The 57,671-nt window shown below is 59.3% G+C and carries 48 protein-coding genes and 3 pseudogenes (2 of these 51 cut by a window edge); 21 read left to right on the top strand and 30 right to left on the bottom strand.

What is annotated here, in order from left to right; translation table 11 throughout:
- A protein-coding gene (locus CAF63_RS05720; RefSeq protein ID WP_085683746.1) for a PQQ-dependent sugar dehydrogenase crosses the window boundary here: on the top strand, nt 1–25 show its 3' portion. It extends 1,121 nt beyond the left edge of the window; 25 of the gene's 1,146 nt are visible here — the last part of the coding sequence; its start codon lies beyond the left edge, outside the window; its stop codon occupies nt 23–25.
- A 5-nt stretch (nt 26–30) separates the two neighbouring features.
- Here CAF63_RS05720 and rimI read toward each other — a convergent pair whose 3' ends face one another.
- Nucleotides 31–1,134, bottom strand: coding sequence for a ribosomal protein S18-alanine N-acetyltransferase (gene rimI, locus CAF63_RS05715; RefSeq protein WP_085683745.1), 1,104 nt, complete (start codon nt 1,132–1,134; stop codon nt 31–33).
- 92 nt (nt 1,135–1,226) lie between these two features.
- On the opposite strand from rimI, the gene CAF63_RS05710 reads away from it, so the two are divergent.
- Both CAF63_RS05710 and CAF63_RS05705 read left to right on the top strand, forming a co-directional pair.
- On the top strand, nt 1,227–2,801 hold the full coding sequence (locus CAF63_RS05710) for a RimK family protein (RefSeq protein WP_085683744.1): 1,575 nt from the start codon (nt 1,227–1,229) through the stop codon (nt 2,799–2,801).
- 7 nt (nt 2,802–2,808) lie between these two features.
- Nucleotides 2,809–3,732: a magnesium transporter CorA family protein gene (locus CAF63_RS05705; RefSeq protein WP_085683743.1), complete on the top strand. Its 924-nt coding sequence runs from the start codon at nt 2,809–2,811 to the stop codon at nt 3,730–3,732.
- Here CAF63_RS05705 and CAF63_RS05700 read toward each other — a convergent pair.
- Complete coding sequence (locus tag CAF63_RS05700) at nt 3,713–4,051, bottom strand: DUF2834 domain-containing protein (protein WP_085683742.1); 339 nt, start codon at nt 4,049–4,051, stop codon at nt 3,713–3,715. The two genes, CAF63_RS05705 and CAF63_RS05700, sit on opposite strands and share 20 nt — an antisense overlap.
- 251 nt (nt 4,052–4,302) lie before the next feature.
- Here CAF63_RS05700 and ilvA point away from each other — a divergent pair.
- Nucleotides 4,303–5,292 (top strand): annotated as a pseudogene (gene ilvA / locus CAF63_RS05695) (threonine ammonia-lyase, biosynthetic); the annotation flags it as partial.
- A gap of 30 nt (nt 5,293–5,322) precedes the next feature.
- Here ilvA and CAF63_RS05690 read toward each other — a convergent pair.
- Both CAF63_RS05690 and eco read right to left on the bottom strand, forming a co-directional pair.
- A pseudogene (locus CAF63_RS05690) lies at nt 5,323–5,629 on the bottom strand (NIPSNAP family protein).
- 20 nt (nt 5,630–5,649) lie between these two features.
- The gene (gene eco / locus CAF63_RS05685; protein ID WP_085683740.1) at nt 5,650–6,135 is read right to left on the bottom strand and encodes a serine protease inhibitor ecotin; all 486 of its coding nucleotides are present in this window, start codon (nt 6,133–6,135) and stop codon (nt 5,650–5,652) included.
- Between the two features lie 373 nt (nt 6,136–6,508).
- Between eco and CAF63_RS05680 the strand changes: the two genes are divergently transcribed.
- Nucleotides 6,509–6,775, top strand: coding sequence for a DUF1652 domain-containing protein (locus CAF63_RS05680; protein WP_085683739.1), 267 nt, complete (start codon nt 6,509–6,511; stop codon nt 6,773–6,775).
- On the opposite strand, the gene CAF63_RS05675 is transcribed toward CAF63_RS05680, so the two are convergent.
- Nucleotides 6,772–7,170 carry a hypothetical protein gene (locus tag CAF63_RS05675; protein ID WP_085683738.1) on the bottom strand — a complete coding sequence of 133 codons (399 nt, stop codon included), beginning with the start codon at nt 7,168–7,170 and terminating at the stop codon, nt 6,772–6,774. The genes CAF63_RS05680 and CAF63_RS05675 overlap by 4 nt on opposite strands.
- A 91-nt stretch (nt 7,171–7,261) precedes the next feature.
- Complete coding sequence (locus CAF63_RS05670; RefSeq protein WP_085683737.1) at nt 7,262–7,528, bottom strand: DUF2790 domain-containing protein; 267 nt, start codon at nt 7,526–7,528, stop codon at nt 7,262–7,264.
- 495 nt (nt 7,529–8,023) lie between these two features.
- Between CAF63_RS05670 and CAF63_RS05660 the strand changes: the two genes are divergently transcribed.
- Complete coding sequence (locus CAF63_RS05660; RefSeq protein WP_085683736.1) at nt 8,024–8,320, top strand: hypothetical protein; 297 nt, start codon at nt 8,024–8,026, stop codon at nt 8,318–8,320.
- Nucleotides 8,321–8,379: 59 nt separating this feature from the next.
- Here the strand turns inward: CAF63_RS05660 and CAF63_RS05655 are convergent, their stop codons facing one another.
- Genes CAF63_RS05655 through CAF63_RS05635 form a run of 5 tightly spaced genes read right to left on the bottom strand, consistent with a single transcriptional unit; the run spans nt 8,380 to nt 15,244 of the window.
- Nucleotides 8,380–10,605, bottom strand: a complete 2,226-nt coding sequence (locus CAF63_RS05655) for a lipase (protein WP_085683735.1) — start codon at nt 10,603–10,605, stop codon at nt 8,380–8,382.
- Between the two features lie 11 nt (nt 10,606–10,616).
- A complete protein-coding gene (locus CAF63_RS05650; protein WP_085683734.1) occupies nt 10,617–11,477 on the bottom strand; it encodes a hypothetical protein in 861 nt (286 codons plus the stop codon).
- Nucleotides 11,470–12,330, bottom strand: coding sequence for a hypothetical protein (locus CAF63_RS05645; RefSeq protein ID WP_085683733.1), 861 nt, complete (start codon nt 12,328–12,330; stop codon nt 11,470–11,472). The genes CAF63_RS05650 and CAF63_RS05645 overlap by 8 nt, the downstream gene beginning before the upstream one ends.
- On the bottom strand, nt 12,327–13,175 hold the full coding sequence (locus tag CAF63_RS05640) for a DUF4123 domain-containing protein (RefSeq protein WP_085683732.1): 849 nt from the start codon (nt 13,173–13,175) through the stop codon (nt 12,327–12,329). Before CAF63_RS05640 ends, CAF63_RS05645 begins: the two co-directional genes overlap by 4 nt.
- Nucleotides 13,172–15,244, bottom strand: coding sequence for a type VI secretion system tip protein VgrG (locus tag CAF63_RS05635; protein WP_085683731.1), 2,073 nt, complete (start codon nt 15,242–15,244; stop codon nt 13,172–13,174). The genes CAF63_RS05640 and CAF63_RS05635 overlap by 4 nt, the downstream gene beginning before the upstream one ends.
- A 362-nt stretch (nt 15,245–15,606) precedes the next feature.
- On the opposite strand from CAF63_RS05635, the gene CAF63_RS05630 reads away from it, so the two are divergent.
- The gene (locus CAF63_RS05630) at nt 15,607–16,908 is read left to right on the top strand and encodes an OprD family porin (protein ID WP_085683730.1); all 1,302 of its coding nucleotides are present in this window, start codon (nt 15,607–15,609) and stop codon (nt 16,906–16,908) included.
- Between the two features lie 159 nt (nt 16,909–17,067).
- Here CAF63_RS05630 and CAF63_RS05625 read toward each other — a convergent pair whose 3' ends face one another.
- The 11 genes from CAF63_RS05625 to CAF63_RS05575 form a co-directional block, all read right to left on the bottom strand.
- Nucleotides 17,068–17,688, bottom strand: a complete 621-nt coding sequence (locus tag CAF63_RS05625) for a hypothetical protein (protein ID WP_085683729.1) — start codon at nt 17,686–17,688, stop codon at nt 17,068–17,070.
- Between the two features lie 44 nt (nt 17,689–17,732).
- Nucleotides 17,733–18,671, bottom strand: a complete 939-nt coding sequence (locus CAF63_RS05620) for a carbohydrate kinase (protein WP_085683728.1) — start codon at nt 18,669–18,671, stop codon at nt 17,733–17,735.
- Between the two features lie 13 nt (nt 18,672–18,684).
- The gene (xylB, locus tag CAF63_RS05615) at nt 18,685–20,181 is read right to left on the bottom strand and encodes a xylulokinase (protein ID WP_085683727.1); all 1,497 of its coding nucleotides are present in this window, start codon (nt 20,179–20,181) and stop codon (nt 18,685–18,687) included.
- A gap of 69 nt (nt 20,182–20,250) precedes the next feature.
- Complete coding sequence (locus CAF63_RS05610) at nt 20,251–21,723, bottom strand: mannitol dehydrogenase family protein (RefSeq protein WP_085683726.1); 1,473 nt, start codon at nt 21,721–21,723, stop codon at nt 20,251–20,253.
- A 16-nt stretch (nt 21,724–21,739) separates the two neighbouring features.
- Entirely contained in the window at nt 21,740–22,843 is a 1,104-nt protein-coding gene (locus tag CAF63_RS05605; RefSeq protein WP_064381731.1) for an ABC transporter ATP-binding protein, read from the bottom strand.
- Between the two features lie 146 nt (nt 22,844–22,989).
- Nucleotides 22,990–23,820, bottom strand: a complete 831-nt coding sequence (locus CAF63_RS05600; RefSeq protein WP_007957423.1) for a carbohydrate ABC transporter permease — start codon at nt 23,818–23,820, stop codon at nt 22,990–22,992.
- An 8-nt stretch (nt 23,821–23,828) separates the two neighbouring features.
- A complete protein-coding gene (locus tag CAF63_RS05595) occupies nt 23,829–24,755 on the bottom strand; it encodes a carbohydrate ABC transporter permease (RefSeq protein ID WP_085683958.1) in 927 nt (308 codons plus the stop codon).
- 152 nt (nt 24,756–24,907) lie between these two features.
- Nucleotides 24,908–26,218 carry a sugar ABC transporter substrate-binding protein gene (locus CAF63_RS05590; protein ID WP_085683725.1) on the bottom strand — a complete coding sequence of 437 codons (1,311 nt, stop codon included), beginning with the start codon at nt 26,216–26,218 and terminating at the stop codon, nt 24,908–24,910.
- 225 nt (nt 26,219–26,443) lie between these two features.
- Entirely contained in the window at nt 26,444–27,349 is a 906-nt protein-coding gene (locus CAF63_RS05585) for an AraC family transcriptional regulator (protein ID WP_085683724.1), read from the bottom strand.
- 81 nt (nt 27,350–27,430) lie between these two features.
- Complete coding sequence (locus tag CAF63_RS05580) at nt 27,431–28,720, bottom strand: glycosyltransferase (protein ID WP_085683723.1); 1,290 nt, start codon at nt 28,718–28,720, stop codon at nt 27,431–27,433.
- Nucleotides 28,721–28,814: 94 nt separating this feature from the next.
- On the bottom strand, nt 28,815–29,180 hold the full coding sequence (locus tag CAF63_RS05575) for a response regulator (RefSeq protein ID WP_085683722.1): 366 nt from the start codon (nt 29,178–29,180) through the stop codon (nt 28,815–28,817).
- A 263-nt stretch (nt 29,181–29,443) separates the two neighbouring features.
- Between CAF63_RS05575 and CAF63_RS05570 the strand changes: the two genes are divergently transcribed.
- The 5 genes and pseudogenes from CAF63_RS05570 to CAF63_RS05555 all read left to right on the top strand — a co-directional run bounded on the left by CAF63_RS05570 (nt 29,444) and on the right by CAF63_RS05555 (nt 35,956).
- Nucleotides 29,444–32,935: a response regulator gene (locus CAF63_RS05570; RefSeq protein ID WP_085683721.1), complete on the top strand. Its 3,492-nt coding sequence runs from the start codon at nt 29,444–29,446 to the stop codon at nt 32,933–32,935.
- The gene (locus CAF63_RS05565; protein ID WP_085683720.1) at nt 32,935–33,768 is read left to right on the top strand and encodes a protein-glutamate O-methyltransferase CheR; all 834 of its coding nucleotides are present in this window, start codon (nt 32,935–32,937) and stop codon (nt 33,766–33,768) included. Before CAF63_RS05570 ends, CAF63_RS05565 begins: the two co-directional genes overlap by 1 nt.
- A pseudogene (locus CAF63_RS28935) lies at nt 33,765–34,223 on the top strand (chemotaxis protein CheB); the annotation flags it as partial. The gene CAF63_RS05565 and the pseudogene CAF63_RS28935, both read left to right, overlap by 4 nt.
- A gap of 96 nt (nt 34,224–34,319) precedes the next feature.
- Nucleotides 34,320–35,534, top strand: a complete 1,215-nt coding sequence (locus CAF63_RS05560) for a hybrid sensor histidine kinase/response regulator (RefSeq protein ID WP_256574492.1) — start codon at nt 34,320–34,322, stop codon at nt 35,532–35,534.
- Between the two features lie 44 nt (nt 35,535–35,578).
- A complete protein-coding gene (locus CAF63_RS05555; protein WP_085683718.1) occupies nt 35,579–35,956 on the top strand; it encodes a response regulator in 378 nt (125 codons plus the stop codon).
- A 13-nt stretch (nt 35,957–35,969) separates the two neighbouring features.
- Here the strand turns inward: CAF63_RS05555 and CAF63_RS05550 are convergent, their stop codons facing one another.
- The 3 genes from CAF63_RS05550 to CAF63_RS05540 all read right to left on the bottom strand — a co-directional run bounded on the left by CAF63_RS05550 (nt 35,970) and on the right by CAF63_RS05540 (nt 40,324).
- A complete protein-coding gene (locus CAF63_RS05550) occupies nt 35,970–37,640 on the bottom strand; it encodes an ATP-binding protein (protein ID WP_085683717.1) in 1,671 nt (556 codons plus the stop codon).
- On the bottom strand, nt 37,637–39,139 hold the full coding sequence (locus CAF63_RS05545) for an ATPase domain-containing protein (protein ID WP_085683716.1): 1,503 nt from the start codon (nt 39,137–39,139) through the stop codon (nt 37,637–37,639). Before CAF63_RS05545 ends, CAF63_RS05550 begins: the two co-directional genes overlap by 4 nt.
- Nucleotides 39,140–39,268: 129 nt before the next feature.
- Nucleotides 39,269–40,324 carry a tetratricopeptide repeat protein gene (locus tag CAF63_RS05540; protein WP_085683715.1) on the bottom strand — a complete coding sequence of 352 codons (1,056 nt, stop codon included), beginning with the start codon at nt 40,322–40,324 and terminating at the stop codon, nt 39,269–39,271.
- Nucleotides 40,325–40,516: 192 nt separating this feature from the next.
- Between CAF63_RS05540 and CAF63_RS05535 the strand changes: the two genes are divergently transcribed.
- The 3 genes from CAF63_RS05535 to CAF63_RS05525 are packed head-to-tail and all read left to right on the top strand — an operon-like array spanning nt 40,517 to nt 43,827.
- The gene (locus tag CAF63_RS05535) at nt 40,517–42,652 is read left to right on the top strand and encodes an FUSC family protein (protein ID WP_085683714.1); all 2,136 of its coding nucleotides are present in this window, start codon (nt 40,517–40,519) and stop codon (nt 42,650–42,652) included.
- Nucleotides 42,642–42,842, top strand: coding sequence for a DUF1656 domain-containing protein (locus CAF63_RS05530; protein ID WP_085683713.1), 201 nt, complete (start codon nt 42,642–42,644; stop codon nt 42,840–42,842). The genes CAF63_RS05535 and CAF63_RS05530 overlap by 11 nt, the downstream gene beginning before the upstream one ends.
- Before the next feature lie 4 nt (nt 42,843–42,846).
- Nucleotides 42,847–43,827: an HlyD family secretion protein gene (locus CAF63_RS05525; protein ID WP_085683712.1), complete on the top strand. Its 981-nt coding sequence runs from the start codon at nt 42,847–42,849 to the stop codon at nt 43,825–43,827.
- A 59-nt stretch (nt 43,828–43,886) separates the two neighbouring features.
- On the opposite strand, the gene CAF63_RS05520 is transcribed toward CAF63_RS05525, so the two are convergent.
- The 4 genes from CAF63_RS05520 to CAF63_RS05505 all read right to left on the bottom strand — a co-directional run bounded on the left by CAF63_RS05520 (nt 43,887) and on the right by CAF63_RS05505 (nt 50,847).
- On the bottom strand, nt 43,887–45,308 hold the full coding sequence (locus CAF63_RS05520) for an efflux transporter outer membrane subunit (protein WP_011334070.1): 1,422 nt from the start codon (nt 45,306–45,308) through the stop codon (nt 43,887–43,889).
- Complete coding sequence (locus tag CAF63_RS05515; protein ID WP_085683711.1) at nt 45,305–48,496, bottom strand: efflux RND transporter permease subunit; 3,192 nt, start codon at nt 48,494–48,496, stop codon at nt 45,305–45,307. Before CAF63_RS05515 ends, CAF63_RS05520 begins: the two co-directional genes overlap by 4 nt.
- Nucleotides 48,497–48,511: 15 nt before the next feature.
- Nucleotides 48,512–49,765, bottom strand: a complete 1,254-nt coding sequence (mexE, locus tag CAF63_RS05510; RefSeq protein ID WP_085683710.1) for a multidrug efflux RND transporter periplasmic adaptor subunit MexE — start codon at nt 49,763–49,765, stop codon at nt 48,512–48,514.
- Nucleotides 49,766–50,031: 266 nt separating this feature from the next.
- Entirely contained in the window at nt 50,032–50,847 is an 816-nt protein-coding gene (locus CAF63_RS05505) for a helix-turn-helix domain-containing protein (protein WP_085683709.1), read from the bottom strand.
- A 137-nt stretch (nt 50,848–50,984) separates the two neighbouring features.
- Here CAF63_RS05505 and CAF63_RS05500 point away from each other — a divergent pair, with 137 nt between their 5' ends.
- The 6 genes from CAF63_RS05500 to CAF63_RS05475 all read left to right on the top strand — a co-directional run bounded on the left by CAF63_RS05500 (nt 50,985) and on the right by CAF63_RS05475 (nt 56,728).
- Nucleotides 50,985–51,173: a DUF1656 domain-containing protein gene (locus tag CAF63_RS05500; protein ID WP_085683957.1), complete on the top strand. Its 189-nt coding sequence runs from the start codon at nt 50,985–50,987 to the stop codon at nt 51,171–51,173.
- Between the two features lie 12 nt (nt 51,174–51,185).
- Nucleotides 51,186–52,094 (top strand): HlyD family secretion protein, encoded by a 909-nt coding sequence (locus tag CAF63_RS05495; protein WP_085683708.1) that lies wholly within the window; start codon nt 51,186–51,188, stop codon nt 52,092–52,094.
- Nucleotides 52,094–54,085, top strand: coding sequence for an FUSC family protein (locus tag CAF63_RS05490; RefSeq protein ID WP_085683707.1), 1,992 nt, complete (start codon nt 52,094–52,096; stop codon nt 54,083–54,085). The genes CAF63_RS05495 and CAF63_RS05490 overlap by 1 nt, the downstream gene beginning before the upstream one ends.
- A 42-nt stretch (nt 54,086–54,127) precedes the next feature.
- Nucleotides 54,128–55,045, top strand: coding sequence for a transcriptional regulator GcvA (gene gcvA, locus CAF63_RS05485; protein WP_085683706.1), 918 nt, complete (start codon nt 54,128–54,130; stop codon nt 55,043–55,045).
- A gap of 64 nt (nt 55,046–55,109) precedes the next feature.
- Nucleotides 55,110–55,937 carry a DMT family transporter gene (locus CAF63_RS05480; RefSeq protein WP_085683705.1) on the top strand — a complete coding sequence of 276 codons (828 nt, stop codon included), beginning with the start codon at nt 55,110–55,112 and terminating at the stop codon, nt 55,935–55,937.
- Between the two features lie 29 nt (nt 55,938–55,966).
- The gene (locus tag CAF63_RS05475) at nt 55,967–56,728 is read left to right on the top strand and encodes an SDR family oxidoreductase (RefSeq protein WP_085683704.1); all 762 of its coding nucleotides are present in this window, start codon (nt 55,967–55,969) and stop codon (nt 56,726–56,728) included.
- Between the two features lie 64 nt (nt 56,729–56,792).
- Here CAF63_RS05475 and CAF63_RS05470 read toward each other — a convergent pair whose 3' ends face one another.
- Nucleotides 56,793–57,671, bottom strand: partial view of a LysR family transcriptional regulator gene (locus tag CAF63_RS05470; RefSeq protein ID WP_074690647.1) — the 3' portion only. Its footprint extends 36 nt past the window's final position; only the last 879 of its 915 coding nucleotides appear in the window; the start codon falls outside the window, past its right edge — the gene reads right to left on this strand; it ends in the stop codon at nt 56,793–56,795.

Below are 57,671 nucleotides of genomic sequence, written 5' to 3'. Positions count from 1 at the left end.
GTTGTACAAGGTCGGACTCAAATGATCCTCTCATGCGGGTGAGCGGGCGTAGAGCACCACCGCCGCCCGTAACTTGCCACGACCGAAGCGGCACATTTTCTCGAACTCCCCATGGCTGACCGGCACGTGCTGGCAGTCCATGGGCTGGCGATGCTGGCTGTGATCGACGTCCGGGTCATGCAGGTAGACGAAGTCTTCATCGCAGTCGGTGACGATCACCCAATGCGGCGACTTGGAGCGGGTCAGGCGATAGCTGCTGATCAGCACCAGAGGTTGTCCACCGTTGGCCAGCAGCGTGGGTAAATCCAGCGCTACGCCGATGACTTGATCGACATCGGTGTCGTTCAGTTGCGCCATGAACTCGTCATGCACCAGGCGCATGACGTCTTTTTTATGCGCATCGCGCACGCCGTCGAGAAACAGCGGCCCGCTCATGCTCAGTTGCAAACGCACTCTGAAACCCCGGCGCCACGCCGCCAATGCCAGGCCTTGCGGGCTGCAACCGCCATGGCCGGCCGTCATGAACACCGTGGTTGCTTCGCGCCACAACTGCAACTCTTCGCGCCGCTCCATCAAACGACCGGCCTGCAACGCCCCCATGGCCATCAGCAGGCAGGCCGGGCCGCATGTGAAATCGGTGGTTTGTCGATAATAGGGAACCTTGATGTTGCGCGAATCGCGGTGCTGGAGAATGCGTTTCTCCAGACGCAGCGCGTCGGCGTGATCTTCGTAGTAGTCATGGATCAGCGCAAAGCGCCGGTAACCGTTGCGCTCGTACAGAGCGATGGCGGCCGGATTGTCGGTGCGCACTTCCAGTCGCAAGTAGGCGCAGTCGTGCTCAAGCGCGCAGGACTCGATTCGCTGCAGCAATTGCTTGCCCAGACCAGTGCCGCGCGCTTCGGGAGCAATCGCAATCGAATACAACCGGGCCAGCGAGGTGCCGCGATGAAACAGCACCAACGCATACCCAGCCAGTTGACCCTCTCGTTCGGCCACCCACAATTGCCCGTGGGCCCGGGTGATCATCCATTGGAAACTGCGGCGGGTGAGCCGGTCCGTGGTGAAACAGTGCATCTCCAGCGTGAGCAACGCTGGCAAGTCATCAACGACTGCCAGGCGAAAAACAGCATTCATATGACCACCGTAAAAGTTGCGTAACGAAACGGGACTTTCGAAAAACTTCGTGCTTAATAGAAAAGGTCTTGTTCTCCAACGGATCAATTTCTATGTCAGCGGTACAGGGTCATTGGCGCGAAGTATCCAGTCAAAGTTTGCCACCGGCAACTTATTTAAAACCGAAGATCAGAACTTCCAGTCAAGTGTTGATCATTGTCGAACGCAAGGAAGACTGGGCCTCGTATTTCCCCAGCGAAGACATCCTGACGGCCCAGGAATACCTCGAACAACCACCCGACAGCGAGCCGGGTAAACGGGTGCAGGTGATCAATCTGTGCCGCAGCTACAAGTACTTGGGGCACGGTTACTACTGCTCGCTGCTGGCTGAAGCCCGAGGGCACAAGGTGATTCCATCGGTGCGCACCATAAGCGAACTGACGCGAAAATCCCTTTACGGCCTGGCGCTGGACGACCTGGATAAAACCCTGGAAAAAGCCCTCAGCCATCATCTCTACAGCGACACCGAAGGTTTTACGCTGACACTTTATTTCGGCAGGACGCATATCGAGCCGTTGCAGGATCTGGCCCGACAATTGTTTGAAGTGTTTCCGTGTCCGATTCTGTTAGTTGAATTTCGTCGAACTAACGGCTGGCATATCGAGGGTATAAAGTCCGGGGCCCTGCACAAGTTGCGCGACGATCAGGAAGATCAGTTCGCCAATGCGCTGGACGGCTTCAGCCGCAAGATCTGGCGCGTTCCGCGTTCGCCGCAAGTGGCACGTTATGACCTGGCGATCCTGCATGATCCGCAGGAGGCGTTGCCGCCGTCCAACGTCCGCGCGCTGGAAAACTTTGTGCGGGTCGGCAAGGGCATGGGCATCGATGTCGAGCTGATAGAACGCAAGGATTACGCAAGGCTGGCCGAGTACGACGGTTTGCTGATTCGCGAGACCACCAGCGTCGACAACCACACTTACCGTTTCGCCAAGAAGGCCGAAAGCGAAGGGCTGGTGGTGATGGATGACCCGACGTCGATCCTGCGCTGCACCAACAAGGTTTACCTCACCGACCTGCTCAACAGCCATCAACTGGGCATGCCCGCCACGGAAATCCTCTACAAGGAGCGACCCGAAGATTTCGAGCAGGTCGGAGAACGCCTTGGGTTTCCGCTGGTGCTGAAGATCCCGGATGGTTGCTTCTCCCGTGGCGTGATCAAGGTTGAGAGCCAAGAGGCTTTGCTGGAGGCCACCGCCGAGCTGTTCGCACATTCGGTGCTGTTACTGGCCCAGGAATTCTTCTACACCGAGTACGACTGGCGCATCGGCGTGCTCAACCGCAAACCGATCTTTGCCTGCCAGTACTTCATGTCCAAGGGCCACTGGCAGATCTACAACCACAAGGCCAAGGGCCAGGACGTCAACGGCGAATGCCGTACGCTGGCAATTCACGAAGCACCGCGCGCGGTGGTGGAACTGGCGGTGAAGACCGCGAACCTGATCGGCGACGGCTTGTATGGCGTTGATCTCAAACAGGCCGGTGACAAAGTGGTAGTCATCGAGGTCAACGACAACCCAAACCTCGACGCTGGCATCGAAGACGCGTACCTGCAGGACGATCTGTATTCGCTGGTGCTGGAAGAGTTCGTGCGGCGCCTCGAACTCAAGCGCCGCGGCCAGGCCTGGTGACCGGCCGATGATCAACAGCTTTGCACTGAATCACGGTGGGTTGCAGCGGGTCGAGCGACTGGACGCCGAGGTGATGCTGTTCAGCGACCCGGACGCTGCCGAGCGCGATTTGCTCCACAGTCACTTCAAACTCGATGAGCACGCACTGGCCTCGGCGCTCGACCCGGACGAAGTGTCGCGGATCGAGTTTCACCCCGATCACCTGTTTCTGATCTGGAAACGTCCGGAAAACTATTCCGGTGGCGGCAGTCTCGCGTTCGAGGTGTCGTCCTGCGGTTTGCTGTTCTCGCCGGGCCAGTTGCTGGTGATCGCCACGGACGACACGCCGCTGCACGGTGTCGGTACACGTCAGCCACTGAACACACCGCTGGATGTGTTGCTGGATCTGCTGTTCAACAACATCCATCACTACCTCGGGCACTTGAAGGTGATCAAACTGGTCGCCCGGGAATTGCAGCAGAAATTCAACGCCTCGATGCAGAACCAGCATCTGGTGCAGATGTTCAACCTCAGCGAAAGCCTGATCTATTACATCAACGCCCTGCACAGCAACGGCGCGGTGCTCACGCGGCTGCGCAATCACGCGGAAAAACAGCATTTCGGCAGCGAAGCGATCGGCCTGATCGACGACCTGATCATCGAAAACAACCAGTGCTACAAGCAGGCGGAAATCTATTCGACGGTGTTCTCCGGGCTGATCGACGCCCGGGGCAACCTGATGAACAACAGCATGAACAACCTGCTGCGCAAACTGACGCTGATCAACGTGGTGTTCCTGCCGCTCAACCTGATTGCGAGCATCGGCGGCATGTCGGAATTCAGCATGATGACCGCCGGCACGCCGTGGTGGGTGTCGTACCCGTTGTTTCTGGCGGCGATGTTGCTGGGGGCGGGCGGGATGCTGTTCGGGCTCAGGCGTCTGGCGAAATGACCGGTGCCGAGCGCTTGCGATCCTGCAGGCCCCGGACCACCAGGTACAACAACGGCCCGACCGAAACAAACACCGCCGTCAGCAATAGATACGGCACCACCGACCAGCCCGACTGCCCGCGCTTGCGCGCATCCTTGTACATCCAGACGCCCGCCAGGGTTGCCAGCAGATAGAGATCGATCACCACCTGCGCGGTATCCGGCCGCGACATCAGGCTGATGCCGAAGTCGATCAGCGACTGTTCGGCCTGAAGCATCACGGAAACGGTATAGCCGCCAAAGGCGATCAAAGCGGTGAGGGGCAGGGCGATGGACATCAGGTATTCCTTCCTTGGTCAGATGAGCGAGAGGCCAGCCTACAGACCCGGCGTAAAATTCGCCATTGACTTGCCAGCAGCGCCCGGGCTAATTTCGGGCGCATGACTTCCACCGTACTGCGCAGCCAGCCAAGCATTATTACCGCCATTCCTCATTTGGCGGGCTAGCTCACGACTGCAGCACCCAACCCGCCCTAGAGGCGGGTTTTCATTTTCTGTCTCCGGGGTTCCGAATCAAACGTCAGGAGACGACCATGCGCTACAACCCCGCCCAGCAAGCCCTGCTTGAGCAGTACGTGAAAAAGATCCTCGCCGCTCCGGTGTATGAACTGGCGGTGCGCACGCCGCTGCAATTGGCGCCGGCGCTGTCCGAAGCGCTGGGCAACCGGATCCTGCTCAAGCGCGAAGACCTGCAACCGACGTTCTCCTTCAAGATCCGTGGTGCCTACAACAAACTGGTGCAATTGAGCGACGAGCAGAAGGCCCGTGGCGTAATCACGGCGTCGGCGGGAAATCATGCGCAAGGCGTAGCGTTGGCGGCGCGGGAACTGGGCATTGCCGCGACTATTGTGATGCCGGCAACTACGCCTGAGTTGAAAGTGCTGGGCGTCAGTAGTCGCGGGGCTGAGGCGCTATTGCATGGCGAAAGCTTTCCGTTTGCCCTGGCTCACGCGCTGCAACTGGCTGAGCAGACTGGGCGAACGTTCGTTTCGCCTTTCGACGATCCAGATGTGATCGCTGGACAGGGCACGGTGGCGATGGAAATCCTGCGCGAGCACCAAGGCGCACTGGATGCGATCTTCGTCCCGGTGGGCGGTGGCGGGTTGATCGCCGGCATCGCGGCATATGTGAAATACCTGCGGCCGGAGGTGCGGATCATTGGCGTCGAGTCGGAGCACTCGGCCTGCCTGAAGGCTGCCATGCAAGCGGATGAGCGAGTGGTGCTGCCCAACGTGGGCACTTTCGCCGATGGCGTGGCGGTGGCGCAGATAGGCGCCTACGGGTTTGAGGTTTGCCGTTTCTGTGTGGATGAGGTCATCACCGTCAGCAACGACGAGCTCTGCGCGGCGATCAAGAACATCTACGACGATACCCGCTCGATCACCGAGCCTTCCGGTGCTTTGGCGGTCGCGGGCATCAAACAGTATGTGGCGCAAACCGGCGCACGGAATCAGACGCTGATCGCCATCGATTCCGGCGCCAATATCAACTTCGACAGCTTGCGCCATGTCGCCGAACGAGCGGCGGCGTGCGGAGTTTCAGCCTGAAAGGACTCAGGGCAACAACGGGCGCAGAAAACTGCGCTCGTAGCTGACGATGAACTTCTTTTCGACCAGATCGGCCACCAGTGCCGTGCTTTCCGGGTCGGTCAGAGCGATGTGGCGATAACTTTCGTAATCCGCCAGCGACGGGAAACTGAACAGGCAATACGCGATATTGCTAGCGCCTTCCGAGGGCAGGAAGTAACCGTGATGCGTTTCCTCCCAGCCGTTCGACGATAGCGAGCCAGGTCTTGGCGTAGGCTTCGAATGCGTCCAACTGATAGGGGTCAATCACGTATCTGACGTGGCAGGTAATCAAAGCTGCGGCTCCTTTGCAGATTATTCAGGTATTGCCACGCCAATCTTGTCCGAGGCCGACCAGATACGAAATCGCACTTCGACGTCCTGCGGTGCGTAAACCACGATCGGCAGCTTGCTGTTGTAGCGCACGGTAAAGCCATCACCCATCACCGGTACGAACGCGCGTTTTTTCTGGGTGCCGGGCGGGCAGGCCATCAGCGTGCTCATCGGGCCGCTGACTTTTTCCAGGCGGTAGAACGGATAACCCCAGCCTTCGAGGTTTTTCTCTTCAAGGGTGCCGCCCAGGCGCTGGCGGTTGCAGTCGACTTCGAGGGTCTTGCCGGCGAGGATTTCGACTTTGAAATTTTCTTCCTGGGCTTGTTGCGGCAGGTGGATGACCTGGCGCGTGAAGCCCGCTTCGGCCTTCGGATAGGGCGCGGTGTCTTCGAGTTTGGCGGCGTGGGTGAGGGTGGACAGGCTGGCGAGCATCAGGCCGGCGGTCGCGTAAACAGTGAAATTTCCCATTGAAGCCTCCTGGCGGGTGTACGTTGGTTGACGGGCATTCTCACTGCCAAGGGCGATGAATGCAAACCGCCAGCCGCATGCAAATTGCAGTGCCTGCACGATCGAATCTTGCATTTTGCAACTGGCCAGTTGCCTGCCTTTTCGCCAAACCATTGATTTGCAAGGAGGTGAATGCAACCTGATGAAAGGCACGTTTTATGCGTTGATTTGGTGCGGCGCACCGAGTTTGGGCGCCTACACTCCAATGGGCATTTCGCAGTACAGCCGCTTGTCACAACCCAAGGAATTCAGCGGGGACACACCCGTGGGAAGCCGTGGCAACGGTCGACGTGAATACTTGATTGGCAGTCTCACAGTAAGGAGAGGTTTCGCCATGTTTCTGTCTGCCTTGGAACTCCGCAACATCATTGAAAGCAGCTTTCTACCGAAACGCTGCCAGTGCACGCTGTCCCCGGATCTGTCGATGACCGTCAAGGTGTATGGCGATCACCAGACCGATCAGGTTGAGCTGCAGGTGAGTGGCATCGATGCCAGTCATCTGAACAGCTGTCGCGAAATCAACGGCCTGATCGCCGGGTTGCGCTCGGATCTTGCGCAACACGCAGCAACTCATTCAGTGCCGCGATCCCGAGTCGTCTAACTGACCGTTTCACCCAGTTCGACCGTCACGCGCCGGGCCTGCAAGAAGCCAAGGCCCAGCGCGAACTCGACCAGCACCGCGAGCAGAATCCCGGGGCCGGCATGGCCGTTGAGCCATTCAGCAAACCCCAGCACCGCCAGGCCAAAACAGCCGACGATAAAGCCGTTGCTCAGCGCATTACGCGCGATCGACACCGGCGCGTTGCGCACCAGATAAAACATCACCCCCAACGCCGCGAACAGCACCGCCATGCGTCGTGCGACAAATCCTGCTGCCTCGGAGTATTCAATGCTCCAGATCGAAAGCAGTATTTGCGGCACGAGGCCCCAAGCCAGCGCCAGCAGGAAACACAGGGAAAAGGTGATGGTCGACAACGTGCGAAACGACAACTGCATGGCGAATCCTTGCGGCAGTGAGGAGGGGCCCCGAGCATAACCTTCGAGACCCTTGCCCGCCTACCGCAAAGCCGCAAATCAGAGCTTTCTGTCAGTTCTGGAAGTCGCAGGCGTCAGACATTTTCCGGTAAGTGATTTCCTCGGGTTTGCCTGACGTATCGATGTATTTCATGTCGGCATCGATCACTTTGCAGGCCTTGGTTGGCTGCTCGGTCATCGAGACCACTTTGGCCACATTCAACGGCATGCCATAGGTGTACGGCACCGCTTTGGTGGTCGTGGTGTCATTGGCCTGGGCCAGCCCGGCAAACGCGGTGCAGGCGAGGACGGTGGTGAGCAGGAACGGACGAATGTTCATGGAGAAACTCCCGTGCGACGGATAGAAAGCCCGGCGTGAAACACGCCAGACCTGCCGCACTGGGCGTCAGCATCGGCTGAGAGCGTGCGGATGTTCAGAGTCTTTGACCACTGCGTTAAGCGAGGGTTAACCCGGCTGAATGCCGGCTGTCTGACGGGGGATTGTTTCTCGGGGGATTCTCGGCGCCTTCCTACAGGAACCGCTGCCTTGTCTGCTTCCGGCGGCTGGAGCGGGGCGGTTATGGTTTTGGTGTCGCTGCAAAATCAGCGACTTAGGTTTGGTCACCTAACGTAATCACCTGTGCATGTGTGCCATTATTCGCCCCGACGGACATTCGTGTCTGTGGAGTGCATTGCTGTGGCGGCTGTGTGCAGGGTCGCCTTCGGGCGAGCCGAGTCGGGTGGTTCTCGGTTGACCAAGCCTGTACACAGTCCGCCTCCCCATCGTTTGGTCACGGTGCTGGCGGTTACATTCAAGCTGCCTTGAGTAATTCCAATGCCAATACTGAAACTAAGCTCCGCCCGCTATCTCCCGCTCAACAGCGGCGTCACCGACAGCGCACCGCTGGTCATCGACACCGAAGCCAACCCCCAAGACATCTTCGAAGCCGCCGTCCAACGCGTACGCGCCGCCGCCGACCTGCTCGAAACCCTGCATTGCCTGTGCTTCAAACACGCCGATGTCCAGGACATCCCCCACATCACCCATGCGCTGTATTCGCTGGCGCAGGATGGCAATGATTTGCTGCAGGTTGCGCAGCAGAAAATGCTGAACTGGACTGCACCTGCCTGACATTCGTAAGGATTTAACGGGAAACAGAGCGTTTTCCCGTTAAACCCGACGTTTTCACTTCAAGCCATGCTGGCAGACGTAGAAGAAGGAATTTGCGCGAGACGCACAGACTCCTGGTTCTCGCGATGTTCAGCCCATCTGTCAATGTGGGTTTGCAACTCTGGCAGTGAGCTGCAATCGCCATAGAGATCCGCCATCGTGAGTTTCGTTTTGCTCAGGGTGAGCACCGTTTGCAGCGTACCCTCAAGCGCTTTGAGTTCTTTTTCATTGTGTCGAATGGCCTGGCGGATGGCTGTCTGGCGATCCTGAAGGTCCGACATGGTCGAGCGGCGTTGCAGCGCAGTAGCGCGATCTTGGGGCCGGCTTTCGATTGTGCCGCCCGGGAACTCGGCACTGGCTTCACGCTGCCATTTTTGCAACTCCGTGCGATACGTCTCGATTTCCAGCTTCAGACGATCGGATTCCGTCGTACTGATGATGTAGCCACCGGTTTGCTGTGTGTCCTGCCAGCGGCGAAGCGATGCCCAACACGCTGGAATATAGCCGTCCAGCATCTTGTGATCGGCACCGTTGGCCGCCTGAGTCAAAAAGTTCTTGCGGTCTGGTGTGTCGTTGTTTTTCAGCTGCTTCAGACAGCGGTTCATGGCGGCTTCTTCATAGCCTTCGCATCCGGGGGTCCACAGGACCGAGGAGAGCTGGCGGCCGGGCAGTTGCAATGGCATGAAATAGCGTTGTTCGCCATGGTGCCAGTAGGGTTTACCGCCGAAGCGCGCCATGCCCACTCCCATGACCACGCCGCCAGCGGCTGGCGACAGAACACCGGAAACTGTCGCGGCGAGACCGGTGATCCAAATCGGTTTTTTGGTGTCCATCCAGCCAGCCGGGACGCTCGGAACCGGATCGTTCTGGTTGACGATTCGGTGGTGAATCAAACCGCTCGCTGACTCGACAAAATCTTTGTCACCGGCGCGGGGAGAGCCGAAGGTATAGAGAATGACGTCATCGGTGATCTCGCGGTGCAGCCATTCGGAGAGCAGCAACGCAATTGCACCGCCGAGGCTGTGGCCGCAGACGAGGATTTTTTGGTCGGTGCGGAAGCGACGGATGTAGTCGTCAATAAAGGGCTTTAATGCCATGAATGCTTCGTAGAAACCTTGGTGTGCCTTTCCAGTTCCGCCCTCTATCGGTACCTGTTTGGCGTCTACATCGCGCCAGGCGTCCCATCCTTCAGCAGTCCCTCTGACGCCAATCAGTAACACTCGGTCATCGTGTGTGGCGTACGCTTGGGTGTCTGTATTTTTCCAGTCGGTGCTACCTTTCCTGGAATCGTTGAAAAAGTGTACGGTTGAAGGCGTTTCACGGGCGTCGCCTGAGGCGGAATCGTTTTGCGGATAAAGTTCTGGATCAAAAGGCACGATTTCCAGACGTTTGGAGTAGGGAACATCTTCAACCAGCGGGAACGACGGCTTCTTGGAGTCCGCATAGTTTGATGGTTCTTCGTGACACGCAAGGCAAGTGTTCAATACGTGACCGATAGTTCCGCGTTTCGGATAGGTAAACGCAAAGTCTTTTTCAGGAGCTGGTTTCGGTTTTTCCGGTATCTGTCCGAATTCGCCATAGCTTAGTGTGGCTAACAGAGAGAGCTGGTATAGATTCAAAGCGCTGAATTCGGGCGCGAGCGACAGAAGCGGTCTGAATGCACGCAGAGCGCGGACTTCCAGAACATAATGTTTTTCGGGAAGAAGTCCAACACCAAAGCTAGGAACTTTGTCTCCGGCAAAGTCCCGTGCAAGTTTGGCGCACCCTGCGGGCACGGGATTTGAGAGTTTCGCAGCGGCGGGCAGATGCTTGGTCCGTTTGACAAAATCGCGAACTTCAACATTGTGAAACTCACCTTTTTCAGCCGAGGCGCGATAGGCACCGGTTTTTTCGTTACTACCAATCGGACGACGCAGGGTTTTCTCTGCAGCAACTTGCAAGTCTGTAAGAGGTATGCGGTAAAAAAGGCGGTCGCTTAGGTTTTCATACCACGTATCGCTTCCGGAGTATTTTTCATCCAGAGTCAATATCAGTGGGCCACTGTAGTTGCCTGTAACTTTTGCATATCCATTGGCATCGAGCGAGCCTGACTGCTTGCTACCCTCAGAATCTGTCACCTCATACTTCAAGTTGGCATATGGCTTGCCATCTCCAAACTCATCGACGAGTCGAAAGCTAAGCCAGCCACCTTTTAAAGGGCAGGAGCGTGACTGATCATTTAACATGCGACTTTCTTGTGATTGCATCTGTAATATCCTTATTCACTGCATGCTGGGTAAATGCTGCAGTCACGCCCGTTCATTTTGAAAGTTCTAAACACTGGCGGAGTGGCGCAGCGCTCGGATTTCTCAGTTTTCTGGCATGGTCTCCATCCGCTCGCAGTTTTTATCCAGCGATTATCTTTGGACGGCTCTTCGATTTCAGATAGTTGGAATCGAATTTTTACTGTTTTCTGATTTAGGTTGTTGCGATATACCACGCCGCCTGGTTTTTTACGCTCAAAATAGTCCTCCGGGACACTCCATTGGTTGTCTGCCGCATTACAAGAGAGTATTTTTTCGATGCCGTCTTTTTTGGCCTTTGCTGTGCTGATCTGAAACAACCAAGTACATAAGCCACGTTGATCTACTACATTTGGTGATGGATCTTTGGCAGCTTGCAGGGGGTTCTCTCTAACTAATAGGCCACCAGCTCTATCCATGCCGTGGTCCCAAGCATCCGTACCGTATGTGCCGCTTATCTCATAGTCAACCCTAGTCAATTCCATCGAGCAATCGGCGATGTGGAACTCTAGTGGAATATCCGTAGATACCGTCTGTTCGACGTCCTTGGCCTCTGTCGTATTTGATTCTTGTTGCTGACGAGTAACTGATCCACCTAACCCTGGACTGTACGTTTGGCAGCTTTCGCCCGCTTTTGGCGAATATTGGGCTTTTGATGTAAAGCCGAATTTTGCAGGGAAGGTTGCAACTAACGTGAAGTGTTCCCGGCTGTAATAGCTGGTAGCCCCTTCAACAGAGTCCTTCGCAATCTGTCCCGCAAAGCTACATGCACCTATCAATGGCAGAGCAAGGAAGAACGCGGCTTGAACCCCGTATGAAAAATACTTGCTAGTCATGAACTACTCCCTGTTCAACGCAATTTGGATAGATGGTGCACTCGCGTTTATTCATTTTGAAGGTTTTGAAGTTTTTGTTGTTTTTAGTGCAGAATCCATAAGGGTCATTGAGCCCATCTCCAAGGCAAGGCTTCCAGCCTTCAGGAAATTTCAGCCAAGTACCGCCCACCGATGGAAACTCTTCAGTGGATAGGCGAAACTCGATTCTTACAGTTTTCCCAGCTAATTGATTTCTTGCGATGGAGCCACCCGGCTTTCGTTTTTCGTATTTTTTCTTTGAGACTGACCAGCGTTCATCGGCGGCCTTACATGAGAGAAGCTTTTCTATTTCGCCGAGTGTCGCCTTGGACTTGCTGATCTGGAACAACCAAGAACACAAACCCCTTTTTTCTATGACGTCGGGGATTTTATTTGAACTATTCTCTATTGTCGGAGCTCGCGCAGTCAGACCTCCGGCTAATTCCAGGTCGCTGTCTAGAGACCCTGTTCCATATCGGGCACTCACCTCATAACTCACGCGCGTAAGCGCCATCGAACACCCCGCAATATGAAAGCTCAACGGTATGTCCGTAGACACTGTCTGCGGTTCTGTCTTTGCCTCGGTTGTATTGGAATTTTGCTGTTGGCGCGTAACATTTCCGCCGAGTCCGGGGCTATAGATGTCGCAGTTGTAGCCCGACACGGGGTAGTAACTGGCCTTGGAGGTAAAGCCGAAGTTAGCAGGCACAGTAGCAACCAGCGTGAAATGCTCCCACGAGTAGTAACTCACGCTGCTTTCAGCCATCTGACGCGCAAAGCTGCAACCACCGAGTATTGGCACCGCCGCGACTGCAATCCACAGTCGAGCCTTCAAACCGTGGCACCGGTTTTCGGCTCAGCGAACACTCGTTGGCATCGGTCGAAGTGCTGTTCCGGCGTTTCCCCGGGGATGGGCTCCCAGGCAATGTCAGCTGAGCAGGGTGGCGAAAGGCGCAGGCTCAGCATCAGCTGTCGTTGCTCTTCGGTTCGCCAGCCCCACTCATCAAGCAAATCCATCTGTTCTTCCAGCCATTCACTGACCACGCGGGTTTCTGCCAATGCAGAGGCGGCGTCGATGTGGTAAGTCAGCAACCAGCGTTTGAGGTTGTCACGCAGGATGCTTCTGGCCTGTTCGCCTGATTCGGGAGTGCGGAGCCAAGGCGCCGGATTCGGCACGGCATACATGCCCGGCCTGTTGTTGTCCGCGCTCCTCCATTGATCCTCATCCCAATACAGGACGCTGCTGATCGGGCCGAGCAGCAGCGGCCATTCGGTGTCTTTCATGTTGGCCAGGCAACGGGCGAGTACGCGGTTGTCCTGGAAGCGGAACAGCGAGCGGTTGCCGTCTTCGTCGATGACCATCCGGGCGATCCAATGCTGGGTCAGGCTGTCGAGATCGGCCTTGTCCATGCTGCCGATCCAGCCCCAGTTGCGCTGCGCGTCATCCAGCAATTGAGTGAACGCTTCGTTACCCGGGTTTTCGAGTTCGGTCAGCCATGGGCTGATGGAGGCGAACTGGGCAAACTCGGTACGTCGGTAGAGCTGCACCGAGCGCTGCATCACGCCGGCGCTGTACAACGGCGTGACCGGGTTCGGTTCGGCGAGGCTGTCGAGCACGAGGATCAGTACGCGATTGAGGCGCGATTGTTCACCCAGCCAGTTATTGAGCGCATCACTCATGCCACGACTCCCAGATCACATTTGCCTTCGCGGCAGGCCTCGCAGATCGGGCAGCGAGTGTCGCCTGCCTTGCGCGCGGCTTTGGCCAATGCCATTTGGGCGGCCGCCGGGACGAGCAGGGTGCCTGCCTTGTCTTTGGCAGCGGCCCATGGAATGACCGGGTCCAGAATCTGAATACCGGAACCTACCCCTGGAGCACCGCCGGTATTGACCTTCACTTCCGCACCGCTGATGGTCACGCCACCCGCATCAACCTTGACGAAACTGCCGCCAGCCTTGGCCGTCAGTTCCATCCCGCCTTCGATCACCACTTTTTCGCCGGCGTGGTAATGAATCTCCGTGCCCGCCTCAACGAACTGCCCGGTGCCGACCTTAACGTGCTGGGTCACGCCCACGGTCAGGTGATCGTTGGCGCGCATTTCGCTCTTGCGGTCCAGATGAGTGATGCGGTGTTCCTCGACCTTGAATTCACTTAAAACATTGGCTTCGACCGTGTCATGCCGTTCGTTGCCGACGCGGATTTTCTGGTCGTGTTCGATGTTCTCGTCCCAGTCGCGCTGGGCGTGGATGTAGATCTGCTCGACGCCTTTCTTGTCTTCGATGCGGAATTCGTTGTAGCCCTTGCCGCCCGGTGAACTCAGGGTTTTGAAGGTGCTGCGGGTCTTGTTCGCCGGCAGGTCGTAGGGGACGACGTTTTCCTTGTGGTACAGGCAGCCGGTGACCAGCGGCTGGTCGGGGTCGCCTTCAAGGAAGGTCACCAGCACTTCCATGCCGATTCGTGGAATGGCGATGCCGCCGTAGGCAGCGCCGGCCCAGCCGCTGGCGACGCGCAGCCAGCAGGTGGTCTTGTCGTCGGCCTGGCCTTCGCGGTCCCAGTGGAATTGCACTTTCACGCGCCCGTACTGGTCGCAGTGGATTTCTTCGCCGGCGGGGCCGGTGACGATGGCGGTCTGGCTGCCGAGGACTTTCGGTTTCGGGTGTGCGAGGGCTGGGCGGTAGTGGGCGTCCCACGGGGTGGCCACGAACGAGTTGCGGTAGCCTTGGTGGAAATCGCTCTTGTTGTCGGTGACGTCGCTGGTGACGTTTTCGCCGAGCACTTGTGGTTGCTTGCCTTCGTGGAAGATTTCCAGCAGCAGCCACAGGTCGTTCCATTCGGCGCGCGGGTGTTCGGCCAGGGTCAGGAAATGGCCGGTGGTCAGGGTCGGTTCGTCACCTTTGCCTTCGGCGAGTTTGTAGTCGCTGCGATGGCGTTCCAGCGCGCGGGTCGAGAGGAACTTGCCGCGCTCGCGCGTGGTGAAACGGCCGGGGTAGTCGTAGTCTTCCAAGTCCGGCATGAACGCGGATTTGACCGCGCTTTCGGGCAGGATCTTCGGTTTTTCGAAATCGTAGTCGCGGCGGCTAACGCGGCTGGTACGGGTTTCCAGGCGCAGGTTGAAGCGCTTGATCACCGGTTTGTCGGCGGTCATGCCGGAGTCTTGCTGGTAGTTGACCGGTTTCAGTTTGCGGAACACGGTCTGGTCGTCGCCGAACACCAGTTTGTGGCCGCTGCTGCTGTGCTGGAAGTGGAAGTGAATGCCTTCCTCTTCGCACAGGCGCTGGATGAAGTGCAGGTCGGATTCGTCGTACTGCACGCAGTAGTCGCGTTCCGGGTATTCGGCGCCGAGCTGGAAGCTGTAGGCGTTGGCCAGGATCCCGCGATCTTCCAGCACCCGGGCAATGATCTTCGGCACCGTCAGTTGCTGAAAAATCTGCTGGTCATGGTTGTGCCGCAGGTACGCCAGTTGCGGCACCAGGCTCAGGCTGTAACGGGTCAGGGTCTTGCCGGAATCGCCTTGCTCGATGCGATACACCAGACCGTGAATCTTGCCCTCGCCGGTGGCGCCGAAGGTCAGGCAGCCAGGTTTGTGCAGGAGTTCTTCAAGGTTGAGGTCGGGACGGGCGCTGACCAGTTCGATATCGAAACGGAACGGTTCATTGAGGGCTTCGCGACCGGTGAAGCTGAGGACTTGCAGATCGGCGGAAGCGCCTTCGAGCGTGAGGGTAATGTGGGTAGCGTTGGCGTCCAGCATGCCTTTATTTCCGTCCATTGAATAAGCAAGAGACGGATGGTGCAGGATTAAACCGCCTCGTTCAAGGCGCAAATGCCGTAGAGGCACAGCCCTCAAGCCATAGGGAAAACCCTTAGAGCCGTCGTTTTGCCCAGTAAAACCGATACTTACGGCTGACCCTCGCGCGGTCGCCGTTGAATTCGGCGTCCGAGAACAATCAGTCAGTTTCAGACTAAAGTCGTCTGTAGCACGTCAAAGCCATCTGCCATCATTGCCGTTCACCCCCGCGTGTTCACTGCCTCCCGGTTCATTATCGTTCCGGGACGGGAGCTATTTCTGGTTGTTTGCGCCTCTGCGCAATCGTTGTTCTGTTGGAGTTTTCAATGCGTCCCCCATTTCCCCTCATCACCCCGCGCCAGTCGCTTGGCTTCGGAGCGTTCGTGCTGTGCGCCGGTTTTACCGCGCAGATCCAGGCCAGCGGCTTTTTCGAAGACACCACGGCGAAGATCGAATCGCGCACGGTGTACTTCAACCGCGATTTCCGCGACGGGCACACCTCCAGTGATCAGGGCGCGTCCAAGCGCGAAGAGTCGGCGCAGGGCTTTATTCTCAATCTGCAATCGGGCTACACCGAAGGCACCGTCGGTTTTGGTATCGATGCGCTGGGCATGGCGGGTTTTCAGCTCGATTCCAGCCCGGATCGCAGCAACAGCGGCCTGTTGCCGTCCAGCGGCGAGAACCCGCGCGGCTCGAAAGGTCAGTACGCGAAGATGGGCCTGACCGCCAAGGTCAAAGTCTCGGATACGGTGCTGAAATACGGCGCGCTGCTGCCGGATCTGCCGCTGCTCAAGTACAACGACGGCCGCCTGCTGCCGACCATGTTCAACGGCGCGATGCTGACCTCCAAAGAGGTGAAGGACCTGACCTTCATGGCCGCGCGTCTGGACAAGTACACCGCCCGGGATTCGACCGATTCGCAAGATATTCGCGTGCACTGCAAGAACAAGCGTTATGCCTGCAACACCACTGCCGATCATTTCGACATGTACGGCTTCGACTACAAGATCAACGATCGCCTGACCGCGCAGTATCACTACGCCGAGCTGGAAGACATCTATCGCCAGCACTTCGTGGGTCTGTTGGCCAATCAGCCGCTGGGTGACGGCGTGCTGAAAGCCGATCTGCGTTTGCTGAAAAGCGCGGACAGCGGTGATGCGAAAGCCGGGTCCATCGATAACCGGGCGTTGAGCGGCATGCTGTCCTACGGCATCAGTGGTCACACCTTTAGCGCTGGCTGGCAGCGCATGAACGGCGACAATTCGATGCCGTATCTGGATGGCAGCAACCCGTACCTGGTGAACTACGTGCAGGTCAACGACTTCGCCGCCGCGCAGGAGCGTTCATGGCAGCTGCGTTATGACTATGACTTCAAGGCGATCGGCATCAACGGCTTGAGTTTCCTGACTCGTTACGTGAACGGCGACCACATCAAGGTGCCGGGGAGCGATCAGGAAGGCAAAGAGTGGGAACGCGACAGCGAGTTGAAGTACGTGATTCAGACCGGGACGTTCAAGGATGTCAGCCTGCGGTTGCGCAATGCGACTTACCGCACCAACTACGAGAAGTTTGCCCGGGATGTGGATGAGACCCGGTTGATTGTGAGTTACAACTTTTCGGTGTTGTAACCCATAGGTCGGCGGTGTTTGAACTGACGCCTTCGCGGGCAAGCCCGCTCCCACAGGTTTCCCGGGTGCTGACTAAATTGTGGTCACTCTAAATCCCTGTGGGAGCTGCGGTGCGACGATTCGACTTGCCCGCGAAGGCGTCCTGAAGAGCACCGAGAGTCAGAGCCAATGCCAGAACCGGCTCCAGAACCCGCGATTCAAATCATCCTTGCACGCCGCGTATTGCTGACCGTACATGTCCGAGCGGTTCTGCACCTTGCGCGCAGTGGTCATCAGCCACGCTTTGCTGGCGTAAGTCTTCTGGCGAAAACCGCCCCAGCCTTCGTGGTAGTTGAGGTACTGGTTGTAGGCGTCGTACTTGTACACGCCGTTGATCGAGGTGGTCTTGTCCATGTACCAGCCGACAAAGTCGATGGCGTCATCGAAGTCTTCGCGATCGGCGCCATATCGGCCGGTGCTCTTCTGGTAGTCGGACCAGACTTCATCCTTGGCCTGCGCATAACCCGAGGCCGTCGAAACCCGGCCCCACGGAATCACCCACAACAGGTATTTGCGCGGCGTCTTGGCGTCGTAGCGGTATCCGGACTCCTGATACATGATCGCGAACGGCACCTGGATCGGTACGCCCCAGCGTTTTTGCGTGACTTGCGCCGCGTCGTACCAATCACTTTTTTCGCGGAAAATCTCGCAGAGGTTTTCCGGTGAACGCGGTGGCGATGTTCCGCAGCCGGTCAACAGTGCCGCCAATACCAAGAGTCCAACCGTGCGCCCCGAATTCAAAAGCCGTCATCCCGTCGTGCAAAAAAGGGCGCCAGTCTACGCGGTCAGGTCAACTGGTGGCGATAAGGCAAATCCGGACCTGTTTTACTGCATGTAAGGGCGGCGGCCTGTACGGCAAACCTGAGCATGCCGTCGATCTGTTCACGGCTCAGGTGTTGAACGCCGTCCACCGAATCCAGCTCATGCTCGGTCAGCCAGGTGATCAACGCGGCCTGGAAGGTATCGCCGGCGCCGACGGTATCGGCAATCTTCACCGGACTCGCCGGCAATGACCATGAGCCATGAGCACGGCTGAATACCGTCGCGCCTTCACCGCCACGGGTCAGGAACACCACCTGGCAACGATGCTGCAACCAGCCTTCGATGACGCGCTGCGGATCCTGCTCGGGATACAGCAGGCTCAAGTCTTCGTCGCTGACCTTGATCAGGTCCGCCAACGGCACCAGCGTAGCGATTCGTTCGCGCCACAGGTCGATGTTCGGCTCAGGGTTGAGGCGCACGTTCGGGTCGAGGCTGATCAGGCGCTTGCCGCTTTCGCGCTGCACCAGCGCCAGCAAGGTGTCGGCAATCGGTTGCACCACCAGCGAGAAGGAGCCGAAGTGCAAACCGCGCACTTCAGGGCCCAGCGATGGCAGATGCGCCAGGCTCAATTGGCGGTCGGCGCAGCCTTCGCCGCGGAAGCTGTAATGCGGCGAGCCATTGGCGCCCACTGCGACCATCGCCAACGTGGTCGGCGCGGCGAAATCCACCAGATAGTCCGGACGTACGCCTTCATCCTGCAGCACCTGCTGCAAACGCCGGCCGAGGTAGTCGGTGGACAGCCCGCCGAAAAGAGCCGAATCCACGCCCAGTCGGCGTAAACCCACCGCCACGTTGAACGGCGAGCCGCCGGCAATCGCCTTGAAATTGACTTTCGATGCCTGTCCGCCGGCATCGTCTTCGCTGAAGAAATCAAACAGCGCTTCGCCACACACCAGGTACATAGTTGTTTGCTCTTTATAAGGTTGCGACATGCAGTCGATAGCGTTCATAGGCCTGCTGGAACGCCGCGACATTCGCGGCAACCGGCAGGGTTTCACTGTTCAGGTCGAGCTTCACGCAGCGCTGGCACAGGTCGGCCAGGGTGTCTTCGTGACCGTTCGACCACGACTTGCACCACGCCGCCTGAATCGCCGCGCCCAGGGCGGCGGCTTCGCTTTGCTCGGTGCAGATCACCGGGGTGTTCATGATGTCGGCGACGATCTGCCGCCACACCGCGCTCTTCGAACCGCCGCCGATCAGGCAAATGCTGCGGCTTTGTAAACCATTCTGGCGTAGCAGATCCAGTCCATAACGCAGGCCGAAGGTGGTGCCCTCGACGGCAGCACGGCACAGATTGGCCTGGGTCAGGTTATCGATCGTCAGGCCGTGCAGGCTGCCGGTGGCGTGGGGGAGGGGAGGCACGCGTTCGCCATTGAGGAACGGCAACATGCTGACGCCTTCTGCGCCAATCGGGGCCTGGGCCACCAAGGTGTTGAAGGCGTCGAGATCGAGGTCGAACAGTTCGCGGATTGCGCCGGTGGCGTTGGTCAGGTTCATGGTGCAGATCAGCGGCAGCCAGCCGCCGCTGGAAGAACAGAAGGTCGCGACCGACGCATCCGGGCTGACCTTCGGCGCCTCGGCGTAGGCGTACACCGTGCCGGAAGATCCGAGGCTCATGGTGATCGCGCCCGGCTGAATATTGCCGGTGCCGATGGCGCCCATCATGTTGTCGCCGCCACCGCTGGACACCAGCGCGCCGGGATTGATGCCAAGTTGCTCGGCAACCGCCGGCAGGATCGTGCCGACCGTTTGATGGGCGTCGATCAGTTCCGGCAGCGCGGATTGCAGACGACCACTGGCGTCGATGTCACGCAGCAGCTGCAAATCCCATTGGCGAGTGCGTACGTTGAAATAGCCGGTGCCGGAGGCATCGCCGTATTCGCTGCACGCACGGCCGGTGAGCCAGAAGTTCAGGTAGTCGTGGGGCAGCAGGATCCGCGCGATGCGGGAGAACGCGTCCGGATGCTGCTCCTTGGTCCACAACAGTTTTGAGACGGTGTAGCCCGGCGCGATAACCACGCCGAGGCGTTCCAGCGAGCCTTGTTCACCACCCAGATGCGCCAGCAGGCGGTCGTTTTCAGGCGTGGTTTCGGTGTCGCACCAGAGCTTGGCCGGACGCAGGACCTGGCCTTGCTCGTCGAGCAATACCAGACCGTGTTGTTGGCCGGAAACGCCGATGCCGAGGATTGATTGACCGTCGACATTCGCCGCCAATAAAGCTCGGCGAGTGGCGAGGGTGAAAGCTTCCAGCCATTGCGCGGTGTCTTGCTCGCGTCGGCCGTTGGCGCTGCTGATCATCGTGTGGGCGGCGGCGCCTTGGCCGAGGACCTGACCGCTGACAGCGTCGAGGATGATGGCCTTAGTGCCTTGAGTGCCGCAGTCGATGCCGAGGAACAGTTGCTGTGTTGTCATGTGCGCTCCACACAGATCGAGGGACGCGGAGCGTCCCGGGCTGCATTCCCACGCAGAGCGTGGGAACGATCAGGTCAACAGGTGTTCGAGGGTGCGAGTCACGCCTTCTTCGCGCAAGCTGTTCAGGCACCACTCGAACGCCGCCACAAACTCCTTCGAGCGCGGTATCGCCGTACCGAAGATTTCTTCAACCCCCAACAACCGCTCAGTAATCAAAGCATCCTCCGCCACCAACCCCTGACAGAACGCCGCCCGAGGATCCGGAATCGAGTAAGTGTCGCCATTCTCGTCCACACCCTTCAAGTACAGCGCCCAGGCCGCCACCACCAACGCCGCTCGTTTGGTCTCCTGTCCGTCGGCAATCAACCGATTGATCGTCGGAATGGTGAACTTGGGAAACTTCGACGACCCATCCGAGCAAACACGCTCCAGCTGATCGGCTATCGCCTGATTGGAGAACCGCGCCACCAGCGTGTTCTTGTACTCGGTCAGGTCGATGCCCGGCACCGGCGCCAATTGCGGGGTCACGTCCAGATCCATGTAGGCGCGCATATAACGCACGAACAGCGGGTCGTTCATGGTCTCGTGAACGAAGCGGTAACCCTTCAAAAAGCCCAGATAAGTCAGCGCCAGATGGCTGCCGTTGAGCAGTTTGATCTTCATTTCTTCATAGGGCGAAACGTCGTCGGTGAACTGCACGCCGACCTTTTCCCAGGCCGGGCGGCCGTCGACGAATTTGTCTTCCAGCACCCATTGCACGAAGGGTTCGCAGACCACCGGCCAGGCGTCGTCGACGGCGTGTTTGTCCGCCAGTTGCAGGCGATGCGCAGTGCTGGTCATGGGAGTGATGCGGTCGACCATCGCGTTGGGGAAGCTGACGTTGGCGTCGATCCAGTCACGCAGGTCCGAATCCAGCAGCGAGGTGAAGGCCAGCAGCGCCTTGCGGGTGACGGCGCCGTTGTGCGGCAGGTTATCGCAGGACATCACCGTGAACGCCGGAATGCCTGCCGCACGTCGATTGGCCAGTGCGGCACAGAGGAAACCGAACACGGTTTTCGGCTGTTGCGGGTAAGTCAGATCGTGCTGTATCTGCGGCAGGTGCGCCATGAACTCGCCGTTGCTGTCATCAATGCAGTAGCCGCCCTCGGTGATGGTCAGCGAGACGATACGGATCTGCGGGTCGGCGAGTTTTTCGATCAGCGCCTGAGCGCTGTCCTCGGCCAGCAGCATGTCGCGGATCGCACCGATGACGCGGACTTCGGTGTCGTCGCTGTCGCCGAGTTCGAACAGGGTGAACAGGTAATCCTGTTCCTTTAGGTCGTTGCGGGCGCGGCGGTCTTCGGCGCGCAGGCCGACGCCGCAAATGGCCCAGTCCAGCGCTTCGCCGGTGTTCATCAGCGCGTCGGTGTAATACGCCTGATGTGCGCGGTGGAAACCGCCGACGCCAATGTGGGCGATGCCCTGGCGGGTGTCGCTGAGGCTGTAGGCCGGCAGTTTCACTTCGGGGGCGAGGCGGTTGAGGTTTTGCTTGTTCAGTTTCATCGGGTCAGTCTCGAAATCAGGCGGCCGCGCGCAGAGGGCGGGTCAGCGCCACGCCGTCGGCATCGAACAGGTGGCAGTGGGCAGCGTCCAGGTGCAGGTTCAGTTGTTCGCCGTAACGGCTCGCCAGATCGCCGCGCACGCGCATGGTCAGGGCTTCGCCGGCGTTGGTCTTGACGTGGCAGAAGGTGTCGCTGCCCAGCCGCTCGCTGACGTCAGCGGTAACTTGCAGTGTGCAATCGCCCGCTTGCGCCAGTTCCAGATGTTCCGGGCGAATGCCCAGGGTCACGGCGCTGCCGACGCTCAGGTTCGACGCGTTGAATGGCAGGGTGATGCGAGTGCCGGCGTCCAGCGAAACTTCGCAGCTCGCGCCATCGATCCGCGCGATCTGGCCTTTGAGGAAGCCCATTTTCGGCGTGCCGAGGAAACCGGCGACAAACAGATTGGCGGGGTTGTGATACAGCTCCAGCGGCGAACCGACCTGTTCGATCTTGCCGCCGTTGAGCACCACGACCTTGTCGGCCATGGTCATGGCTTCGACCTGATCGTGGGTCACGTAGATCATGGTCGCTTTGAGGTCCTTGTGCAGGCGCAGCAGCTCAAGGCGCATTTGCACCCGCAGCGCGGCGTCGAGGTTGGACAGCGGCTCGTCGAACAGGAAGATTTTCGGGTTGCGCACGATCGCGCGACCGATGGCCACACGCTGACGCTGGCCGCCGGACAACTGTTTCGGCTTACGCTCAAGCATCGGGCCCAGTTCGAGAATCCGTGCCGCTTCACCGACTTTTTTCTCGACTTCGGCTTTCGGTACGCCGGCCAGGTCGAGGGCGAACGACATGTTTTTCTTCACGGTCATGTGCGGATACAGCGCGTAGGTCTGGAACACCATCGCCAGATCGCGCTTGGCCGGACTGACTTCGGTGATGTCGCGCCCGTCCAGTTCGATGGTCCCGCCGCTGACTTCTTCCAGGCCGGCGATCAGTCGCAGCAGGGTGGATTTGCCGCAGCCCGACGGGCCGACGAACACCACGAATTCCTTGTCGTTCACCTCAAGGTCGATGCCCTTGATGATGGAAAAACCTTCAAAGCCTTTTTGCAGATTCTTGATTTTCAGGTTGGCCATGGTGATGGGCCTCCACAATTTTTATTCAGTTGAACCGGATGGGCTTTTCTGTAGGAGTGAGCCTGCTCGCGATGGGGCCGTGTCAGTCGACATCATTGTTGCAAGACACACCGCTATCGCGAGCAGGCTCGCTCCCACAGGGGCATTCATTTCACGGCGCCGAACGACAGGCCGCGCACCAGTTGTTTCTGGCTGATCCAGCCGAAGATCAGGATCGGCGCGCAGGCCAGGGTCGAGACAGCCGACAACTTGGCCCAGAACAAGCCTTCGGGGCTTGAGTAGGAGGCGATCAACGCGGTCAGCGGCGCGGCTTTGGACGAGGTCAGGTTCAGCGACCAGAACGCCTCGTTCCAGCACAGGATCAGCGACAGCAGCACGGTCGAGGCCAGGCCGCCCTTGGCGATTGGCAACAGTACGCGGAGCATTTCCTGGGCGAGGGTGGCGCCGTCGAGGCGGGCGGCTTCGAGGATGTCCTTGGGGATGTCCTTGAAGTAGGTGTAAACCATCCAGACCACGATCGGCAGGTTGATCAGCGTGTAGATCACGATCAGTGCGATGCGCGTGTCGAGCAGGCCGAAACTCTTGGCCAGCAGGTAGATCGGCATCAGCACGCCCACCGGCGGCAACATCTTGGTGGAGAGCATCCACAGCAGCGTGCCCTTGGTGCGCTGGGTTTCGTAGAACGCCATCGAGTAGGCCGCCGGCACCGCGATCAGCAGGCAAAGAGCCGTAGCGCTGAAGGAAATCACTACCGAGTTCCAGGCGAAACTGAAGTAGTCGCTGCGCTCGTTGATGTGCAGGTAGTTCTCCAGCGTCGGCGTGAAGATGAACTGCGGCGGCGTGGCGAAGGCGTCGATTTCGGTCTTGAAACTGGTCAGCACCATCCAGAAGATCGGAAAGAAAATGATGATCGCGATGGCCCAGGCCAGTGTGCCGAGCAGCAGGCTTTGCAGCCGGCGGGATTGTTGAAGAGTCATGGCAGGCCTCAGGCTTTGTCAGTCAGGTTTTTGCCGATCATCCGCACCAGAATGATCGCGGCGATGTTGGCGATGACCACGGCGATCAGGCCGCCGGCCGAGGCCATGCCGACGTCGAACTGCACCAGCGCCTGGTTGTAGATCAGGTAGGCGAGGTTGGTCGACGCGTAACCGGGGCCGCCGTTGGTGGTGGTGAATATTTCGGCGAACACCGACAGCAGGAAGATGGTTTCGATCATCACCACCACGGCAATCGGACGTGCCAGGTGCGGCAGCGTCAGATGCCAGAAGATTGCGATCGGGCCGGCGCCGTCGAGGCGAGCGGCTTCCTTCTGTTCCTGGTCGAGGGACTGCATGGCGGTCATCAGGATCAGGATCGCGAAGGGCAGCCATTGCCACGAGACAATGATGATGATCGACAGCAGCGGGTAGTGGGCCAGCCAGTCCACCGGTTGCGCGCCGAACAGCTTCCAGATGTAGGCGAGGATCCCGGACACCGGGTGGAAAATCAGGTTCTTCCAGATCAGCGCACCGACCGTGGGCATGATGAAGAACGGCGAAATCAGCATCACCCGCACGATGCCGCGACCGAAGAACTCACTGGCCTCAAGCAATGCACTGATCAATACGCCGAACACCACGCTGATCAGCAGCACACTGCCTACCAGCAGTAGGGTGTTGGTGGCGCCGGGCATGAAGCCGGAGTCGGTCAGGAAGTAGGTGAAGTTTTCCAGCCCGACGAATTCGTTGGTGCCCGGGTCGAGCAGGTTGTAGCGGATCATCGAGAAATAGACGGTCATGCCCAGCGGCACGATCATCCACAGCAGCAACAGGGCCACCGAAGGGCTGACCAGAAACCAGCCGGGATTGGCCACACGGTTTTTGCGCCGGGGCTGCGACAGGTCGATGTGGGCTTTGGCAGTTGAAGTATTCATGGTGATCACAACCGAGTCATACAGACCTATGGAGATCCCCGGTGAGCGCGAGCTGGCTCGCGAAGGCGTCGTGTCAGACAACAAATGTTTCACTGAACACCGCTTTCGCGAGCAAGCTCGCTCCCACAGGAGGCAGGAGCGAGCTTTGCGGATTACTTCGGATAACCCGCGCGCTTCATCTCGCGTTCGGTGGTTTGCTGCGCGGCGGTCAACGCCTGGTCGACCGTGGTCTGGCCGATCAGCGCCGCCGAGAACAGCTTGCCGACCTGGGTGCCCACGCCTTGGAATTCAGGAATGGTCACCAGTTGAATGCCGATGTACGGCACAGGCTTGAGGGTCGGTTTGCTCGGGTCAGCCGCTTTCAGCGATTCCAGCGTGACCTTCGCAAACGGCGCGGCGCTCATGTACGCGTCGCTGTAGGTCGAGGCGCGAGTCCCCGGCGGTACGTTGGCGATGCCGTCGGTCTTGGCGACCAGTTCGCCGTACTCTTTGGAGGTAGCCCAGGCGCTGAATTGCTTGGCGGCGTCTTTGGCCTTGGAGCTGGTCGGAATCGCCAGCGCCCACGAGTACAGCCACGCCGAGCCTTTGTCGGTGACCTGATGCGGCGCGTAGGTGAAGCCGACGTGATCGGCGACCTTGCTTTGGGTCTTGTCGGTGACGAACGAGCCGGCGACGCTGGCATCGACCCACATTGCGCATTTGCCGCTGTTGAACAGGGCAAGGTTTTCGTTGAAACCGTTACTGGAGGCGCCCGGCGGGCCAGACTTCTTCATGGTATCGACGTAGAAATTCAGCGCGTTTTTCCATTCGGGACCGCTGAATTCCGGTTTCCACTGCTCATCGAACCAGCGCGCACCGTAGGCGTTGGCCACGGTGGTGATCAGCGCGATGTTCTCGCCCCAACCGGCCTTGCCGCGCAGGCAGATGCCGTACTGTTCCTTGTCCTTGTTGGTGAGTTTTTCGGCGAAGCCGGCGATCTGCTCCCAGGTCGGACGTTCCGGCATGGTCAGGCCGGCGTCCTTGAACAGGTCGGTGCGGTAATAGGTGATCGAGCTTTCGGCGTAGAACGGCAGGGCGTACAGCGAACCCTTGACCGACAGGCCTTCGCGCACCGACGGGAACACATCGTCGAGGGCGTAGCTGGCCGGCAGATCCTTCATCGGTTCCAGCCAACCCTTGGCACCCCAGAGTGCGGCTTCGTACATGCCGATGGTCAACACATCGAACTGACCGCCCTGAGTGGCGATGTCGGTGGTCAGGCGCTGACGCAGAACGTTTTCTTCCAGCACGACCCAATTGAGCTTGATGTCCGGATGCTCGGTCTCGAAAGTCTTCGAGAGCTTTTGCATGCGGATCATGTCGCTGTTGTTGACGGTGGCGATGGTCAGGGTCTGGGCGCCAAGGCTGACGCTGCTGAGGGTCATGCAGGTGAGGGCCAGCAGAGCTTTTGCAGTGGGTTGCATCGTGCACTCCTTTTCTGCACCCGGTGGGGGCAGAAGGACAGTTATTGTTTTTGTGTTCTTCCTCTGGGGAAGAATGTGCGCTGATTACAGCCTTCTGAAGCAGGGCTGACAAATCATCCCTAGCACTTGAATCGATACTTTTTTGCACTGGAGATTGGCGCAGCAAACGCAGGCAAGGGCGTTTCAGCAGGGCGGCAGGCATGAATCCGTACAGGTTTTACGGCGTCAGCCGTGGTTTTGCTCGGTCAGGCGCTGCACCACCAGCCGCCGATAATGCGAAGGCGTCATGCCTTTGAGCTGCTGAAAACGCCGATTGAAATTGGAAATATTGTTGAAGCCTGACTCAAAACACACCTCGGTCACCGGTTTATCACCGTCCGCCAGAAGTTCGCAGGATTTGCTGATGCGCAGGCGATTGACGAATTCGATGAAATTGCGCCCGGTGGCCTGCTTGAACACGCGGCTGAAATAGGTCGGCTTCATGCCCAGGTGGTCGGCGACTTCCTCCAGCGGCAACTCGCGGGCGTAGTGGGCGAAGATGTAATCGACCGCCCGGTTGGTGCGGTCGATGTTGTGCTCGTCGGCCAGTTGCGGGGTGGTTGCGCCTGACAGCAATTGGTAGTCGTCGCAGGCCGCCAGCAATTCCATCAGGATGAAAAAGTGCCCGAGACGGGTGATGCCGTTTGAATCAGCGATGCGTTGCATCAGGGTCATGGCCTGACGAATTGTCTGTGGGGAGCGGAATTCGATTCCGTATTGTGCGCGCTCCAGCAGCGGTGCCAGAGTCTTGAGTTCGGCAAACACCTGATGACCGCTTTCGAACAGCTCATCGGTGAAGTTGACCAGCATGTCGCGCTTCTCGACCACTTCGTCTTCGGCCACCTGGCTGATCCAGTTGTGCGGCAGATTGGGGCCAGTCAGGAACAGCGTCTGCGGGTAGAAGTTGCCGATGTAGTCGCCGATGAACACCTTGCCCGAACTGGCGACGATCAGGTGCAACTCGTATTCCTTGTGGAAGTGCCAGCGCACCAGCGGGCAGGGGAAGCCGTGCTGACGGTAGATGATGGACAAGCCATTATGGTCGTCCATCAGCTCGTAAGAAGGGTCGGTCACACGAGTGGTTCGGGTCATGACGGGGCGCTTTTATTGTTATCGCCCGGTGATCATGCCTCCTTGCGTGCCCGTTACGCCAGCAGGCGATTGGACGATGGCCTACTTGTTCTGATTTTTGGCCTCGATCCACTGAGCCATATACTGCGTGCTCTTGTGTGAATGGTGCCGCAGCATGCTTCCAATGAAGTTTTTACGTCTTAGTTGAGCAATGTTTTTTCGGCATTCCATCAGTTTGTCGATCAGTGCAGGCCCATGTATGGCTTGCGGATAAACATTCCTGAGAAGCGTGCCCCCTTGAGCCTGGGCTGCCTGCCAACGTGCCTCGTCCCGATAAAGTTCGACCGCCGTATTGGCAAGTTCCTGCGCCGTGCGGCAGACAGCGCCCGGCCACGGTTGGTCGGTGTGCATGCCTTCAGCGCCAATGGGGGTGGTGACACTGGGCGTACCGCAAAGCATCGCATCGATCAATTTGCCTTTGATACCGGCACCAAAACGCAAGGGCGCCAGGCAAATACGCGCATCGGACATGACCTGCAAGGCATCTTCGGCCCAGTTCATGATGTGAAACCCCTGGGCGGCGTTGTGCAGGGCCGCCGCCTTGGGCGGCGTGTAGGCGCCGTAGAGGTGCAATTGGGCTTTTGGCAGTTGCTCGCGGATCAGTGGCCAGACGGTGGATTTCATCCACAACACCGCGTCCCAGTTCGGCGCGTGGCGGAAGTTGCCGATACTGAGGAAGTGCGCACGCTCCTCGAAGGGTTTCGCTGGGGTGCTCGGTGGCTCGACCATCAAGGGGCACCAGTGCAACAGCTCTGGCGGCAGCTTGAACTGCTGCACCAGCAACTCGATTTCCACCTGCGAGATCATCAGGTTCAGGTCGCAGCGATACAGCGCGGCAATCTCGCGTTTGGCCAGATCGGTGTCCGCCATCAGCTCGAATTCTTCGGCCAGCGCCGGGGCAAACAGCTCTGCGAAGTCGTTGGTGTCGTCGCTGAGCTTGAGTCGGTCCTTCAATCGCTGGTGCCGTGCATGCCGCAGGCTTTGCAGGTCGGAGGTCTCCAGAACGCGCAGGGCGTCGGGACAATGCTTCTCGACGCGCCAGCCGAATTGTTCCTCGATCATGAACTGGTCGAACAGCACGATATCCGGGGCCAGGTCACTGATGAAGGTGTCGAAACTGCTGTTGTTCAGTTCGATCGGGACTTCACGGATGCCCAGTGCAGTCAGATCGGCGCGATGTTCCCCGGTGCCGGCCGGGCTGGCAAAGGTGATTTGCCAGCCCTGTTGCAGGAACGTCTCGAGAATCTGCATCACATGCCCGCTCGCGGCGGAGGAACGGGGTTCCGGCCAGACGTAACCAATGACGAGGACTTTGGTTGCGGGCTGACTCATGAAAAAGTGTTTCCTGAAGAACGAGAGGGAAGAAGAAAAACACGCGGATTAGAACATATCCTGAGGTTGAATCCGCGCTGCAAAGCCGCTTGTGTCAGTGTTGACCCAGAACGCTCTTCACCTTGTCGCGCAGTTGATCGATCGAGAAAGGCTTGCCGATGACATGCATATCCGTCGGCACTTCAATGGTCTCGGCATAACCGCTGGCAAACAGAATCGGCAGTGACGGGCGAATTGTGCGGGCTTCGATGGCCAGCTGACGGCCATCCATGATCGGCAGACCGACGTCGGTCATCATCAGATCAATGTGCTGATTCACATCCTTGAGGATTTCCAGCGCCTGGTCGCTGCCGTCCGCCTCCAGGACCTTGAACTCCAACTCCTCCAGTACATCGACGATCAGCATGCGCACGATGGCGTCGTCTTCTACTACAAGGATGGTGGACGTGGTGCTGGACATAATGGCGGCTCTCAAAAATGGGGGGCGGGGCGCCGGTCGATCAAAAATGCCGGGCTCTTGCATGAGTAAGTGGCGCATAGCCACAAGTTCCCGGATGGATACAAAAAAGAATAGGCGCAAACGGGTGGGCAAGGATAACCGCTGGCCTGCTATTCGGCGCAGGCAAATGTAGGAAAACGATACTAAAACTGTGAGAAAAATGGATCCATGCCGCTGTTTTGGGGCAAACTCCCTGGTTTTCAACAGTTCGACAAGGCTGCCACATGTCCTCTCCGTCTTCGGTTGATGAGCAACGGTTTCGCAAACTTCTGAGTCGCAACATCAGCCTGCCTCTGGGTGTGGGCGCGATCAGTGCCGTGTTCTTCGTCTCGCTGATCAGTTATCTGTTGTCGGTGATCCAGTGGGTGGAGCACACCGACCGGGTGATCAATAACGCCAATGAGGCGATGAAGCTCACGGTCGACCTGGAAACCGGCATGCGCGGGTTTCTGCTCAGTGGCGACGAGCACTTTCTGGATCCGTATGAAACCGCCAAACCGCGGATTGCCGTGGCGCTCAATACCTTGCTCGAACTGACGGCCGACAACCCGGTGCAGACCGATCGCCTGCGCCGCCTCCAGGCCCTGCAAACCGAGTGGACGACCTACGCGCAATCGATGATCGACCTGCAACGTGCCAGCGGCGACTACAAGGCAGCGGTCAAGGCCGGGCGTGGCAAACGCCTGACCGACGAAATCCGCAAGCAGTTCGAAGACGTGATCGAGACTGAGCAACTCTTGCGCACTACCCGCAATGAAGATGTCCGGCGCACGACGATCTGGAGTATCAGCCTGTATCTGCTGTTCATCGCGGGCATCAGTGGTTTGCTCGCCTACATTGGCCGGCGTGATCTGGTCAATCTGTCGCAAAGTTATGGCGCAACGCTGGCTGCGCAAGAGGCCAGCGCCCAGCGACTGGAACAGCAAGCCTGGCTACGCACCGGGCAGACCCAACTGGCGGAGCAGGTTCTTGGGCAATTGACGCTGAATCTGCTGGGTCGCAACATTCTGCAATTCTGTGCCGGCTACCTCGGAAGCGCGGTAGCCGCGCTGTATGTCCGCGAAGAGCACGGTGGCTTGAGACGTGTGGCGAGCTACGGTTTCTCCCGCGAGCAGGAAGAACTGCAACAGTCGATCTACAGCGGTGAAGGCATTGTCGGGCAGGTCGCGCAGCAGGCACATCTGATTCGTCTCGACTCGGTGCCGTCCGACTACTTCAAGGTCAGCTCCGGCCTCGGTGAAGGCTTGCCGCACAGCGTACTGGTGGTGCCGACCAGCGATGACGACCGGGTCAACGGCGTGATCGAACTCGGCTTCCTGCGCCCGCTTAATGAGCGTGATGTGGCACTTCTGGAACTGATCGCCGGCAACATCGGCACCTCCATCGAAGCCGCGCGTTATCGCCAGCGCTTGCAGGAAGTGCTGGCCGAAACCCAGCAACTCAACGAAGAGTTGCAGGTGCAGCAGGAAGAGCTGAAAACCGCCAACGAAGAGCTGGAAGAACAGTCGCGGATTCTCAAGGAATCCCAGGCGCATCTGGAAACCCAGCAAATCGAGCTGGAGCAGACCAACGAGCAACTGGCCGAACAGGCCCAGACTCTGGCCGAGCAGCGCGACGCCATGGATCAGAAGAACACCGAGCTCAATCAGGCCCAGGTACAACTCGAAGAACGCGCCGAAGAGTTGCAGCGTTCGAGCAAGTACAAGTCCGAATTCCTCGCCAACATGTCCCACGAGCTGCGCACACCGCTGAACAGCTCCTTGATCCTGGCCAAGCTGCTGGCGGAAAACCCGCAGGAAAACCTCAGCGCCGAGCAGGTCAAGTTTGCCGAGTCGATCTATTCCGCCGGCAACGATCTGCTCAACCTGATCAACGACATTCTCGACATTTCCAAAGTGGAAGCCGGCAAACTCGAAGTGATGCCGGAAAACACCAGCGTCGAGCGTCTGGCCGATAGCCTGCGCAGCCTGTTCGAACCGCTGGCAGCGGAAAAGAAACTGACGTTCAACGTCGAATTGCAGCCTGATGCACCGATCACCCTGTTTACCGACCGTCAGCGTCTGGAACAGGTGATCAAGAATCTGCTGTCCAATGCGGTGAAATTCACCGAGCACGGCACGGTCAGCCTGACCATCGCCGGTCAGCCGGACGATCGCATTGCCTTCATCGTGCGCGACTCGGGTATCGGAATTGCGCAGGATCAGCAGGAAAGCATTTTCGAAGCCTTCCGCCAGGCCGACGGCACCACCAACCGCAAATACGGTGGCACCGGATTGGGTCTGTCGATTTCCCGGGATCTGGCGACGCTGCTGGGCGGATCTATCAGTGTCAGCAGCGCGCCGGGGCAGGGCAGTGCCTTCACTCTGGTGCTGCCGCAGCAATACCGCGAGCCTAGTGACGCGCCGATAACGCCTTTGACCTTCACCCCGCCGGCCTCTACGCCGGTCATCGCACCCGTGGCGGCGGTTTCGCCTCTGGCGCCCGTCGATATCCCGCGCTTCAACGATGACCGCAACAAGGCACCGTTCAATACCCGCTGCATCCTGGTGGTGGAAGACGAGCCGAATTTCGCCCACATCCTCTACGACCTGGCCCATGAACTCGGCTATCAGTGCCTGGTTGCTCACGGCGCCGATGAAGGTTACGACCTGGCGAAAGAGTTCGTGCCGGACGCGATCCTGCTGGACATGCGTCTGCCGGATCACTCGGGTCTGACCGTTCTGCAACGCCTGAAAGAACACGCCGAAACCCGGCACATCCCGGTGCACGTGATTTCCGTGGAAGACCGTGTCGAAGCAGCGATGCACATGGGCGCCATCGGTTATGCGGTCAAACCGACCACTCGCGAAGAACTCAAGGATGTGTTCGCCCGTCTCGAAGCCAAACTGACGCAGAAGGTCAAACGCGTACTGCTGGTCGAGGACGACGATCTGCAACGGGAAAGCATCGCCCGCCTGATCGGCGACGACGACATCGAAATCACCGCCGTTGGCCTGGCGCAGGACGCGCTGGAACTGTTGCGCACGACGATATTCGATTGCATGGTCATCGACCTGAAGCTGCCGGACATGCTCGGCAACGATCTGCTCAAGCGCATGTCCACCGAGGACATATGCTCGTTCCCGCCGGTCATCGTCTACACCGGACGCAACCTGACCCGCGACGAAGAGGCGGATCTTCGTAAGTATTCACGCTCGATCATCATCAAGGGCGCACGATCGCCGGAACGCCTGCTGGACGAGGTCACACTCTTTCTGCACAAAGTCGAATCGCAGTTGTCCCATGAACGGCAGAAGATGCTCAAGACCGCCCGCAGCCGCGACAAGGTCTTCGAGGGGCGCAAAGTGCTGCTGGTGGACGACGATGTGCGCAACATCTTCGCCCTGACCAGCGCGCTGGAAACCAAGGGTGCAGTCGTGGTGATCGGCCGTAACGGTCGTGAAGCGATTGAAAAACTGAATGAAGTCGAAGACATCGACCTGGTGCTGATGGACGTGATGATGCCGGAAATGGATGGTTTCGAAGCCACCATGGAAATCCGCAAGGATCCGCGCTGGCGCAAGCTGCCGATCATTGCGGTGACGGCCAAGGCCATGAAGGACGATCAGGAGCGCTGCCTGCAGGCGGGCGCCAACGATTACCTGGCCAAGCCCATCGACCTGGATCGCCTGTTCTCGCTGATTCGCGTGTGGTTGCCGAAGATGGAACGCATTTAGTGGAAAGCCGTTATTCCGTGGAACGAAACAGCGAAATCGAATTGCGCTTGCTGATCGAGGCGATTTACCTCAAGTACAGCTATGACTTTCGCGATTACTCCGGCGCTTCGATCAAGCGCCGGGTGCAGCACGCGCTGAGTCAATTCGAATGCGCGACCATCTCGGCCTTGCAGGAGAAAGTCCTGCACGACCCGGCGGCGTTCATGCAGTTGCTGCAATTGCTGACGATCCCGGTCAGCGAGATGTTCCGTGATCCGTCGCACTTCCTGGCAATCCGTCAGGAAGTGGTGCCGCTGCTCAAGACCTATCCGTCGATCAAGATCTGGATCGCCGGCTGCAGCACCGGCGAGGAGGTCTACTCGATGGCGATCCTGCTGCGCGAAGAGGGCCTGCTCGACCGCACGATCATCTACGCCACCGACATCAACCCGCGCTCGCTGGACAAGGCCAAGCAGGGGATCTTTTCGATGGAAAACGTGCGCGCCTACACCGCCAACTATCAGCAGGCCGGCGGTCAGCGCTCGTTCGCCGACTACTACACTGCAGCCTATGGCTACGCGATTTTCGACAAGAGCCTGTGCGAGAACGTGACCTTCGCCGATCACAGTCTGGCGACCGATAGTGTATTCTCCGAAACTCAATTAATTTCATGTCGTAACGTGTTGATTTACTTCAATAAAAAACTTCAGGATCGAGCGTTCGGGTTGTTCCATGAATCGTTGTGCCACCGTGGATTCCTGGTATTGGGCAGCAAGGAAACTTTGGATTTTTCCGGCTACTCCAACCAGTTCGAGCCTCTGGTGAAACAAGAACGGATCTACCGCAAATCATGAACAGTGCAGCGGATTTGCCTCGGGTCGAGGCGATTGTGGTCGGAGCTTCCGCCGGTGGCGTCGAGGCGTTGCTGACGATGCTCGGTGCGCTGCCCGCCGGATTCAAGCTGCCGGTCATCATCGTGCTGCATTTGCCGGAAGAGCGACGCAGCCAGCTCGCTGAGGTGTTTGCCCGTCGCCTGGTATTGCCCGTTACTGAAGCCGTCGACAAGCAGGACATAAGCCCCGGCACGGTTTATTTCGCGACGCCGGGTTATCACTTGTCGGTGGAGCAGGATCGCAGCCTGTCTTTGAGCCTTGAGGACCGCATTCATCACTCACGTCCCTCGATCGATTACCTGTTCGAATCTGCCGCCGATGTTTATGGTCCCGCATTGGCTGGTGTTCTGCTGACCGGCGCCAACCACGATGGTGCGTGGGGGCTGGCGCAGGTCAAACGTCACGGCGGACTGACCATCGTTCAGGATCCCGAGGACGCTCAGGTCGCCACCATGCCTCAAGCGGCGCTTCCACGGCATCGGCCGTCTGCTTGTCGAGCTGGAACGAATCGCATGCTGAGTAATATCCAGGCAAAACTGCTGATCGTCGACGATCTGCCCGAGAACCTGCTGGCCCTCGAAGCGCTGATCAAACGCGAAGACCGCACCGTCTACAAAGCGCTTTCAGCGGACGAAGCGCTGTCGCTGCTGCTGCAACACGAATTCGCCATGGCCATTCTCGACGTGCAGATGCCCGGCATGAACGGCTTCGAACTGGCCGAGCTGATGCGCGGCACCGAGAAAACCAAGAACATCCCGATCATCTTCGTCAGTGCTGCCGGCCGTGAACTCAATTACGCGTTCAAAGGCTATGAAAGCGGTGCGGTGGACTTCCTGCACAAGCCGCTGGACATTCATGCGGTGAAGAGCAAGGTCAATGTCTTCGTCGACCTGTACCGCCAGAGCAAGGCGATGAAACAACAAGTCGAAGCCCTTGAGCAGAGCCGTCGCGAACAGGAAGCGCTGTTGCAGCAACTGCAAAGCACCCAGGGCGAACTGGAACAAGCGGTGCGCATGCGCGACGATTTCATGTCGATCGTCGCCCATGAAGTACGTACGCCGCTCAACGGCCTTATTCTCGAAACCCAACTGCGCAAGATGCACCTGGCCCGGGACAACGCCGCCGCGTTCACCCTCGACAAGATGCACGCCATGGTCGACCGCGACGAGCGCCAGATCAAAAGCCTGATCCGACTGATCGAAGACATGCTCGACGTTTCGCGGATCCGCACCGGCAAGTTGTCGATCCGACCGAGTCGCTTTGACCTCGTGCAGTTGGTGGGCACTCTGCTGGAGAATTTCGCCCAGCAGATCGAAGCCGCCGAGACTGAGGTCAGTTTCACCGCGAGCGAACCGGTGGAAGGGCAGTGGGACGAATTCCGTATCGAGCAGGTGGTGTCGAACCTGCTGACCAATGCCTTGCGTTATGGCGGTAAAAGTCCGATCCAGGTTCGGGTTTATCGCGAACAAGATGAAGCTCGGATCGAAGTTCAGGATCAGGGCATAGGCATCAGCGAAGAGAATCAGAAGCGCATTTTTCAACAGTTCGAACGGGTCTCCGCCAAGACGGTGGTGGCTGGCCTCGGGCTGGGGTTGTTCATTTCCGAACAGATCGTCGCCGCCCATGGCGGCTCCATCGTCGTCGAAAGCAAGATCAACGAGGGCGCCCTGTTTCGCGTCTGTCTGCCGCTCCAGGAAAACGGCAAAACAAACGCAACCTCTGAGTGACCACACGGTCGTATCAGCAGCTATTGAACGAACAAAGGCTTCCCATGAGCGTAGATGCACAAGATGTAGTACTCGTCGTCGAGGACGAACCGGTGATCCTGATGGTCCTGACAGACTATCTGTCAAGCCAGGGCTATCGCGTATTGCAGGCCGAAAACGGCGAGCAGGCGTTCGAGATTCTGGCGAGCAAGCCGCATCTGGACATGTTGATTACTGATTTTCGCCTGCCTGGCGGGATCTCTGGCGTGCAGATCGCCGAGCCCGCCGTCAAATTGCGCCCTGATCTGAAGGTGATCTTCATCAGCGGCTATCCGCAGGAAATCCGCGAGACCGGCAGCCCGATTACCCGCCGGGCGCCGATCCTGGAAAAACCATTCGATCTGGATGTATTGCAGGAGAAGATTCAGGAACTGCTGGCCTGAGGCGTCAACCGCCTCAGCTCTTGATCATTTCCCGCACCTTCGCCGTCAACAGATCGAAGGTAAACGGCTTGGTGATCATCTGCATGCCCGGGTCGAGGAATCCGCCGCGCACCGCGGCGTGCTCGGCATAACCTGTGATGAACAGGACCTTCAAGTCAGGCCGGTATTGCCGGCCGATTTCCGCCAGTTGCCGTCCGTTCATGCCCGGCAGGCCGACGTCGCTGATCAGCAGATCGATGCGCTGTTCCGAATCCAGAATCGGCACGGCACCGTCGGCATCGCTGGCCTCGACAAATCCATAACCCAGTTCACTCAATACTGCACTGACCAGCACGCGCACGGCCGGGTCGTCTTCGACGATCAATACGGTTTCGCCTTCCACGGCGTCGGGCGCCTGTTCCATATCCGTCGGTGCGTGAGGCAGTGATTCGCCCTGGAATCGCGGCAGGTAGAGTTTGACCGTGGTGCCTTCATCGATCTTGCTGTCGATCGACACATGACCACCGGACTGTTTGCTGAAACCGTAGATCATCGACAGACCCAGGCCGGTGCCCTGGCCGATCGGCTTCGTGGTGAAGAACGGGTCGAACGCGCGATTGATGACACTTTCCGGCATGCCGCAGCCATTGTCTGTGACGCTCAATACAACGTAATCACCCGGTTCAAGATTGCTGTAGGCCGCGGTGTAGTCTGGATCCAGCACCTGATTACCCGTCTCGACCACCAGATTGCCGCCGTCGGGCATCGCGTCGCGTGCGTTGATCACCAGGTTGAGCAGGGCGCTTTCCAGTTGATTGGGGTCGGCCTCGGCCACCCACAATTGTTCGTGCAGGCGCATGTCAAGGTGAATGCTTTCGTTGAGGCTGCGTTGCAGCAACTCACCCATCGATTGCACCAGATCGTTCATATGTACGGCTTTGGAATCCAGCGACTGGCGACGGGAAAACGCCAGCAAGCGGTGAGTCAGGCCAGCGGCGCGGTTGGCCGAGGTCACACCGAGGTCGATCAGGCTGTCGAGATCATCCAGGCGGCCACGTGCCAGCCGCCGGCGCAGCAATTCAAGACTGCCGATGATCCCGGTCAGCATGTTGTTGAAGTCGTGGGCGATACCGCCAGTGAGCTGGCCCACCGCTTCCATCTTCTGCGACTGGCGCAGAGCTTCCTCGTTGTGCCGCAGTTGCGCGGTGCGTTCCTCCACTTGTTGCTCGAGGGTTTCCAGCGTCGATTGCAGGCGACGCTCGCTATTGCTCAGATCGATCAGGCGGTCGCGGGCCTCGTACTGTCGTCGTCGTCCGCGCAGGGCGGTGGAGATCAGGCTGACCAAGGTGGCCGGATGGAAAGGGCGCTCAAGAAAAGTGACGTTGCCCAACAACTTGCTGAGCTGCGACGAAGGGCCTTGTTCGGATCCACCGTGATGGGTGAGCAGGACGATTGGCAAATCAGACCACGCCGGTTGTTGTTCAAGATACGACAGCAGGCACTCGAGTTCCGGACCATTAAGGGCCTCGGCAGCGATCAGCAGCAGACCGGCGCCGGGCTCGAGCTCGGTACAAAGGGTGGCCAGGTCGGGCGTGATCAGCCCACCGTATCCGGCCTCGTTGAGAATCATCAGCGCTACCTGGCTGTCGCGTCCCAGCGGCGCGAGGATCAGCGCCCGTTCCGATAGCGGTACGGTGACGGTCACAAGTTGTCATCCTTGAGCAACGGCTTGCTTGCACCGAGGTAGGTGGGCACGCCGCGCAATACACCCTGAAAGGCCTCCAAAGGCTCGCCGATGGTCATGCCTTGAGTGGAAATGCGGTATTCACGGATGGTCGATTCATGGCTGCCGGTGCGTTTCTTGATGATCGAAATCGCGCGACGCACCTTGCCCGCGGCTTCGAAGTAGCGCAGCAGAATTACCGTGTCGGCCAGGTAAGTGATATCGACCGGAGCATGCATGTCGCCGACCAGTCCATGCTGGGCGACGGTCATGAACGTCGCGGCGCCCTTGCGGTTCAGGTACAGCAACAGTTCGTGCATGTGCAGTACCAGCGCGTTTTCTTCGGGCATCGCGGCCTGATAGCCGTTGATGCTGTCGATCACCACGGTCTTGATGTCACCCTCATCGACACAGCGGCGTACGCGGTGGGAAAACTCGCCGGGGGACAGCTCGGCGGCGTCGACCTGTTCGATCAGCAGGTTGCCGGTGGCCTGCAGGGCCTTCAGGTCGATACCGATGTTTTTCATGCGCTCGAACAGCAGGCCCAATTCTTCGTCAAAAATGAACAGGGCAGCCTTTTCACCGCGCGCCACGGCAGCCGCCGCGAAAATCATGGTGATCAAGGATTTGCCTGTCCCTGCCGGGCCCAGAATCAGCGTGCTGGAGCCGGTCTCGATACCGCCGCCCAACAGAGCGTCCATTTCCCTGATGCCGCTGGACAGCTGCAGCCGCGGGTAGTCGCTGCGGTGCTCCGCCGCCACCAGACGCGGGAAAACGTGCACGCCATCGCCCGTGATGGTGAAGTCATGGAAGCCGCCACGGTATTTCTGGCCGCGATACTTGATCACCCGCACGCGACGGCGTTCGGCACCGTAGTTGGGGGTCAGTTCTTCGAGGCGGATCACACCGTGAGCGACACTGTGAACGGTTTTGTCGAGGGATTCGGTGGTCAAGTCATCCAGCAGCAAAACCGTGGCGTCGTAGCGCACGAAGTAATGCTTGATCGCCAGGATCTGACGGCGGTAGCGCAGGGAGCTTTGCGCAAGCAGGCGGATTTCCGAGAGGCTGTCGAGTACGACCCGGGTGGGCTTGAAGCGCTCGACCACTTCGAAAATCTGTTTGGTCGCTTCGCCCAACTCAAGGTCCGAGGAGTACAACAGGCTTTGCTGATGCTCGGCGTTGAGCAGGCTTTCCGGAGGCGTCAGCTCGAAAATCTCGATGTTTTCGTCCAGTTCCCAGCCGTGGGACGCCGCACCCTGGCGCAATTCGTGCTCGGTTTCGGACAGCGTGATGTACAACGAACGTTCGCCGGCAAGGGCGCCGGCCAGCAGAAAATGCAACGCGACGGTGGTTTTACCGGTTCCAGGCTCGCCCTCCAGCAAGAAAACATGACTGCGAGACAAACCACCGGCCAGGATATCGTCGAGACCCTCGATGCCGGTGGCGGCTTTTGCACTGTTCAACGCGTTCGATGTAGACAAAAAATGCCCTCTCATGACTAGGGGAAACGAGACAGCGGGCGCCGGACGCCGTTTGGCACTGCCTGATTTACATGACCTTATGCCGAGACGGCGGTTCCAAGTTTCTTGCAGGATGTGTCGAGAAGACCGCTAGAGTCCTTGCTGCAACGAAGGGTCGTCCGGGTTCATCTGCTCAAGCTGGGCCAGCAGAATCTGTACGTTCTGTAACTGGCCGCTCTCTTTCCAGTAACTGATCAGCAGCACCCGCGCCTTGCGATCCGCCGGGTGGCGCTGGACGATTTCCTGCAACTGCTTTTGCGCCGCTTCCAGTTCTTCGGCGCTGTGCAGGGTGGTGGCGAGGTCATAGCGGTAGTCCTTGTTGTCAGGCTCCAGCTCCACGGCTTTGGACAGACCGAGCAGGGCGTATTCGCGCTGATCGTGGTGCAGCAGCCAGAGGCCCAGCGCATGTTGCAGATAAGCCGAGTCGGGTTGGGCCTTCAATTGTCGAGCGAGCAACTGTCGCGCGGCATCGCTCTGGCCCTGACGGTCGAGCACTTCGATCTGCATCACCAGTGCCGGCAGGTTGCCGGGGTCCAGGTGTAGCGTCTGATCCAGCGCTTCTTGCGCTTGCTTGAGTTCGGCGTTGTGCAGATACAGGCGCGCCAGTTGAACGTAGTTGGCGGCGCTTTCCGGCTGGCTCTTGAGCGCCTGCTCCCATACGTCGATCCCTTGCTGCAACGGGGCGAAATACAGGCCCAGTTGATCCGGAGACAAGCCGAGCAGGGCGTTGATCGCGGCAAAGCGTACTTTCTGATCCTCATCGTCAAGCAACGGACCCAGCAGCAGGCTGCGCTGACCGCCCGGCACCAGGCCGGTCACGCTTTTGATCGCTGCCAGTCTTACGTCCGGCGATGCGTTTTGCAGATCGGCGTCCGCCAGCTTCAGGGCTTGCGGGCTCGGGTAGTTGGGCAGTTCGGCATGCAGCCAGACGCGCCGTTTGACCGACAGGTCCGGACGTCCCAGTTGCTGGTACAAAACACGCGCAGCCCCCGGTTGGCCGGCCCGGGCGGCGGCCAGTGCTTCGCTGTAACCGTGTTTGATCGCTTCCGGCACCACGGGCGCGGTACTGCGCAATGACAGCCAGGCCACGAAGAGGACCAGCACAAGGCCGAGGCTGATGAGCAAATAGCGGCGAGACTGAGGCATGCGAATTTCCGAAACTTTCGTTTTGTAGCGGAGGTCGCAAGCTTCTGTCAGCTCGCGCCGTGAGTCAAACCCTCTGCCCGATATGGCCTACTACAGGCGTTGAATCGACCTACAGATTGTGTCGACCCTGTTTACCGTCATGCTCTCCATGCAGTGTCTACGCTTGCAGAAGTTGTTTCGACGAGGCTACCCATGCAATCCCTGTTTATTTATTTCAAGGCGGTGATCCACCCCAGCCAGGCAGTGCTGCTGTTTGGTTTGCGCACCATTGCCGCCGGATTGCTGACGTTGTACCTGGCGTTCCTGTTCGATCTCGATCAACCGAAATGGTCGATCATGGCCGTGGTGATCATCAGCCAGCCACTGGCCGGGATGGCGCTGGCCCGCAGCTTCGGACAGATCATCGGGACGACCCTTGGCGCGGTGGTGGCGGTGGTGCTGATGGCGTTCTTTCCCCAAGCGCCGTTGCCGTTCATCACAACCCTGGCGCTGTGGCTGGCTCTGTGCACGGCCGGCGGCACGTTGCTGCGCTACACCAGTTCCCAGGCGTTCGTGCTCAGCGGGTATACCGCCGTGGTGGTGGCGCTGCTGGCGATTCCGGACCAGGACGGCACCTTTCTGTTGGCGGTGACCCGGGTCACTGAAACTTTGCTGGCGGTGGCGTGCGTATGCGTGGTCAGCCTGCTGACGGCGCGGCCCGAGGCGGTATCGCGCAACTATTTCGCGAAGGTCGATCAGGTGATCAAACTAGTCGCCACCCATGCCGCCGCCGTGCTTCGAACAGAAGAAAGCGAAGCGGACTTTCAGCGCCGGCAAATGCAGCTGCTGGGGGAAATCAGCGCCCTCGAAGGCCTGCGCCGGCACTTGTATTTCGACGCTCCGCGCCTGCGCAGTGCCAACAATCTGGTGCTGTTGCTGGGCAATCAATTGATGCTGCTGACTTCGCGCCTCACCGCATTACGCCACCAGCGGGAATTGCTCACCGAACGCTGGGAGGGCGATCTACCGCTGGACATCCAGCAATTGCGCGCCGAGGAGCTGGCGCTGCTCGACCAGCTCGCGTTGCAAGGACGCTCTTTGCCGACCGAACAGCGACATCAGTTCGTTGCGCTGCAACAACAGTTCGAAACGCTCGCCTACAAGGCCGAACAAATGACGGAAGACATGAGCGCGACCCTGCGTTCGCTGGCATGGGCGCTGCGCTGGGAGCAAGCGCGGCTGTTGCAGCAACTGGAACAGATCCTCGAACTGAGCGATGCGATACAGGAAGGGCGGCAAGCCAGCTGCATGTTCCGTGGCCAGTCGAGCCCCCTGCACCTTGATTTCACCCTTGCGACCATGAACGCCATCCGTGCCTTCAGCGCCTTGCTGGTGGCCGGACTGATCTGGATCGAAACCGCTTGGGACGGCGCACGGGGCGGGATGATTCTGGTGGGGATCCTGTGTTCGCTGATGGCGACATTTCCGCGCCCGTTGATCGCCGCGCAGAGTTACGCCCGAGGGCTGGGACTGGCCTTGGTGGTGTCGGCGTTCTATCAGTTCATGCTGGTCCCGGCGATCAGTGACTTCGAAATGTTGGCCTTGCTGCTCGCACCTTTGCTGTATGTGATCGCGGTCGGTCTGGCCAGCCCGGCCACCGCCGGTATTGGCATGGGGCTGGGGCTGTCCAGTTTCCTGATGCTCGGTCCGCAGAACGTCGGCACCGGGCAGAACACCGCCATTCAATGGTTCGAATTTGCCGGTGCCTATGTCAGTGCAGCGACACTGGCCCTGATCGTCTATGCATTCATCTTTCCGTTCCGCCCGGCTCTGCGAATCCGCCGCTTTTATAATGAGGCACGCGAGCAGGTGTACGAGTTGACCAAAAGCCCTGCCACCGACGAACAGCAATTCGCCTTCGAAAGCCGCATGGTCGATCGCCTGACCTCTATGCTGGGAGTTTTACCCGCCGCCAACGACCGGGACATGCAGCGACTGTATGAAATCAGTCTTGCATGTGTGGCGCTGGGTGTGGCCATGCATCAGCTCAGGCAGCAGGCGCAGAACAATGCGTTGCTCACGGACGCCTTTGGCCAGCAACTTTCCGGAGTATTGCGCCAGACCGGACGTTTCGTCGCCGGCCGTCCGGATGCTCGTCTCACTCCGCTACTGGCAACGCTTCATGCTCTTGGCGACGAGCTGGACGATTTGCATGTCGCGACGCATGAACATCTGTGGTCGGTATTTCGTATGCGCGTGGCGCTGCTGATCGTGGTTTCCTTTTTGGAGCGTCACGGTGAGTATCTGCAACGGAATGCTCCTGAAGGAGAGCCTGTCCTTGCCCATTGATTTCGAAATCGGGGGCGTTTACCTGCCACCCATCGCCCAAGCCCTGCTGCTGGCCATACCGGTTTTTCTGATGCTCGACTGGGGATTGCGACGGCTCGGGGTCCTGCGCCTGGTGTGGCATGAAGCCCTGTTCGAAGGTGCCTTGTACGCCTGTGTGTGCGCCACACTGATTCTGTTGATGGGAGCCTGATGAGTTGAAGACCGTGCTTACCCGAATGACAACTTTGGCGGTGGTGCTGCTGGCAATCGTGCTTGGCTGGTTCGCCTGGGAACATTACACCCGCGCGCCATGGACGCGGGATGCGCGGGTGAGGGCAGATGTGGTGACGCTCTCGGCGGACGTTTCGGGCCGCATCGTCACGCTGGCGGTGCAGGACAACCAGCATGTCGACAAGGGGCAGTTGTTGCTGGAGATCGATCCGGCTCGCTATAGCCTCGCCGTCGAGCATGCGAAACGCTCGGTTGAGGTCTCAAAGGCCACGCTCGGGCAGTCGCAAGCGGCGATTGTCGCCAGCGAGGCATTGCTCAAACAACGCCAGAGTGAAGAGCGCCGGCGACGTACGCTCAAGCAAGGGTTCGCGATTTCCGGGGAGGAGTGGGAGAAGTCCAGTACCGACGTGGCGGTTGCCCAGGCCGATCTGTTGCGCAATCAGGCGAATCTCGGTCTGGCAGAAGCCAATGTGCAACTGGCGATTGCAGCGTTGACTCAGGCTGAACTGGATCTGCAACGTACCCGTGTCGAAGCGCCAGTCAGCGGTTATGTCACCAACCTGCTGACCCGTGAGGGGGATTACGCGGTGGCCGGCGGCGCCTTGCTGGCACTGGTGGACAGCGGCTCCTTTTATGTCAGCGGCTACTTCGAGGAAACCAAGCTGCCAAGGATCGAGGAGGGTGATCGGGTGCGGATCGAGTTGATGAGCGGGGAAAAATTCGGCGGCACCGTGCAAAGCATCGCCTTCGCCATTGCTGACCGGGAAAACGCGCAAGGCAGCCGATTGCTGGCCAACATCAACCCCAGCTACACCTGGGTGAAACTGGCGCAACGGGTACCGGTGCGGATCGGCATCGATTCCGATTACGCGGGCAAGAACCGACTGAGAGCCGGCACCACAGCGACGGTCACAGTGCTGGAAAACCAAGAAAGACAGGCAAAAAAAAGCCCCGCGACCGAATGATACGCGGGGCAAAAAATTTGGTTGGTTGCGGCCAACCAAAGGAGCTCTTTAAAAACCTGTTACTTGCTGGCGACCGTCTCTGGCTGCCAGCCGCCACCGAGGGCCTTGTAGATCGCGACGATGCCGCGATACAGATCCACTTCGGCCTGGGCCTGGCTGTCTTCTGCATTCAAACGTTCGCGCTGGGCGTCAAGCAGCACCAGGAAGTCTGTGGTGCCTTCGCGGTAGCGAATCTCGGCGAGGTCGGCAGCCTTGCGGCTCGATTCACTCTGACGGATCAGCGAAATCAGACGTTGCTGACGTTTGCCGTAATCACTGAAGGCGTTTTCCGACTCTTCCAGTGCAAGCAATACTTGCTGCTCGTAAGTCGCGAGTGCGCCTTCGGCATCAGCATCGGCGCCGCGCAGGCGGGCCCGCACGCTGCCAAGGTCGAACGCTGCCCAGGTGATGCTCGGGCCCAGTGCCCAAGCGTTGGCCGCCGAGGAACCGATCTGCGAACCACGCCCGGCCGTCCAGCCGAGGAAGCCGCTGAGGCTGACCCGAGGAAACAGATCGGCCTTGGCCACACCGATACGGGCTGTGGCCGAAGCCAGTTTGCGTTCGGCGCTGAGGATGTCCGGACGACGTTGCAGCAATTCACCCGGGTCGCCGATCGGCAGGGCCTTGGCAATCGCTGGCAGGTCTTTGGGACTCAGGTCGACGGTCAGCTTGTCCGGACGCTCACCCAGCAGGGTGGCGATACGGTTCTTCTGACGAGCCTGCTCCGCCTGCAACTGCGGCACGCTGGCTTCGACTGAAGCCAGACGGGCATCGGCCCGCTCCACATCGAGCTGATCGCCAACGCCGGCATCACGCAGGCTGATGGTGATCTTGCGCGACTCCTGCTGGTTGTTCAGGTTGGCCAGGGCGATCTTTTCCCGCAATTGAGCGCCGCGCAATTGACCGTAAGCGTCCACCAGTTCGGCAATCATGGTGACTTGCAGTTGGTACAGATCGGCTTCGGCCGCTTGCTGGTCGGCGTCGCTGGCTTCCAGATTGCGCTGGATGCGTCCGAACAGGTCCAGCTCCCACGCCATGTCCAGCCCCAGATCATAGCGTTCGCTGTTGACCCGTTTGGTGGTCTGGCCCGGGATTTGACCTTTGGCCAGATCGCTGCTGGCACGACTGGTGATGGTCGGCATCGCATCGTTGCTGACATCGTCGCGGATCGCCCGGGCGGCTTTCCAGCGGGCGAATGCCACGCGCAGTTCACGGTTGCCTTGCAGCGATTGAGTCACCAACTGGTTGAGGGTCGGATCATCGAACTGCTGCCACCAGATGCCTTCGAATTTCGAACGGTCGAAGTTCTTCTGGCCGGCGGCGCCGTCGGTGGCGGACGTGATGTTCGCCGCCTCCGTCGTCGGGGTCTTGTAGTCAGGGCCGACGGCGCAGGCACTCAGGGCCAGCACCAGCAGGCTCGGCAGGAAGACTTTCAGACTCATTGGTGCGCCTCCAGTGGCTTTTGAAGATGTTGCGCCTTGGCCGCTTTGCGAGCTTCGCTGCGCTCCACGAAGTTGCGTATCAACACATAGAACACGGGGGTCAGCAGCAGACCGAAGAAGGTTACACCGAGCATCCCGGAGAACACCGCCACACCCATGGCATGACGCATCTCGGCACCGGCACCGCTGGAGATCACCAGTGGCACCACACCCATGATGAACGCGAACGAGGTCATCAAGATCGGCCGCAGACGCAGACGGCAGGCTTCCAGTACGGCGGCCAGCGGATCAAGGCCTTCTTCCTGCTTATCCTTGGCGAACTCGACAATCAGAATCGCGTTCTTACACGCCAGGCCCACCAGTACGATCAAGCCGATCTGGGTAAAGATGTTGTTGTCGCCGCCGGAGATGATCACGCCGGTAATGGCCGACAGCAGGGTCATCGGTACGATCAGGATCACCGCCAGTGGCAGGCTCCAGCTTTCGTATTGAGCCGCGAGCACCAGGAACGCCAGCAATACGCAGAGCGGGAACACGAACAGCGCAGTGTTGCCGGACAGAATCTGCTGGTAGGTCAGGTCGGTCCACTCGTAGGTCATGCCGTTCGGAAGTTCTTCCTTGAGCAGTTTTTCGATGGCTTTTTCGGCCTGGCCGGAGCTGTAGCCCGGTGCTGCCGCACCGTTGATTTCAGCGGTGATGAAGCCGTTGTAGTGCATCACGCGATCCGGGCCCGAGGTGTCGCTGACCTTGATGAAGGTCGCCAGCGGGATCATTTCGCCCTTGTTGTTGCGTACTTTCAGCTGGCCGATCTGGTCGGACTCGAGACGGAACTGTTGCTCTGCCTGAACGTTGACCTGATAGGTACGACCGAAGCGGTTGAAGTCGTTGGCATACAGCGAACCCAGGTAGATCTGCAGGGTGTCGAAGATGTCGCTGACGGCCACGCCGTGGGTCTTGGCTTTTTCGCGGTCGATGGCAGCATCGACCTGCGGCACGTTCACGGTATAGCTGGTGAACAGGTTGGCCAGTTCCGGAACGTTATGGCTCTTGGCAATAATGTTCATGGTTTCCTTGTACAGCTCTTCGTAGCCCAGGTTGCCCCGGTCTTCGATTTGCAGGCGGAAACCACCAATGGTGCCCAGACCTTGTACCGGCGGCGGCGGGAAGATCGCCATGTAGGCTTCCTGAATCCCGGCGTACTGGCCGTTCAAGGCACCGGCAATTGCGCCGGCGGACATGCTCGGGTCTTTACGCTCGTCGAACGGTTTCAGGGTCACGAACACGATGCCGGCGTTCGGGCTGTTGGTGAAACCATTGATCGACAGGCCCGGGAACGCTACGGCGCTTTCCACGCCTGGCTGTTTCAGTGCCAGGTCGGACATGCGTTTGATCACGTCTTCGGTACGGTCCAGGCTCGCGGCGTCCGGCAGTTGCGCGAAGGCCACCAGGTATTGCTTGTCCTGGCCGGGTACGAAACCGGTCGGCGTGCTGGAAAAACCGAAGAAGGTCAGCACCATCAGGCCTGCGTACAGGAAGAGCGCGATGCCGCTACCACGGATGACCCGGCGCACGGTGCCGACGTAGCCATGGCTGGCACGCTCGAAGAAGCGGTTGAACGGACGGAACAACCAGCCACCGAAGATCTTGTCCAGAATTCGCGAGAAACGGTCTTTCGGCGCGTCGTGTCCTTTGAGCAACACAGCGGCCAGCGCTGGCGACAGGGTCAACGAGTTGAAAGCCGAGATCACGGTCGAGATTGCGATGGTCAGTGCGAACTGCTTGTAGAACTGACCAGTGAGACCCGAGATGAATGCCGCCGGTACGAACACCGCACACAGCACCAGCGCCGTGGCAATGATCGGGCCGGTCACTTCGCCCATGGCCTTTTTGGTTGCTGCGAAGGGTTCAAGCCCCAGTTCGATGTTTCGCTCGACGTTCTCCACTACCACGATGGCGTCGTCCACCACGATACCGATCGCCAGTACCAGGCCGAACAGCGACAGTGCGTTGAGCGAGAAGCCGAACAGGTGCATCACCGCAAACGTACCGATCAACGATACCGGCACCGCCACCAATGGAATGATCGAGGCGCGCCAGGTCTGCAGGAACAGGATCACCACCAGAACCACGAGAATCAGTGCTTCGAAGAGGGTGTGAACCACCGCCTCGATGGAGCCGCGCACGAAGATAGTCGGGTCATAGACGATGCTGTAGTCCATGCCTTGCGGGAAGCTTTTCTTCAGTTCTTCCATCTTGCCGCGAACTTCGTTCGAGATTTCGATGGCGTTGGAGCCGGGACGCTGGAAGATCGGGATCGCTACGGCCGGCTGGTTGTTCAGCAACGAACGCAGGGCGTACTGGCTGGAGCCCAGCTCAACGCGGGCGATGTCCTTCAGGCGAGTGATTTCACCGTTGTCGCCTGCGCGAATGATGATGTTCTCGAACTCTTCTTCGGAGACCAGACGGCCCTGAGTGTTGACCGACAGCTGGAAACTCTGGGCATTCGGTGCAGGGGGCGCGCCCAGTTGGCCGGCGGCCACCTGACGGTTCTGCTCACGAATAGCGGTCACCACATCGGTCGCAGTCAGATTGCGCGAAGCGGTCTTGTTCGGGTCGAGCCATACACGCAGCGAGTAATCGCCCATACCGAACAGCTGCACATCACCGACACCGCCGAGGCGAGCGAGCTCATCCTTGATGTTGAGGATTGCGTAGTTGGACAGGTACAGCATGTCGTAGCGTTTGTCCGGCGAGGTCAAGTGCACAACCATGGTCAGGTCGGGCGAAGCCTTGTCGACGGTGATACCGATGCGCGTCACTTCTTCTGGAAGTTTCGGCTCGGTCCGGGTCACACGGTTCTGCACCTGCACCTGCGCGTTATCCAGGTCGGTGCCCAGGGCGAAGGTGATCGTCAGGGTGATCTTGCCGTCAGCGGTGGACTGCGAGGACATGTACAGCATGTTCTCGACGCCGGTGATGGCCTGCTCCAGCGGAGCCGCCACGGTTTCACCGATGACTTTTGGGTTGGCGCCCGGGAAGTTGGCACGCACCACCACGGTCGGTGGCACGACTTCCGGGTATTCGCTGATCGGCAACTGGAACAGCGAAATCGCACCGGCGATCAGGATCAGCAGCGACAGCACCGCTGCGAAGATCGGCCGTGAAATGAAGAATTGGGAAAAATTCATCGGAGTTGTCGTCCCTTAACCGCGTGGGGTCGCAGCAGCCAGTTTCACAACCGAACCCGGCGCGCCTTTGGCAGGTGCGACTTTGGGCAGGTTGCTGGCTTCCAGCGCTTGTCGTTGTTGAGCGAGAGCGGCAATGGTTTGCTCGCTGGCCATCGGGATCACTTCAGGCGAAACCGGGGAGCCAGGGCGAACCCGTTGCAGACCCTTGACGATGATCGTGTCGTCCTTGTTCAGGCCGCTGCGCACGATACGCAGGCCTTCGATCTTCGGACCGAGTTCAACGGCGCGGTAGGCGGTCTTGTTGTCGCCATCCATCACCAGCACGAACTTCTTGCCGAGGTCGGTACCGACCGCTTCATCGTTGATCAACATGGCGTTGTAGGTGCCGCTGCCAACCAGTTTCAGGCGTGCATACAGACCCGGGGTGTAGGTGCCGTCGCTGTTGTCGAACACCGCGCGACCACGGATGGTGCCGGTCTTCGGGTTGACCTGGTTGTCGACGAAGTTCATCTGGCCCAGGTGCGGGTTGCCGTCTTCATTGGACAGGCCCATGTATACCGGAGTAGTTGCACCGCGCTGACCCTGACGGGCGAGTTGGGTGTACTTGAGGAACACACGCTCGTCGGCGTCGAAGTAGGCGTAGACCTTGTCGGTGGATACAACGCTGGTCAGCGGAGTGGTGTCGGCGGTCACCAGGTTACCGGCGGTGATCTCGGCACGGCTGACGCGACCGCTGATTGGCGCAGTGACGCGGGTGAAACTCAGGTTCAGTTTGGCCAGATCCAGCTGCGCTTGCAGGGCGCCGACTGCAGCGCGTGCTTCTTGTGCAGCGCTGGTGCGCGAGTCGGCCAGTTCGGCGGAGATCGCGTTGCTGGCACGCAGGCGTTCGCCACGACCAGCTTCGTTTTCACTACGGGTGGCGTTGGCGCGGGCCTGTGCAACCAGCGCTTCGAGGCGGCGGACCTCGGCCTGGAACGGACGCGGGTCGATCTGGAACAGCAGGTCGCCTTTCTTGACCAGCGCACCTTCGGTAAAGGCGACTTCGTCGATCTGGCCGGAGACCCGCGGACGGATTTCAACGGTTTCCGGCGCTTCGAGGCGCCCGGTGAATTCGTCCCACTCGTTGACCGGTTGTTCCAGCACCTTGGCCACGCTGACTTTGGCAGCGGGCATGGTGGCGGCGGTTTCCGGAGTCTTGCCGCAGGCGCTCATCACCAGCACGGCCAACATAGCCAACGGGAAGCGCAAATGTTTGAGTGATTGTTCCATGGATGCATCCGCCAATGTATTGAAGATGGGCGGATGATGCTCGGCGGGTAGGAAGCAAACGAATCGAATGACACGAAGGTAACTATCATTCGGAATGATATAAGCCCGAGCGAAGCCCTCTAGCATGCACCTTTCGTTAGGTGGCTATCAATTGGGGTGATGACAATTCTGTGTTGCGCGATCGGCAACTATCGCGATTGAACCTGCGCGGTGAGGATTACGCGGCGATTAAATGTCAGGCAGAAGTTACCAGGCCTTGGCGCCTCTCACGCTGAACGCTCAGCCAGCGCTGATGTATGCGTACTGCGCAGATAGCGCGCGGGTGGGCTGCCCAAGGTTTTGCGAAACATGCTGATGAAGGAACTGACGGATTCGTAGCCCAACGCTTCAGCCGTCCTTTGTACAGATTGCCCCTCGGCCAGGCTTTGCAGCGCGACGATGATCTGCCATTGCTTGCGCCACTGGCCAAAAGTGAGCCCGGTTTCGGCTTTTATAAGGCGGGCCAGCGAGCGTTCGCTCATCGCCACCTGCTGTGCCCAACTGGCCATGGTGGCGCGGTGGGCGGGGTCCTGGGCCAAGGCCCGAGCGATCGTGCGTAGCGGTTTTGAGGCGGGCAGTGGCAGGTAAAGCTGTTCGGTCGGCGCCTGTTCAAGCTCTTCCAGCAGCACACCGGCCAGCCGTGAGGTGCGCGAGTCAGCAGGGTAATCCTGCGCCTGATCGCTCAGGTGCAGGATCAACTGCAGAATCAGCGGCGACAGCGCCAGGGTGCAGCAGTGATGGGGCATTGATGCGGCGCCGGGTTCGATGAACAGGAAACACACCTGACCATTGGCAGTAACGCGGTTGCTGTGCGAAATGCCACCGGGGATCCAGACGCCGAACCCTGACGGGACCATCCACACACCATCTTCTCCCGTACAGACAATGCCGCCGCGATACGCCACGACCAACTGGCCTTTGCGGTGCTTGTGTTCCGCGGACTCACTGTCGTTGCGCTGGGGTGCGAGCATCAACGCGACGGCAGGTTGCGCGAGGTTGTCGTATTCGAATTGATCGACTTGCAAGGGCTGAGCTTCGGCCATGGAGGGGCGCCGTTTGTCTGGATTTGATTATATTTTGGCAGTCTACTCAATATCGGCAAGCATGGAGATTCCTTAGCATTTTCAACACGCCCGACACGGCCGGGCGAACGCTGAAAATCTGGATTCGGGTGCTTGTCATGCTTAATGAAGTCTCAATTGCCAACCTCTACTTTCCTCCTTTGTTCATATACCTCGGCGCGACATTTCTGGCCTACAGAGTCATTGAACGTGTAACCCGTCATTGGCTGGACAGCGTGTGGCACCCCGCGCTCGCACGTTTCTTCGTCTCGCTCATCGTTCTCTCGGCGCTGGTCGTCCATTACTGAGCGAGGGTCACCGTGTCTATCGTAAAAATTCTCAAACCTGCCGTCACTCTCGTACTGGGTTCATTAGCGCTGATATTCTGCCTGCAACTCTGGCGCGCCTATGTACTGGCGCCCTGGACGCGGGACGGTCGCGTGAGTGCGCAGGTTGTGCGGATTGCACCGGAGGTGTCCGGGCAAATCAATCAATTGGCGGTCAGCGAAAACCAATGGGTGGCCAAGGGCGATTTGCTGTATCGCATCGATGCGCGCTCTTATCGACTGGCACTGCAGCAGCGCATGGCGGAGTTGGCCGAATCACGCAGTGTGTTCGACCAGCGCAACGCTCAATTCAAGCGTCGTGCACAACTGGCCGGAGCCATCGCCCGGGAAGAGGTCGACAACGCCGCGCGTGACCTGGCGGTGGCCCAATCGCGGCTGGACGCGGCACGCAGCCATCTTGCCCAGGCGCAACTCGACCTTGAGCGCACAACGATCCGTTCGCCGGTCGATGGCTACGTCACGCAACTGCGACTGCACCCGGGCGATTACGCAGAGGCTGGGCATACCAACCTGTTTGTGGTCGACGGTTACAGTTTCTGGATCACCGGTTATTTCGAAGAGACCAAGTTGCCGGGTGTGCGTATCGGCGCGCCGGTGTCGATCAAACTGATGGGCTTCGCGCCGTTGCTCCAAGGCCACGTCGCGAGTATGGGCAGGGGAATTGCGGACACCAATGAGGTGCGCAACGACAGCGGCTTGCCCGAGGTGAGCCCGACCTTCAGCTGGATTCGCCTGGCCCAGCGTGTGCCGGTGCGGATTGAGCTGGACAACGTACCGGAGGGCGTGGAGTTGGCAGCGGGCATGACCGCCAGCGTCGAAGTCACGCAGCCCGACGCGGTGCCGCGCTGGCGCCTCATCCATTGGTTGCAGGCATTCATGTGATGACCCGTCTGGTAATACGGCTGTTTGCAGCAATCCCTCGGCCCTGGACGCCTGGCACTTTCGCCTACGTATCGCGCAGCGTCCTGGCGGCAGGATTGGCGCTGTGGCTCGGCTTTCAGCTGCATCTGGACTCGCCGTTCTCGGGCGCCTCCACGGTGTTGTTGCTGGTGCAGCCGGTACAAGGCGCGGTTCGCGGCAAGGGCTTCTACCGGATGCTGGGGACTTTGGCAGGTTTGTTCGCAGCTTGCGTCCTGACCGGGCTGTTCGCCCAACAGATGTTGCTGTTCTTGCTCGGCATCGGCCTGTGGCTGGGCTTGTGTGTGGCGGCGATGACCGTGTTGCGTCATTACCAGGCCACCGCTGCCGTCGTGGCCGGATATACCGTTTGCCTCGCATTGGGTCCCGCCATCGTCGCGCCTCAAAAGGCTTTTGAGCACATCGTGACCCGTGGCACAGCGGTGGCAATCGGCGTGCTTTGCCTGAGTCTGGTGGTCACGCTGTTCAGCTCGAGGACCATGGAGAACAAAATCAGACGCACGCTCGCCGAGGTATGTGCCCGCAGCGCCAGGCTGCTTGCGATGCACCTCTCGGGCGAACAGCGCGCCGAGCGGTTTACACAGGCTCATCAGCTCGCCATCGATATCGGCAAAGTGGACGATCTGTTGGGGCTGGGACGCGGTGAGTCAGCGCTGCTTCGCGCACGGCAATCGGCGATTCAGGCAGGGCTGGCGCATTTACACGCCGTGGTGCTCGACATGCACTACGACCGTTGCGGCATGGAAACCGAGCCGCCATTGCTCGCCCAAACAAGTGCGGCGCTGCTCGCGCTGAGTAACCGGTTAAGCGACGACGATGACGACTATCAGGCCTGTGCCCAGACCGTGAGGCAACTGCGCGTTCAGGTGGAGGCCTGCGCGGAGGCAACCCCCGGCGTACGACAATTCTGCGAACAATTGGCCGACCTGAGCGAAGCCTTGCAGCACTTTTCCAGCCTCGATCACCCTCGCCGGCAACCGGTAAGGGTCGTGAGTTTCCACCGCAACTACGCCGATGCCGCGCGCAACGGCTGCAGGGCATTGCTCGCCTTACTGGCCGCCGGCGCCATCTGGTATCTCAGCGGTTGGGATCAGGGGCCCACGCTTCTGGCTGTCGTTGGACCCTGCTGCACACTGCTGGCGACCGCTCCCGCGCCCAAACAAGGCATGGCCGGTTTTATCCGGGGTACATTCTATGCCGTGGTCGCCGCTGCACTGTGCAAGTTTCTGCTGTTGCCGCAGATCAACGATTTCCCTCTGTTGCTGCTGATGCTGGCGGCATTCTGGTCGTTCGGGATTCATGCGACGAGTCAGCCTCGCCACGCGCTGCAAGGGGTTGCTTACCTGATCGGCTTCAACACCTTGGTGAGTACTGGCAGTACGGCGATCTATGATTTCGCTGATTTTGCCAATCAGTCGCTAGCCTGGTTCGTGGCCATGGCCGTCTGCCTGTTGGCGTTCCAGATGATGCCGAGAGACAGAGTACGGGATGTTCAAGCACTGAAGCGCTCTATTCAAAGGGGCATCCGGTCACTGCTGCGTCGTGCAGACACGATCAATCACCCGCAATGGCAAGCGAAACAGCAGCATCGAATCGTTACATTGAAAAATCTGCTTGGCACCGATATCAAGCTTGATGACCGAGCTGGATGGCTGTCGCTGCAATTGAGTAAGCAATTGAATCGAATTCAACAGTGCACGGACGAAATTGACCCTGATTCTGACGTCGCCCATTGTGCGCGAGCCAGCATTCGGCGAATGGCTCGATGTTCGGGTGAGCCGGGGATCACTGCAGTACAGGCACGACGCACAGCAAAAGCGATGAGCCGGCTCGGTGCGGAACATCTGGCGATTGTTTACAAAGAGCTCGCCTGGCTGCTGGAGCAATACGCAATCATCGCGAGTCCCGTTACACGCAAGAAGCAACCAGCGAACCTTCGCTCTAACATGACTTGATATTCATACTTCGATGTTTGGCCAATCCCGGACCCTGTGTTTATGAGAGATCTGCCCCCGACCGCAACCTTGCGTGCTTTCGAAGTGTCTACCCGGCACCCGACTTTCACCGCCGCCGCGCAGGAACTGCATGTGACTCAAAGCGCGGTCAGCCATCAGCTCCGGCATTTGGAAGAACTTTGGGGCCTGCAGCTGTTTGAACGCGGCAAGTCGTTACGGCTTACGCCTGCGGGCGCTACCTTGGCGCCGATTGTGCGCGAGTTCTTCATGAGCCTTGAGGCGACGCTGGCTGATTTGCGTGAGCAAAAGGGCAGGGTCCGGCTCAGCGTCAGCACAACCTATTCCTTCGCGTTGAAATGGCTGCTGCCACGCTTGCCGAACCTGGCCCGCCAGCACCCGGAACTGTTGGTGTCGCTGGACACCACGGACAAGGTGATCCATTTCGCCAGCAGCGAAGCCGATGTCGCGATTCGCTTGGGCAAGGGCAATTATCCTGGTCTGTATTCGCAGTTTTTGTTCGGTGAGCAGGTTTTCCCGGTGGCCAGTCCCGAACTGCTGCAACGCGTCGGAATGCCGGGCAGTCCTGCCGACTTGTTGCAGTTGCCGCTGCTGGCTCGTGACGGCGCTGAGCTCGCGCCGAAATGGGAAGTGTGGTTCCAGTCCGTCGGGCTGGCGTTTTCGCCACTGCGGGAAAGCGTCAGGTTTGGCGATACCAATATGACGGTGGAGGCGGCTTTGCTCGGCCAGGGTATTGCTCTGGTGCGCAGTGGGCATGTCGAGAACGAAATCGGTGATGGCCGTCTTGTGCGGCTGTTCGATGTGCCGTTTCAGTCGCCGCTCGCTTATTACTTCGTTTGTCCCAAGGGCGTTGAGACGCAGCCGCACATTGAGTGTTTTCGCGAATGGTTACTCGGTGAGGCGCTGAAAGTGCAGGGCGGGCAAGTTTCAAGACATGAATAATCACTCATGGTGCAATGAGGAGTCTTCTCTGTAGTCCTGCCGTTCGGGCTGCCTAAAATGGCCAATGCCTACTCATCTCGTCCTCCTTGTCCTGTTCGCCGCGCTGCTGCACGCCAGCTGGAACGCGCTGCTGCGCGGCGGTGCCGATCGGCTCTGGTCGATGACGGTGATGTGCGTTGCAATTGCTACGGTTTGCGCAGTTGCCGCGATGTTCATGGCAGCGCCTGCACCTCAGAGCTGGGGGTACGCGCTGCTTTCGGCATTGCTGCATGTCGGCTACAACCTGTTTCTGGTGCGCAGTTACCGGGTCGGCGATCTGGGACAGATTTATCCGATTTCGCGCGGCTCATCACCTGCGTTGATTACGCTCGGCGCCGTGTTGTTTGCCGGCGAAACCATTACCCCCGGCCAATTGCTCGGCATTGCGCTGGTGTCAGGCGGAATCATTTCGCTGGCCTTCCGGGGACGCAGCCTGTCGGTGCCAAGCCTGCCTTATGCACTGGGAACCGGTTGCTTTATCGCGGCTTATAGCGTGATCGACGGCATTGGCGCGCGGCTTTCCGGTGCACCGCTTGCCTACACGGTGTGGATGAGTGCCTTGTGGGGCGTGCTGATGCCGGCGGTCTACATCGGTCTGCGCGATGTCCGCAGCCTGTTTTCGATCCGGCCCGGAATGTTCGCTGCGGCAATGGGGGGGCTGGTCTCTCTGCTTGCTTATGCAATCGTAATTTACGCGATGAACGAAGCCCCGCTGGGCGCGGTGTCAGCCTTGCGTGAAACCAGCGTGCTGTTCGCGGCGTTGCTTGGCTACCTGTTCCTCGGTGAAACACTTACCGTCCGCCGGATGCTGGCCTGTGTGGTGATCGCCTGCGGCGCGATCATCATCGGCTGACTCGGCTTCATCTGCCAAGGAGTAATTTCATGGTTAACGTCTCGCAGGCTCCGCTGATTCTGATCACAGGTGGCAGTCGGGGAGTGGGCGCCGCCACCGCCCGACTCGCCGCTGAACAAGGCTACGACGTCGCGATAAGTTACGTTGCCAATGACGCCGCCGCGCTGAAGGTTGCGGCAGACGTCGAAGCGATGGGACGCAAGGCGTTGGCGATGCGCGCCGACAGTGCTGACCCCGAGCAGGTCGCGGGGCTTTTCGCAGCGATCGACCACACGTTCGGGCGCATCGATGTCCTGGTCAATAACGCTGGCGTGCTGGCGCAACAGTCACGCCTTGAGGACCTTGGCTTCGAGCGCATGCAGCGCATCTTTGCGGTCAATGCTCTCGGGCCGATACTGTGCGCCCAGCAGGCCGTGAAGCGCATGTCCCTGCGCCATGGCGGTGCGGGCGGCGTGGTGATCAATGTCTCGTCGGCTTCGGCGCGCTTGGGCAGTCCGAATGAATATGTCGACTACGCGGCCTCGAAAGGCGCGCTGGAAACATTCACCATCGGATTCGCCAAAGAGGTGGCCCGCGAGGGCATTCGCGTCAACTGTATCCGCCCGGGTCACATCTATACCGACATGCATGCCAGTGGCGGCGAGCCGGGACGGGTTGATCGGGTCAAGGACTCGATCCCGATGGGCCGGGGCGGCCAGCCGGAGGAAGTGGCGCGGGCCATCTTGTGGTTGGCCAGCGCGCAGGCCTCGTTTGTTACCGGTACATTCCTGGACGTAACGGGCGGTAAATGAGTCGGGTGGGCTGTTATAGCGAGGTGCACCTGAAGTGATCAGATGAACAAACGCCCGGCGAAATCTAGAGACTGTCAGGATCGCCGAAAAACATCTGAATCCGCGACCGCAACCACCTTTCCCCCGGATCGTTATCCTGCGACCCACGCCACGCCATGTGCAGTTCAAACGTACGAGTAGGCAACGGTGGATCTTCCGCGCGCAGACCGCCAGCCGCTGTCAGTGCTTCCGCCGTGTAATCGGGAACGGTCGCTACGATGTCGGTGCCCGCCAGCAGCGTACCCAGTCCGTTGAACTGCGGCACCGCCAGTACCACATGCCGTTTACGTTCGAGCTTTTCCAGCTCTTCATCGACGAAACCACTGAGGTCGCCGGCAAACGACACCAGCGCATGCGGCCGAGCGCAGTAATCGTCCAGGCTCAACGGCCCCGGCACCGTATCGGCGCGCAGCAGTTTGGGTGCGCTACGGCGCAGGACCTTGCGTTTGGCGTTGGCCGGCAGGTCGGTGGTGTAGCTGACGCCGATGGAGATTTCGCCGGAGGCGAGCAGGCCGGGCATCAGGATGTAGTTGACGCGGCGCACCACCAGCACGATGCCGGGCGCCTCGGCGCGCAGGCGCTTGAGCAGCATCGGCAGCAGCGCGAACTCGACGTCATCAGACAGACCGATGCGAAATACCGAGGTGCTGGTGGCCGGGTCGAATTCAGCCGCACGGCTGACGGCCGTGGAAATCGAGTCCAGGGCCGGGGAGAGCAGGGCGAAGATTTCCACCGCGCGGGCGGAAGGCTCCATGCTGCGTCCGGTGCGCACGAACAAAGGGTCGTCGAACAGGCCGCGCAGGCGAGAAAGTGCCGCGCTGATCGCCGGCTGGCCGAGAAACAGCTTTTCCGCCGCACGGGTCACGCTGCGCTCATGCATCAGCGTTTCGAACACGATCAACAG

This window comes from Pseudomonas sp. B20(2017), assembly GCF_002113125.1.
Taxonomy (GTDB): Bacteria; Pseudomonadota; Gammaproteobacteria; order Pseudomonadales; family Pseudomonadaceae; genus Aquipseudomonas.
This window is presented reverse-complemented; position numbering and strand designations above follow the sequence as displayed.

Excerpts from the sequence above, each read along its gene's own strand:
- rimI (WP_085683745.1), bottom strand. The coding sequence starts at position 1,134 with ATGAATGCTGTTTTTCGCCTGGCAGTCGTTGATGACTTGCCAGCGTTG.
- CAF63_RS05710 (WP_085683744.1), top strand. The coding sequence starts at position 1,227 with ATGTCAGCGGTACAGGGTCATTGGCGCGAAGTATCCAGTCAAAGTTTG.
- CAF63_RS05705 (WP_085683743.1), top strand. The coding sequence starts at position 2,809 with ATGATCAACAGCTTTGCACTGAATCACGGTGGGTTGCAGCGGGTCGAG.
- eco (WP_085683740.1), bottom strand. The coding sequence starts at position 6,135 with ATGGGAAATTTCACTGTTTACGCGACCGCCGGCCTGATGCTCGCCAGC.
- CAF63_RS05680 (WP_085683739.1), top strand. The coding sequence starts at position 6,509 with ATGTTTCTGTCTGCCTTGGAACTCCGCAACATCATTGAAAGCAGCTTT.
- CAF63_RS05675 (WP_085683738.1), bottom strand. The coding sequence starts at position 7,170 with ATGCAGTTGTCGTTTCGCACGTTGTCGACCATCACCTTTTCCCTGTGT.
- CAF63_RS05670 (WP_085683737.1), bottom strand. The coding sequence starts at position 7,528 with ATGAACATTCGTCCGTTCCTGCTCACCACCGTCCTCGCCTGCACCGCG.
- CAF63_RS05660 (WP_085683736.1), top strand. The coding sequence starts at position 8,024 with ATGCCAATACTGAAACTAAGCTCCGCCCGCTATCTCCCGCTCAACAGC.
- CAF63_RS05655 (WP_085683735.1), bottom strand. The coding sequence starts at position 10,605 with ATGCAATCACAAGAAAGTCGCATGTTAAATGATCAGTCACGCTCCTGC.
- CAF63_RS05650 (WP_085683734.1), bottom strand. The coding sequence starts at position 11,477 with ATGACTAGCAAGTATTTTTCATACGGGGTTCAAGCCGCGTTCTTCCTT.
- CAF63_RS05640 (WP_085683732.1), bottom strand. The coding sequence starts at position 13,175 with ATGAGTGATGCGCTCAATAACTGGCTGGGTGAACAATCGCGCCTCAAT.
- CAF63_RS05635 (WP_085683731.1), bottom strand. The coding sequence starts at position 15,244 with ATGCTGGACGCCAACGCTACCCACATTACCCTCACGCTCGAAGGCGCT.
- CAF63_RS05630 (WP_085683730.1), top strand. The coding sequence starts at position 15,607 with ATGCGTCCCCCATTTCCCCTCATCACCCCGCGCCAGTCGCTTGGCTTC.
- CAF63_RS05620 (WP_085683728.1), bottom strand. The coding sequence starts at position 18,671 with ATGTACCTGGTGTGTGGCGAAGCGCTGTTTGATTTCTTCAGCGAAGAC.
- xylB (WP_085683727.1), bottom strand. The coding sequence starts at position 20,181 with ATGACAACACAGCAACTGTTCCTCGGCATCGACTGCGGCACTCAAGGC.
- CAF63_RS05610 (WP_085683726.1), bottom strand. The coding sequence starts at position 21,723 with ATGAAACTGAACAAGCAAAACCTCAACCGCCTCGCCCCCGAAGTGAAA.
- CAF63_RS05605 (WP_064381731.1), bottom strand. The coding sequence starts at position 22,843 with ATGGCCAACCTGAAAATCAAGAATCTGCAAAAAGGCTTTGAAGGTTTT.
- CAF63_RS05600 (WP_007957423.1), bottom strand. The coding sequence starts at position 23,820 with ATGACTCTTCAACAATCCCGCCGGCTGCAAAGCCTGCTGCTCGGCACA.
- CAF63_RS05595 (WP_085683958.1), bottom strand. The coding sequence starts at position 24,755 with ATGAATACTTCAACTGCCAAAGCCCACATCGACCTGTCGCAGCCCCGG.
- CAF63_RS05590 (WP_085683725.1), bottom strand. The coding sequence starts at position 26,218 with ATGCAACCCACTGCAAAAGCTCTGCTGGCCCTCACCTGCATGACCCTC.
- CAF63_RS05585 (WP_085683724.1), bottom strand. The coding sequence starts at position 27,349 with ATGACCCGAACCACTCGTGTGACCGACCCTTCTTACGAGCTGATGGAC.
- CAF63_RS05580 (WP_085683723.1), bottom strand. The coding sequence starts at position 28,720 with ATGAGTCAGCCCGCAACCAAAGTCCTCGTCATTGGTTACGTCTGGCCG.
- CAF63_RS05575 (WP_085683722.1), bottom strand. The coding sequence starts at position 29,180 with ATGTCCAGCACCACGTCCACCATCCTTGTAGTAGAAGACGACGCCATC.
- CAF63_RS05570 (WP_085683721.1), top strand. The coding sequence starts at position 29,444 with ATGTCCTCTCCGTCTTCGGTTGATGAGCAACGGTTTCGCAAACTTCTG.
- CAF63_RS05560 (WP_256574492.1), top strand. The coding sequence starts at position 34,320 with ATGCTGAGTAATATCCAGGCAAAACTGCTGATCGTCGACGATCTGCCC.
- CAF63_RS05555 (WP_085683718.1), top strand. The coding sequence starts at position 35,579 with ATGAGCGTAGATGCACAAGATGTAGTACTCGTCGTCGAGGACGAACCG.
- CAF63_RS05540 (WP_085683715.1), bottom strand. The coding sequence starts at position 40,324 with ATGCCTCAGTCTCGCCGCTATTTGCTCATCAGCCTCGGCCTTGTGCTG.
- CAF63_RS05535 (WP_085683714.1), top strand. The coding sequence starts at position 40,517 with ATGCAATCCCTGTTTATTTATTTCAAGGCGGTGATCCACCCCAGCCAG.
- CAF63_RS05520 (WP_011334070.1), bottom strand. The coding sequence starts at position 45,308 with ATGAGTCTGAAAGTCTTCCTGCCGAGCCTGCTGGTGCTGGCCCTGAGT.
- CAF63_RS05515 (WP_085683711.1), bottom strand. The coding sequence starts at position 48,496 with ATGAATTTTTCCCAATTCTTCATTTCACGGCCGATCTTCGCAGCGGTG.
- mexE (WP_085683710.1), bottom strand. The coding sequence starts at position 49,765 with ATGGAACAATCACTCAAACATTTGCGCTTCCCGTTGGCTATGTTGGCC.
- CAF63_RS05505 (WP_085683709.1), bottom strand. The coding sequence starts at position 50,847 with ATGGCCGAAGCTCAGCCCTTGCAAGTCGATCAATTCGAATACGACAAC.
- CAF63_RS05500 (WP_085683957.1), top strand. The coding sequence starts at position 50,985 with ATGCTTAATGAAGTCTCAATTGCCAACCTCTACTTTCCTCCTTTGTTC.
- CAF63_RS05490 (WP_085683707.1), top strand. The coding sequence starts at position 52,094 with ATGACCCGTCTGGTAATACGGCTGTTTGCAGCAATCCCTCGGCCCTGG.
- gcvA (WP_085683706.1), top strand. The coding sequence starts at position 54,128 with ATGAGAGATCTGCCCCCGACCGCAACCTTGCGTGCTTTCGAAGTGTCT.
- CAF63_RS05480 (WP_085683705.1), top strand. The coding sequence starts at position 55,110 with ATGCCTACTCATCTCGTCCTCCTTGTCCTGTTCGCCGCGCTGCTGCAC.
- CAF63_RS05475 (WP_085683704.1), top strand. The coding sequence starts at position 55,967 with ATGGTTAACGTCTCGCAGGCTCCGCTGATTCTGATCACAGGTGGCAGT.